The sequence below is a fragment of the Ruminococcoides intestinale genome, assembly GCF_040095935.1.
Taxonomy (GTDB): domain Bacteria; phylum Bacillota; class Clostridia; order Oscillospirales; family Acutalibacteraceae; genus Ruminococcoides; species Ruminococcoides intestinale.
In genome coordinates this window covers 115,344-172,905 of the sequence record NZ_JBBMFQ010000004.1, presented here as the reverse complement: position 1 = coordinate 172,905, position 57,562 = coordinate 115,344, and the positions used below count along the sequence as shown (strand labels likewise).

Sequence of the window (57,562 nt, the reverse complement as noted above, 5' to 3'; positions counted from 1 at the left end):
GGTGAGGCTGTTCAGATTTGTGCATTGGACACTTTTGTTGCAATTGTTGCCGGACTTATCATCTTCCCTGCTTGCTTCTCATTTGGCGTTCAGCCCGACCAAGGACCTGCCCTTATTTTTGTGACGCTTCCGAATGTTTTCGTAAATATGATGGGCGGTCGGATTTGGGGTACGCTTTTCTTTCTGTTTATGACATTTGCAAGCTTTTCAACGGTTATTGCCGTGTTTGAAAACCTTGTTGCTTTTCTTACCGACACATTCGGCATGAGCAGAACAAAGGCGTCAATAATCAACGGAATTATTATGTTCTTTGCGTGTCTGCCGTGTATTTTCGGATTCAACATTTGGAAAGACTTCAACATTCTCGGCAAGGGTGTGCTTGACCTTGAGGACTTTGTTGTCAGCAACCTTCTTCTTCCGATCGGCGCAATGGTTTATCTCCTGTTCTGCACAACAAAATTCGGCTGGGGCTTTGACAATTACTTTGAAGAATGTAACACGGGTAAAGGTCTTAAACTTTCAAAAGTGCTGAAGCCGTACCTTAAATACGCACTTCCAGTGCTGATTGTTATTGTGTTCGTTCAAGGCTTTATCGGGTAGGATTAACAATCCCCTACGGCTCAAATTGTGCAAATTCGTACAATGTTACATTCCGATAAAATAACATATAAAACAAAAAACTGTACAACCATAATCGGCTGTACAGTTTTTTATTTTGCGGTAGAACCGCATTACAGAAAGGCTTATTTAATTAAATCAATCCATTTTTGAATTTCAGACTTTGGTGTACGCAGAACCGATTCATCAAAACGGATATTCATTCCCTGCTTTACATCGGCTGTACCGCAGGCATTTGCAAAATCTTTGAATGTGTGACCAATCCAACCGCCGTTGGTTGCAAACGGATAAACCGTCTTGCCCGAAAGGTCATTTTCCTTGAGAAATGTGTGCATTGCGGGGGCAAAAGTGTACCACCAAACAGGTGTTCCGAGAATTACCTCGTCATACTTGCTAAGGTCAATATTAAGCGGTTTTATTTCGGGACAATATCCGCTGTTCACTTCATCCTGTCCTTGATTTACAACCGAGTTGTAGTCGCCGTCATACGGAACAACAGTTTCGATTCTTGCAATGTCAGCATCCGTGCTTTTCTGAATCATCTCGGCAATGCTTTTTGTGTTGCCACGATAGGAATAATAAACGATAACTTTTTTCATATTCAGAAGCCGCCTTTCGATTAACCGAGTTTATTATATTCTTCATCGGTTACGGGTTCACACCACTCGTTTGAACATTCTTCGCCCGGCATTTCGGTTGCGATGTGTGAGAACCAGCTGTCCTTTTTAGCACCGTGCCAATGCTTAACCTCGGCCGGAATTACGATTACCTTACCCGGTGTAAGGCTTACAGGCTCTTTGCCCTCTTCCTGATACCAACCCTCACCTGCTGTGCAGATGAGGAGCTGACCGCCGCCGCTCTTTGCGTGGTGAATGTGCCAGTTGTTACGGCAACCAGGTTCAAATGTTACATTTAAAAGGTGAAGTCCGTCCTCGGGCTTTGTGAGTGGATTTAGGTATGACTCTCCGATAAAATACTTTGCATAAGCTGTGTTGGGAGTGCCTGTGCCGAATACATTATGCTTTTCAAATTCATCCTTGTCTGCAATTTTCATAATATTATCTCCTTGTGTAATTAAATTTTTTAATCCAATCATTAACAATGCCTTCTGCCTTATCGGCATCACTTCCGAACAAGGGAAGTCCGTTTGTTACGGTTGCACCTTTGGCAGTATTTTTAATATCATTGACTGTGTTTGAAAGTCCGCTTCCCTCGTGAGTGCAGAACGGATGAATTGTTTTGCCCGTAAAATCAAATGCTTCAAGGAAAGTATAAACCGCCATAGGCATTGTTCCGCAGTAGTTTGGATAGCCGAGATAAATTTCATCGTAATCGTCAAGATTCGGCAATGAAACAAGTTCGGGTCTTGCCTTTGATTTAAGGTCTTTAACCGACTGAGCAACACATTCCTTGTAGTTTGCGGAATACGGAACTTTCTGCTCAATTTTAAACATATCGGCTCCTGTGAGGTCTGAAATCATTTTTGCAACCTTTTCGGTGTTGCCGACTTTTACATAGCGGTACTGACCGCCGAAATAATTTTCATCTGCTCGTGAATAAAATGCAATTAACTTTGCCATTGTAAATCTCCTTTGTTTCAGAATTTTTACTATTTTTCATTTTGTTTTTTACTTTACAGGAATATATTACACCCTAAAGTTGACTTTAAGTCAAGAGGCATTTTTGATTTTTTCGTATAATTTTTAATTAACTGCATAGGTTGCTTTCCGTACAACACTCTTAGCTTAAATATTCTGCTGTTACTTGTGGGCATCCGATGAACTCCTCTATTTAAAATTGCAAAAGCAATCGCTATACTTACGCTCGGGCATAGTATGTTTTTGATATTGCAAACTATCTGCACGAACGGAGAGTTGCGGTACATCGCAAAAAAAATACTGTACAACCGAGAAAGGCTGTACAGTATCGGAATTATTCTTTATAAGAAACTATTTCTTTTCAGTAAGAAGCTTATTGAGTTCGTCCATAAAGGTGTTAATATCCTTGAACTGGCGATAAACAGACGCAAAACGTACATATGAAACCTCGTCAATATTCTTGAGCTGATCCATTGCAAGCTCACCGATTTGCTTTGAAGTGATTTCACGGTCAAGGCTTGACTGAAGCTGAGCCTCAATATCATTGACCATATTTTCAATCTGTTCAATTGAAACGGGACGCTTCTCACAGGCACGGAGAATTCCGCCTGTAAGCTTGTTGCGGTCAAAAACCTCACGGGATTTGTCACGCTTAACGACAATTATCGGAACAGTTTCAATCACCTCATGTGTGGTAAAGCGTTTGCCGCATCTCAGGCACTCTCTTCTTCTGCGGATTCTTTCGCCGTCATCGGCAGAACGAGAGTCGATAACCTTGCTTTCTTCATAACTGCAATATGGACACTTCATATGAAAACCTCCGAATAATTATTCCCTAAAATAATTATAACATACCGTTTTCAAATTTCAAGTATAGAAAATTTACAATTTAATTACACTTTTATTGCATCAGAGATTGCGGTAATGCTTAACATTTCTCTTCTTTCTTTTACGCTTACCGTGAATTTTTGAAATAATAAGGTAAATGATAAGAACGAGAATGATAAGAGCGATAATCACGATAAACCAATAGGACTGAAATACTGTGCCGATGATGTTGAACACATAGAGAATTCCGCTGCGTTCAATCTTTTCGCCTGCAACAACATTAACCTCGGCAAGCTTCTGCTTTTCGCTGTTTGCATCTGCTTTGTAATAGATTGTTGCCTTGCCGACTACCGAGCCTTTGTCAAGCGGGGCGTCAACGCTTTCGGGAATATCCTGTTCAATAATTATATTCTCATCTGTGCAGTCTTTCGGAACAATTGCACTGAGGTCGGTTTCGGGATAAAGTAATGTACTGTTTTTGCCCCATGCAAGGTTAACCTTTACTTCGCAAAGCGGTTTTGACGAGGTGGCTACCGTGTTCATTTCAAGACTTGTCAACGCCCAGCGGAAAAGGTCTGCCGCATCGGTCATTGTTGCGTAGTCCTCGGTCACACCTTCCTCATACGGTGCGTGAAGGAGAATTGCCATATATGAATAGCCGTCTGCCGACGCTGTCGTTACAAGACATCTGCCTGCCTCATTAGTCGTACCCGTTTTGATGCCCTTTGCGTACATATAGTAATACTCACCGCCACGGTTGGCATCAATGAGGTAGTTGGTTGTTACAAGGGCTGTATCGTCACCGTCACAAGTGTATGTACAGGTATTTGTGATTTCTTCAAAGCGAGGAAGAGTGAGCGCATAGGTTGTGATTTTGTACATATCACGGGCGGTTGTGTAGTGGTCGGGATCGTGAAGTCCGTCAGGATTTGCAAAATGAGTGTTTTCGCAACCAAGCTCCTTTGCTTTTTCATTCATCAGCTTGACAAAGTTATCAACATTGCCTTCACCGATATAATCGGCAAGAACCATTGCGGCATCATTACCCGAGGGAACCATCATGCTGTAAAGCAAATCGATTGCAGTCATACTCTTGCCGACATGATTTTCAACATTCGCAAGGGAACTGCCTGTGTTTTTGAGAACATCAAGAACCGACTGCTTAATCGGAATTTTTGTATTATCAAGATCGGCAATGTTTTCAACCGCAATTATGTAGGTCATAATCTTTGTTGTTGACGCAGGGTAACGCTTTGAGTCGGCGTCTTTTTCATACACGGTCTGACCTGAATCCATATTTACAAGAAGGATTGAGTCCGACTCGGTTTTTACATCATTAGGATAGGACGCAGCACCTGCCGATGTGAAAGCGGAACAGATAATGATGCAAAGCATACAGAGAAGTGAAAGTGTTTTGGTTATGGTTTTTCTCATTTACTTAATTCTCCCATTTATAGTTTTTCAGTTTAAAGCATTTTGTCCGCCACGCTCAAACAGGCGGTCTACCTCTGCTTTTAACAATCGTATTTCATCGTTTCGGATATCGCCGTAACAGTCCATTATGCAGTCTGCAATTTTTTGAGAAAGTTCAAGGCTTTTTGTGTCGGCAAAATCGGCAATTGACATCTGCGGAAGTCCGTGCTGTCTGTGACCGAAAAAGTCGCCGGGTCCTCTCATTTTCAAATCTTCATCGGCAATGACAAAACCGTTGTTCGTTGAACACATGACCTCAAGCCGTTCTCTTGTTGTCTTACTGCCCTTGTCGCTGATGAGAATACAATAGGACTGCGAACTGCCTCTGCCAACCCTTCCCCTCAGCTGATGAAGCTGTGAAAGTCCGAATCTTTCGGCATTTTCAATCACAATAACCGTAGCATTCGGAACATCAACGCCGACTTCTATTACCGTTGTGGCAACAAGAACGGAATACTCATTATCGACAAACTTACGCATAACCTCGTCTTTTTCATCAGACTTCATCTGTCCGTGAACTATGCCGACTGCTATGTCAGGAAATTCCCGCAACATCAAATCTGCGGCATATTCTTCGGCTGACGCAACATCGTCAAGCTCGCCTTCTTCAACAAGGGGACAAACTATATACGCCTGTCTGCCGTGTTTTACTTCACTGCGGATAAAGTCATACACTCCGCCACGCATTGCAGAAGTTCGCAACACGGTTTTCACGGGTTTTCTTGACGGCGGAAGTTCGTCAATTATTGAAATGTCGAGGTCGCCGAAAATGATAAGTCCGAGTGTTCTCGGAATCGGGGTGGCACTCATAACAAGCAGATGCGGATTGTTGCCCTTGCCGAGAAGCTTTGCTCTTTGTGCAACGCCGAATCTGTGCTGTTCGTCGGTTACGGCAAGTGCAAGATTTTTAAACTCGGTTTTATCGGTAATGAGAGCGTGTGTTCCGATTACCATATCAATCGAACCGTCTGCAAGTGATTTTCTGATTTGTTTTTTTTCGGATTCCCTGAGTGTGCCTGTCAGCAGACCAACCTTGATATCCGTATTTTCAAAAAGCTTTTGAAATGTTTTGTAATGTTGTCGGGCAAGGATTTCAGTCGGCGCCATAAATGCGGTCTGAAATCCGTTTTTGGCAACCGTGTAGCAGACCGAGGCTGCCACAGCCGTTTTGCCCGAACCTACATCGCCCTGAACAAGTCGGTTCAGCGGAGATGATTTGTTGATTATATCGTTTATGCAGTCCGACACCGCCCGTTTTTGGGCATTTGTCATTGTGAACGGCAAAAGCGATTCAAATTCTTTTGAATAATCCTTTGTGATTTCAAGAGAGGTTACTCCTCTGCTGTGGTCACGCAGATTTCTCATTCCGAGGTTCAGCACAACAAGCTCTTCGGTAACAAGCCTTTTTCGGGCTTTTTCAAGCTGTTGGCGGTTCTTCGGAAAGTGAATGTCAAACAACGCCTGTCTGAGTGAGCAAAGGTCAAATCTTTCTCTTATGGCATCGGGCAAAGGATCCTTAATTTTTGACGGCAGCATTGAAAGTGCCTGTCGTACGGCTGATTCAACCGATTTACTCGGAAGTCCTGCCGTTTGTCTGTAAATCGGACGGATTTGTGTTCCCTTGACAGCAGGAGCAAAAGTCGGAGATACAATCTGCATTCCGTAGCTGTCGGATGAGATTTTTCCGTAAAAGAAATATTCTCCGCCCTGTCTGAGCATTGAGCTGATGTATTTATTGTTAAAAAACACAAGCTGAATTGAACCCGTTTCATCATAGACTGCGGTTTTGGAAATAATTCTTCCGCCGCTTATTCGGGTATCGTTTACAGATGTTGCGACAACAGCCTTTATGCAGACGGTTTCACCGTATTCAAGCTCGTCAATATGCTTGATGTTGCTCCAATCCTCGTATGTGCGTGGATAGAAATTAATCAAATCTCCAACGCTTTTAATTCCGAGTCTAGCAAAAAGTGCGGCACGCTTTTCACCTATTCCGTTCAAATTTGTAACGGGAGTTTTATAAAGTGATGTCATACCGCACCTCCGTTATACAAAACGGGAGCATAACCGTAAAAATTATGCTCCCTGAAAAAATCCGATTTAAATGCTTATTCTACGCTGAGAATAAAGTAGTAAACAGGCTGGTCGCCCTTTACAAGAGTAATATCGGTTCTTGAACCGAACTTTTCACGAAGCTCTCCGTATGCCTTTTCTGCCTCTTCCTCACTTACATCCTCACCGTAGATAAGAGTAATGAATGAAGTGTCACGGCTGACCATATCCTTTGCAAGCTTGACAAGAGCCTTAACTGTGCTCTTTTCTGTGATTGTAAGCCTGCCGTTTTCAAGGGCGATAATGTCGCCCTCTTTGATTTTCTTACCACCAAATTCACTGCTTCTTGCGGCAAAGGTTACAAGACCTGTGCCCACAGACGCAAGTGCGTCCGTCATAAGCTGTGCGTTGCTTTCGGCAGAAATCTCGGGATCAAAGTTGAGCATTGCCGTCATACCCTGCGGAATTGTTCTTGTCGGAACAATGATGACATTTCTGTCTTTTACCATCGGGATTGTCTGCTCTGCGGCAAGAATGATGTTTTTATTGTTTGGAAGAACAAGAACATTCTTGGCAGGAGTTGCCATAATTGCCTCATAGATATCGTCTGTACTCGGGTTCATACTCTGACCGCCCGAAACAACATTGTCACAACCGAGGTCTTTAAAGAGGTCTTTAAGACCGTTACCTGCGGCAACTGCAACAAAGCCGAAATCGTTTTCAGGTTCTGCGGGAACAAACTTTTCCTTTTCAGCCTTTTTCTTTGTTGACTTGACATTCTTGTGCTGTTCCTTCATATTCTCAACCTTAACCGTGAGAAGCTGACCGAACTCAAGTCCTTTTGAAAGAGCATTGCCCGGCTGTTCCGTATGAACATGAACCTTGATAATCTCATCATCATTTACAACAACTACGCAATCACCGATTGATTCAAGATAACTGCGAAGCTCGCCGATTTCGGTTTCAATCTCGGCATTTCTGCCAACGATGAACTCTGTGCAATATGTGAATCTGATGTCATCGTCAAATTCAGCGGCGGCACTTTCAAATGTGCTGACGGTTGCAGGAGCTGTGTCATCGTCAGCTTCAATCATAATGCCGTTCTTAATTACAGAGAGCATACCCTCAAAGATTACGCAAAGGCCCTTACCGCCTGCGTCAACAACGCCTGCCTTTTTAAGCACGGGCAAAAGCTGAGGAGTGATTGCAAGCGCCTCGTTAGCCTTGTCAACGATTGTCTGCCATACAGACACAACATCTCTGTCATACTTAGCGGCTTCGATACCTGCCTCATAAGCCATTCTTGCAACCGTGAGAATTGTTCCCTCTGTCGGTTTCATAACAGCCTTGTAAGCGGCGTCAACACCGATTCCGAGTGCTGCGGCAAGATTTTTGCCGTCAACTTCTTCAATGTCTTTAAGTCCCTGGGCAAAGCCACGGAAGATTAGTGAAGTGATAACACCCGAATTGCCTCTTGCTCCACGGAGCATTGCAGACGCTGTGATACCTGCGGCATCACCTGCACAGGTACCGTCAAAATCTTCAAGTGCTGCAACAGCCGCATTGACTGTCATTGACATATTTGTACCTGTGTCGCCATCGGGTACAGGGAAAATATTAAGATCATTTATACTGTTTTTTTGGTTTGAAATATTATTCGCACCGGAAATAACAGCCTGTTTGAGAATTTGTCCGTTTATCATTTAGGCACATCCTTTTAATGTACATTTCTTAATCAACTGCACAAGCCGATTTTACACCGACAAACGCAGTTTTACAATAATTCACATTATAACATTATACATTATCAGCTTGTTTTTTGCAATAGTATAATACACTAATTATCTGCAAAAAAAGCCGACTTAATCGGGATTGTTTCATATTTTTTGACAATTGGAAACAATTTACTTTATGCTGATTTGTGTTATTCAATACGCATTGACTCGGCTGAAACGCACTTTCCGCTTTTGTCATCAACATCAAAAAGCGTACATTCCATTTTGCATTCTCCGCTTGCAAGGTCAAAGCGCTGCGGAAGCTTATTTTTCAGCTTTGCAATTATGATTTCGCTCTTTACACCGAGAACGGAATGGATTGTGCCCGTCATTCCCGTGTCGGTTATGTAGCCGGTTCCCTTCGGAAGAACCTGTGCGTCAGAGGTCTGAACATGGGTGTGTGTTCCGAACATTGCGGAAACTCTGCCGTCAAGGTAATAACCCATTGCCCTTTTTTCACCCGTTGCCTCTGCGTGAAAATCAACAATTATGATTTTGCTTTCAGCCTGTTTAATCATTTTATCTACACATTCAAAGGCGCAATTCAGGTTGTTATCCATATAGGAATTACCCATAATATTTATAATCGACACAATTCTTCGCCCTGTGTCAACATTAATTATACCTTTGCCGGGTGTTGAATTTTCGGGAAAATTAGCGGGTCTGACAATGAAGGGATTTGAGTCAAGGCAGTCATAGACTTCTTTTCTGCGGAAAGAATGGTTGCCGAGTGTAATTGCGTCAACTCCGCTGTCAAAAAGATGCTTTGCAGACACGGGAGTCAGTCCGTTGCCGTCAGCGGAATTTTCACCGTTGCAGATTACAAAATCAACGCCTTTCACCTTTTTGAGCGTGGGAAGATTGTTGCGAAGAAATTCACAACCGATACTGCCTACAACATCACCTATACATAAAATTCTCATAGTTATCCCTCCGTTTGTGTCCGATTGCAAAATTTCAGTCGTTCAAAGCAAAACATACAAATTGATTATAACACAACTTTTCTATTCTGTCACATCAAAATCAACCTGATCTGCAATATTTTCGTTAAAAATATAATCTGTTGTCACCCTGTAGCCGTCTTTATTTTCTTCAACGGAAATTTGTTTTGAAATAACCTTGCTTTTATTCTTTGCAAAAATCTCATAGAGAATACAATCAGCCTTTGCAATCTCCTCAGCCTTGTTTTTACTTACAGAGTTTTCGGTTGTTACAAGTTCACGGTCGGTTCTGATTTTAAGTCCTACCGGCAGAACAACATCATTTATAAAGAGATTTTCTCCGTGAACTGTGCTTACAAAATTGTCGTAGTTTTCAAAGGCAAGGTTACAGGGAAAATCAAGCCATAAAAATCTGAAATTTTTTCTGTCAACATAATTTTCGTCAGCGTAACTGTAGGTTACTTTTTTCGGAATTGAAAGCGTTTGCTGTTCGGTAATATCGGCATAAACCTTTGCGTTTGCTCTCAAGTAACGCATATCGCCCTGTTTGGTTTCGTCAAGACCGCTGACAAGAATCTGACCGTTCACAACTCCGCTGCCCTTTGTAACAACAGGTCTGCCGTTGTATGCCTGAATCCGTGTTATGACTCCGTCCTTAACCGCTTTTACATTGCAGGGCTTTTTTGAGGTGTCAAGCTTCGGCTTTTTGTAGGTTTCCTTAACTTCAACCGTGACAAGACTGCCCGTTATGTTTATGCTCATCCAGCGGATATCGTCACATTTCAGCTGAATATTGCGTTCTATCTGATCTGTATCGAGATTGTTTTTCCACACACCGACAGAAATCCCGTTATCATCAAGTAACGATTCAAGATATGTATTGCTGATTTCCTCTGTACCCGAAATTTTTACCGACCAGATAAAATTTGAAAGAAAAATACAGAGAATAATTCCGCATACCGCACCTGCAAAAAGTCCTGTTCTCTTCTTATAGCGGTTAATAATAAACGGCAGTCCGTGTTTGGCTGTTATTCTTGTTTTAACCCTTGATTTGCGTGCAAGAATTCTGATTTTTTTGTAGTCGGAAAGGTACATTGAGGCTGATATTGCGTTCTTTTTCGGAACGGGATTCCAGAGATTTACACCGTTTTTTGCGGTTATATTCATAAATCTTTCGGGAAATTTTCCGCTTGCGGTAAAGTCCACACTTCCTCTGAGAAAGCGTATTATTTTAAGGAGCATAGTTTCACCTCACGAAAGAAAGTTGATGTCGGTTACAAAGCCTTCAATTTCAACGCAGGAGCTTGAAATGCACTTCAATGTCATTCCTCTCCCACAAAATGAAATTACGGTTTTGCAGGTATTAATTTTTATGCTTTCGCTGTCATAGAGCAAAATTCCCGTTGAACCCTCAACGGTTATTCTGCGGTTTCCGAGCATCTCTATATACGGCATTGTTCCCATATCAAACATCGGAGAAGGCAATCTTTCGTTTTTATCGGCAATTCGTTTCTTCTTTGGCAAAAAAATCTCCCCTGTTTTCGTTTCTCATTTATTTTTATGCAACTGCCGTCATATATATTAATTGGTGATTAATATGTTCCTGAGTAAAAGTGCCGTAAAGGCGGTGAATATTTTTAAAGCAATCGGAATTTTCCTTTTATGCATTACGGCTCTTTTGTTTTCAAAAGAATGTTCAAAGGGAGCTGAAAACGGCATAGGCTTGTGCCTTTCAACGCTTGTACCGTCACTTTTCCCTTTCATGGTGCTTGCCTCATATATTACAGATAGCGGTCTTGCAGAAAAAATCGGCAGACATCTTTCATGGCTGACAAAACCGCTTTTCGGACTTAACGGTTGCTTTGCGTCGGCAATAATTCTCTCGCTTGTCGGAGGTTATCCCGTTGGTGCAAAGACGGTAAATTCGCTTTATAAAAAAGGTGCGGCAAGTGAAAGTGAGTGTAAACGGGCAGGTCTGTTTTTAGTGTGTTCGGGACCGGGGTTTCTTGTGAATTTTATCGGTGCACAGCTTTATTCGAGCATTGAAGTCGGGTTTATTATATTTGCCGCCCAATGCATCTCGGTTTTTATACTTGGATTTTCTTTAAAATTCGTTTACATAAATAAAGCTGATGATAATTCCAATTCAGAAACATTAATAAACACTCCGCAAAAAGGCGACGCACTTGTAAAGTCTGTTCTTGACGGTGCAAGGGGAATGTTTGCAATCTGTGCATTTGTGGTGCTGTTTTCGGCATTTACTGAGATTTTCTGCTCACACATTACGGATGAAAATATTCAAAAACCATTTTTGATACTCACGGAAGTTTGCAATGCTGTTACTGCGGTATCGAAAGATTTGCCGATTGAGGTTGTTGCATTTTCGGCAGGATTCGGCGGACTTTGCGTACATTTTCAGATTTTCTCGGCACTTGGAAATATTAAGGTAAATAAAATATTATTTTTCTTTTGCAGAATTTTGCAAGGATTTATCACCGCATTGCTTACGCATTTAGGAATAAAACTTTTCTCCGTCACAACCGATGTTTTTTCAACATCAACGGTTGAGAATTTCAGTTTTTTCGGAGGAACTGTCCTTTCGGGAGCGGCTTTGCTTTTTACCGCTTTATGCTTTTTATATTCACTCAAAAATTACAAACAAAATTGACGGAGGTTACTTTATGTGCGGAATAGCAGGATGGATTGACCACTCACAGGATATGAGCGAAAGAATTGATTTGCTCAACAGAATGTCTGAAACACTTGACAGGCGAGGTCCTGACGAAAACGGTTTGTACATTAACCGAGGGGCGGCGCTTATGCACAGGCGGCTTGTTGTAATTGACCGTGAAAACGGCAAACAACCGATGTCGGTTCGTCACAAGGACACGACCTATGTCATTGTCTATAACGGCGAACTCTACAACACAGCCGAGCTTCGTGAGGAGCTGAAAGCATCGGGTTTTCATTTCAGAGGTCACAGCGACACGGAGGTTGTGCTGAAATCGTACATTAAATACGGTGTTGACTGCTGCAAAAAGCTGAACGGAATTTTCGCCTTTGCAATCTACAACACAAGCGACAAATCGCTGTTTTTGTGCAGGGACAGAATCGGCGTTAAGCCGCTGTTTTACTACGAATACAACGGTGGCTTGCTGTTTGCGTCAGAAATAAAAGCATTGCTTGCAAGCAAGATTGTAAAGCCTCAAATTGACGAACAGGGGCTCAATGAAATTTTCTTTTTAGGGCCTGCAAGAACGCCTTCGTTCGGAGTTTTCAAGGGAGTATTTGAACTTAATCCGGGCGAATGTGCAATGTATAGGCACTCAAAGTTTCGCCGAAAAAAATACTACACCGTTGAGGCAAAAGAGCATACAGACAATGAAGTAACTACCATTGAAAAGACGAGATATCTGCTGACTGATGCAATTCAGCGACAGCTTGTGAGTGATGTTCCGCTGTGCTTTTTCCTTTCGGGAGGGCTTGACAGCAGTATAATTGTCAAGACCGCATCAATGTACAACAAGGAGCATAAACTCGGCAAAATCAACACCTACTCGGTTGAATACCGTGACAACGAAAAATATTTTCAGAAGAGCAATTTTCAGCCTACTCCCGACTACGAATTTATTTCGATGATGTCAAAAAATGCCGACACAAAGCACAGGGAAATTGTCCTTGACAACACGCTTGTGTGCGACGCACTTTATGAAAGTGTTCAGGCAAGGGATTTGCCGGGGTATGTCGATGTTGACTCGTCACTTTTGCTCTTCTGCAAAGAAATCAAGCAAAACTACACCGTTGCACTTTCGGGAGAATGTGCCGATGAACTTTTCGGCGGATATCCGTGGTATCACAACCATGAAATACTTTTTGAGGATTGTTTTCCGTGGTCAAAAAGTCAGGATATTCGCAGGAGCATTCTCAAGGACGGTGTGCTGAAAAACGGCGAAGAGTATGTCAGACAAAGGTATCTTGACACAATCAGCCTTGCCCCAAAGCTTAAAAGTGACACCGACCTTGACAGGCGAATGCGAGAGATGTTCTACCTGAATTTTTACTGGTTTATGCAATGTCTGCTTGAGCGAAAAGACAGATGCTCAATGTTCAGCGGACTTGAGGTGAGAGTGCCGTTCTGCGATTACAGACTTGTTGAATATGCGTACAATATGCCGTGGGAATTAAAGGCATGGGGCAACCGCGAAAAGGGAATTGTGCGAAAGGCTTTTGAGGATATTCTGCCCGAAGAAATTTGCTGGCGAAAGAAAAGCCCGTACCCGAAAACGCACAATCCGATTTACTTCAATGAGTGTGTAAAACGGGTTAGAAAAATTCTTAAAAAGCGTTCAATTCTAAACGAACTGCTTGACCGAAAAGGGATTGAAGATATCATTGAAAATCCCGATAAAATCACAAATCCGTGGTACGGTCAACTGATGAAAGCACCGCAGATTCTTGCGTATATAATCGAACTTGACTACTGGTTTGATAAATATAATGTTGAAATAGTGTAACTGTTATGTTAAAATCGGAGTGTAAAAAGCTCCGGGAGATGTAGAAAATTAGCCGTAAACAATATATTAAACTGACCGATTTCTTCAAGAATAACAAATCCGCAAAAAATGTGTTGAAATTCGTATATAAAATTTTTCCGCTGACAGTATTTGCAAGCTATCCGATTTTGCTTGTATATACATTTTTGTGGCAAAAAGATTTGTTTTTAAAGTCGCTGACTGTGCCTGCGGGGGTGTTTTTGGGAATAACACTTCTGCGAATTATCATAAAAGAAGAACGCCCGTATGTGCGGTACGGAGTTGCGCCTGTTTTTGCAAAGAACAGCAAGCCCGACAGTATGCCGAGCCGCCACACCGCAAGCGCATTCATCATTGCAATGGCAATTTTGCGGTTCAATGTGTGGGCAGGGATTGCATACCTCTTCATTGCGGTTATGATTTCCGTGTCAAGAGTGTGCGCAGGAGTGCATTATGTGCGTGATGTCATAGTCGGCGCAGCAATAGCAATCCTCTGCGGAATAGTATTTTTGTTTTTGGTGTTTTAATATATAATTGTGCAGACGGTAACAATGTTACGCTCAATCATAATTTTCAATTTAAAAAGCCACAGTAGATTTTAACTTTCTACTGTGGCTTTTTGTTGGTTGTTAAGTTGTGTAATATCTGTTTATGTAACAGCGATATTATTTTTTGTTGTCTGTTTTTTCTGTAAGGTCGATGATATCGCCTGTGCAATGGGGACATTTTGTAGCTTTGATATCAATATCACAGAAACAGAACGGACATTTTTTTGTTGTGGGAGCTTCTTCGGGTTCAGTTTTTTTGCCGAGTGACATAACCTTGTTGACAAGCTTTACGATAAGGAAGATTACGAAAGCCATAATCAGGAAGTTGATTACCGCTGTGATAAACTTACCATACATAATTGTTGCGCCGTTGATTGTAACCTGAAACTGGTCAAAGTTGACACCGCCGAAAATACCGAGAATCGGCGAAATGATATCGCTTGTGAGAGAAGTTACGATTGCCTGAAAAGCCGCACCGATGATAACGCCGACTGCGAGATCAAGCACATTTCCACGCATTATGAATTCCTTAAACTCCGAAAAAAACTTTTTCATTTTGCCCTAATCCCCTTTATTTAATTTTCAAAATCAGCCAAGAATTGCCTTATGGTAAACCTTTTTACCCTTTTTGATTACAACATAGCCTTTTTCAAAATCAGACTTTGCAACCTTTGCGTAAACATCTGTTACCTTTTCATCGTCAACAGAAACACCGCCCTGCTGAATAAGTCTTCTGCCCTCACCGTTTGAAGGAATGAGTCCGCACTTCTTCATGAGGTCAAGAATTCCGATTTCGCCGTCTGCAAAATCAGCCTCTGTAAGAGTTGTTGAAGGCATATTGTCAGTATTTGTCTTGTTGCTGAAGATTGCTCTTGCGGCCTCCTGAGCCTTGTCAGCCTCCTCTTTGCCGTGAACAAGCTCTGTAAGCTCATGAGCAAGAATTTCTTTTGCTTTGTTGATTTCACTGCCCTCAAGCTTTGCAAGCTCATCAATTTCTTCAAGCGAAAGGAATGTGAGCATTTTAAGGCACTTGATTACATCGCCGTCATCAACATTTCTCCAATACTGATAGAAATCGTAGGGGCTTGTCTTTTCGGCTGAAAGCCATACTGCACCCGACTGGGTTTTACCCATTTTCTTACCCTCTGAGTTGAGGAGAAGGTTGATTGTCATTGCGTATGCGTTTTTGCCGAGCTTTCTTCTGATAAGCTCTGTACCGCCGAGCATATTGCTCCACTGGTCATCACCGCCGAACTGCATATTACAGCCGTACTTCTGATAGAGAGCATAGAAGTCGTATGACTGCATAATCATATAGTTAAATTCAAGGAAGCTGAGTCCCTTTTCCATTCTCTGCTTGTAGCACTCTGCACGAAGCATATTATTAACGCTGAAACAAGCGCCTACATCACGGAGAAGCTCAACATAGTTAAGGTCAAGAAGCCAGTCTGCGTTATTTACAAGAAGAGCCTTGCCCTCAGAAAAGTCGATAAAACGGCTCATCTGCTTTTTGAAGCAATCAACATTGTGCTGAATTGTTTCCTTTGTCATCATCTGACGCATATCTGTTCTGCCTGACGGATCACCGATCATACCTGTGCCGCCGCCTACGAGTGCAATTGGCTTGTTGCCTGCCATCTGAAGTCTTTTCATAAGGCAAAGAGCCATAAAGTGACCTACATGGAGACTGTCGGCTGTCGGATCAAAGCCGATATAGAATGTGGCTTTACCGCTGTTTACAAGCTCTCTGATTTCTTCTTCGTCCGTAACCTGAGCGATAAGTCCTCTGGCTACGAGTTCTTCATATACTCCCATATTTAAAAATTCCTTTCGATTTTTGTCAGTTAAACAATAATATTATAACATTATTTAATTTATAGTCAACCTTTCAGGCATGAGTTTTGGTGCAAATCTCGCCGTTTTCGACTGTTATCATAACGGTTTTATCGCTGTCTGTCCGATAAACATTTTTGCACACGCTGTTAAGCAAGGCTGTTATATAGTAATCGGGAAGTGCCGTATCATCAGCCGAAACGCTTATTACAGCGGTTTCGGGGCTTGCCTTTGCAAGAAAATCTTCACTTGAAGAATACTTACTGCCGTGGTGTGCAACCTTGAGAACATCGCATTTTAATTCTTTATCGGAATTAACCATTGATTCTTCCCTTTTTGACGAAATGTCGCCTGTAAAGAGAAATCGCTTTTCGTCATATTCAAGCATTGTTACAAGCGAATTATCGTTTGTGTTGCCGAAGTCCTTTTCGGGTTGATAAAATTTAAAGGTCATATTTCCAATTTCAATGGGTTTGTCTGAAACGGGAATTATGGTTTTTATATTATTTTCTTTTATAGAATTAACAAACTTTTCGTATTCGGGGGTTTTGTGGTTGTCGGAATATTTTCCGAAATAAACAACATCCGTACCGAATTCATCTATGATATCGGGCAACGAACCGATGTGGTCGCTATCGGGGTGTGACACTATTACGGCATCAAGATGAGTTACCGAACTGCGTTTGAGATAGGCAGTAATTTTATCGGTCACAAGATTTGTTCCTCCGTCAATCAGCACGCCTTTATCTCCGCATTTAATCAGCGTACAATCAGCCGAACCGACATTGATAAACGAAACAGAAAAATCGGACTCCATATCTGCTGAAATTCCGAAAAATGTATAGACATCGTTCCAATCGGGAATTCCGAGAGGTTTTCCGAATGAAACAAGCAGTACACAGGCAATGAAAAGTACGCATACCGATATTTTCAGTATGAAAAAGATTTTATTTCTTTTTGTTTTTTCGTCTGTACTTTGCGAACTTATCTTTGCCGTTTTTGCCTCTTCCCTTCTGATTCTGCGAATTGCGGTTGTTGTTCTGTTTTGAATAACCGCCCTGTGTTTGTCCAGCCATCGGAGTTACAAGACATTTTTTATCGTTACCGATTAAATCACGTCTGCCGGCTTTGATGAGTGCTTTGATTACAAGCGGTTTGTTTTCGGGAATGAAATACTGCAGCAACGCCCTTTGCATTGCCTTTTCATTTTCAGACTTCGGAACATAAACCTCTTTGAGAGTGTACGGATCAAGCTCCGTATAGAACATACTCGTTGAAATTGTACCCGGAGTCGGATAGAAGTCCTGAACCTGTTTTGGGTGAATGTTTTCATGCTTGCAGAAAAGTGCAAGTTCTACGGCATCCGAAAGTGTTGAACCTGGGTGTGAGCTCATCAGATACGGCACGACATACTGGTCTTTATTTTCCTTGCCCGTAAAATCGTAGAACATCTTACAAAAACGCTTGTAGCTTTCAATATGCGGCTTGCCCATTTTGTCAAGAACCGCCGCCGAACAATGCTCAGGGGCAACTCTCAGCTGACCGCTGATGTGATACTTTACGAGTTCACGGAAAAATTCGTCATTTTCATCTTCAATAAGATAATCAAAACGGATTCCGCTGCGGATAAACACCTTTTTAATGCCTTTTATATTTCTCAGCTTTCGCAGAATATCAAGATATTCCGTGTGTGACACCTGCATATTCGGGCAAGGTGTCGGTGCAAGACATCTTCTGTTTTTACAAAGTCCAAGCTTTTTCTGCTTTTCACATGACGGAAGTCTGAAGTTTGCGGTAGGTCCTCCGACATCGCTTATGTAACCCTTGAATCGTGGATTATCAAGAAAACTTTCAGCCTCCTCAATAATACTCTTTTCACTTCTGACGGTTACCGCTCTGCCCTGATGAAAAGCAAGTGAGCAGAAATTACAAGCACCGAAACAACCACGGTTGTGTGTGATTGAAAACAGTACCTCGTTGATACCGGGTACGCCGCCGAGACTTTCATAACACTTTGGATACCAACGCTCATACGGCAGAGAATAGACATAATCAAGCTGTTTTGTGTCAAGGGGCTGCATCGGAGGATTCTGCACAAGAATATACTTTCCGTGCCTTTGAATGAGGGTTTTGCCCCTTACTGCATCAGCCTCCTCAAGCTCCCTGCGTGATGCTATTGCATAGTCACGCTTGTCCTCTTTTACACGCTCATAGCTTGGAAGTTCGACAACCGACTTTGGCACATAATCGTCTGTACGAATTTTATAGCAAACACCTCTGATGTCGTAAAGCGATTCAACAGGATAGCCCTCGGAAAGTCTTTTTGCAATTTCAATTGTCTGTAGCTCGCCCATTCCGTACACAAGCAAATCTGCCTTGCTGTCGAAAATAATTGAGGGCATTACCTCGTTTTTCCAATAATCATAATGAGCAAATCTTCTGAGTGATGCCTCAAGACCTCCGATTATAATGGGAGAATCGGGATATAGCTTTCTGATTATGTTGCAGTAAACGGTGACGGCTCTGTCGGGACGCCTGCCGTTTTTACCGCCTGCCGTATAGGCATCATCATGTCTTTTACGCTTTGCAACCGTGTAGTGGGCAACCATACTGTCAATGTTGCCTGCTGACACCATAAAACCGAGCCTTGGTTTTCCGAACTGTGTAAAATCATCATCGTTTTTCCAATTAGGTTGTGCAAGGAATGCTGTTTTGTAACCGCAATCCTCAAGAACTCTCGTGATTATTGCCGCACCGAATGACGGATGGTCAACATAGCTGTCACCGCAAACATATACAAAATCGACTTCATTCCAACCTCGATCACGCATTTCTTTTGCGTTCATCGGTAAAAAAGCCATATTGAACCCTCCTTTATTTATTAATCGGCTCTGTTTTCAAGTGCATTTCTGCGTTCGAGCCATTCGTTGTAGGTCATGAGAACATCTCTCGGTTTTGAACCCTGATGAGGGCCTACAACTCCCATTTGTTCCATATCGTCAATCATTCTGCCTGCTCTTGCATAACCGACCTTAAGTCTTCTCTGCAAAAGTGAGGTTGATGCCTGTCCTGCTTCAATTACGCACTTGATTGCCTCTTCCATTTTGCTGTCAATATCAAGACCTTCGTCAGATGATGAATCTGAATCACCCGATTTTTTGCCCTGAGCAATTTCTTCTGCAGCAATTCTTTTAATTTTTTCTTCGATTTCAGAATTATACTGAGCCGAATATGCTTTCTTTATGTAGTGGGTTACACCCTCGATTTCTTCATCGGAAGCGTAGCAGCCCTGAACACGAATAGGCTTTGGAGCACCTACAGGCGAAAACAGCATATCGCCTCGGCCGATAAGCTTTTCACCGCCGCCTGTATCAAGAATTGTACGGGAGTCTGTGTTTGAACTTACCTTGAGTGAAATACGGCTCGGTACATTCGCCTTGATAAGACCTGTGATTACATTAACGGTAGGTCTTTGGGTTGCAAGGATAAGGTGCATACCTGCGGCACGAGCCATCTGAGCAAGTCGGCAGATTGAGTCCTCAACCTCGCTCGGAGCCGCCATCATCAAATCGGCAAGCTCGTCAATTGCAATTACAACACGGCTCATTTTTTCTTTGGCAACGGGAAGTCCGTTCACTTCAAGAACAGGCTGAACCTCTTCTCCCTCTTCATTAACAACAGGTGGATTTTTCTCCATATAATTCATATTTTTTTCGATAAGAGAATTATATGAATCAATATCCTTACAATCGTATTCGGAGAAAATTTTATATCTCTGGAGCATTTCGTTTACTGCCCATGCAAGCGCACCCGCCGCCTTTTTGGCATCGGATACTACGGGAATGAGCAAATGCGGAATACCCTTGTATTTTGAAAATTCAACCATTTTCGGATCGATAAGCAACAGCTTTACTTCATCCGGAGTTGCCTTGTAGAGAATACTCATAAGAATTGAGTTTACGCATACGGATTTACCCGAACCGGTTGTACCTGCAATGAGCAAGTGCGGCATTTTGGCAAGGTCGGTAACAACAATTTCACCGGATATATCTCTGCCGAGAACGGTTGTGAGCTTACTCTTGCTGTTTCTGAACTTGTCCGAATCAATCAATTCACGCATTGTTACCATGCTTACAACCTTGTTCGGAACTTCAATTCCGACTGCCGCCTTACCCGGAATAGGTGCTTCAATACGAACACCGTTTGCGGCAAGGCTGAGTGCGATATCATCGGAGAGATTTGTAATTTTGCTGATTTTAACACCGGGGGCAGGCTGTAACTCATAGCGTGTTACGGACGGACCTCGGCAGATGTTTACAATGCTTGCCTTTACACCAAAGCTTGTGAGGGTATCAATAAGCTTTTTGGCATTATTCTGCATTTCTTCCATTGCATCGCTGTCATCGGAATTTAGCTTTGGTTTGAGCAACTGAATCGGTGGGAACTGATACTTTTTTTCTTCCTTTTGAGAATTATCGGAACGAACTGCTCTGTCAAGCTGTTCCGCAATTTCATCGCCGGCCTCCTCGCTGTTGTCTTTTTTGCTTTTGAGAAGTGCTTTTTTGACGATGTTCTCAGTTTCGGCATCAGGCTTAACCTCTGTCTGTTCAGCCTTAGAAGCTGACTTTTCGTTTGAGATATCCTCTGCAATTGCAGAAACCGTATTGTCGGCACTTTTGCCCATAGGCTTGCTTGCACGATTGATTATGTTGATGAGATCCTGTGACAGATCCTTGTCAGCTGCATTTTCTTCCTTTGAATCGGCAATATCCGTGTCAATTCCGTTTACTGCCGACTTTGCTTTCTTGACCTTTGTCTTTTTGTCATCAAGCGGAATGTCAATAAAACTTCCCGAGGACTTTCTGTTTTCACCTTCAAGCGCAATGTCGATATCGCCTCTTTCGGCAAGCTTTCTCTCACGGTTTTCTTCTCTGCGTTCTCTGCGGACTCTTGCCCTCTCCTCACCTGCTTCACGGATATGTACGGCTGTCCTTGACGCCGCCGCTGTCATATCTTTAATAGAAATATTCGCAACAATAAGGATAAGTGCGGCTGTTACAACAAAGCTTGTAAAAAGTGCGGCTGTACTGCCGAACAGGACAACAAGCGGATAGCCGAGCAGTCCGCCGATTATTCCGCAATCGAAAGTCATATACCTTGAGGTGTCACAGGCATCCTTGAACAGATTGCCAAGACACGCAAAAAAGTTCATATCAGAATATTTTGCACCGCTGCCTGCGTAAATCAACGCCCCGATAAACAGAATTATGACGACACAAAGGAAAAGCTTCAGCTTATAGCGTGCAACCTGTTTCTCCTTTTCGGTCATAACACACAAATAAAAAAGCGTTACGGGAACAAGAAAAATTCCGAATCCGAGAACTCCGAAAAAGAAACTGCGTATCATTGTCCAGACATTTGAACCTTTTATGAAAATTATGCAGACAAAAACAGCCGCAACGGCGGCATAGAGAATTGCCCTTACACGCGGCGAAAGTCCGCTGCTCCTTTTCGGAACAGCGGATGCTTTGGTTCTGCTTGCAGTTTTTGCACCTTTTGATGAGGTTTTTGAAGAAGTCTTTTTTCTTCCCGACGCAGTATTTTTAGTTTTGTCAGCTGTTTTTTTGTTAGCTGCCAATAAAATCACTCCATTTAAAATTTATGCAATTGGCGCACCTGTGAAAAGGTTTACGCCCGTATTCATTTCGATGATTGAAATTACAATAAATGCAACACCGACAACCGCTGTGTAGATTACGAAAATTTCCATTTTGTCGGATTTCAGGAACCACTTAAAAATTACGATTGCAAGATAGCCTACAACTGCGGAAACTGCCATTCCGATAATCAGCGGAAGAAATTCAATATTGCTTAAACCTTCGGGTGACTTGATTGCATCCACACCCTCAAGAAGTGCCGCCGCAAGGATTGACGGGATACCGAGTACGAATGTGTAGTCAAGTGCCTTCTGCTTTGAGATTCCTCTCATCTCACCGACCGAAAGTGTTGAGCCTGAACGGGAAAGTCCCGGAAGGAGTGCGGCACAAACCTGTGTTACACCGACAAGGATTGCGTCAACAACATTAAAATTATCTCTTGTTGCCTTGGCATTGCTCTTTGCTGCAAGATGTTTGTGAGTTGAGGCAACACTCTTGCGGTTACGGATAATACCGATTGTTAAAAGTACGCTTGTGAGAATGAGCGAACAGGCAGTTACTATGAGAACAGGACTTGCGGAAAGCTGGTCTGCAAGGTCCTTGAGTTTCATATCTGTTCCGGGGATTGGCAGAAAAAGCAAGAACAGCGGTATAAGACCGATGATGAGCATTACAACGAGATTACGGTTGTAATTCATTTTGCTCCATTTGAACTTGCCCGTGAAAATATCCTTGAGCATAAGGAAAAATTCTTTGATAAGATCCCACACAAGTTTGTGGTAGAATGCAACAACGGCAACAAGTGTACCGACATGGAGCATTACATTAAAGAAAAGATTGCTTTCGCCTGTGCCTGCACCGAGAATGTGCTGTGTGATTGCGAGGTGGCCGCTGCTTGATACGGGCAAAAATTCGGTAAGTCCCTGAACAACACCCTGAATAATAGCATCTAAAATTGACATGGTTATGTATTCCCTCCAAAAAATAAGTTTTACAAATCTTCTTTGTTATTTGTACGCTGAAAAGCCGTATGGATTGGCATAATTAAGATTTCATACAAATCATAAGCGTCACAATATATATGTATTCGGGCAAAACGCCCGAAATTATTTTTCCTGCTTTTTTGAGCGTGATTTTGCAGACTTTGGCTTGCTCCCTTTGTTTTCTTTAATCAAATCATAAAGAGCGTCAATTGCGTCGGAAACTGTTCCGACCTTGTCAATCAAGCCTTCTTCAACAGCCTCTTCTCCCTCAAGAATAGTTCCGATATCCATTACAAGCTCACCCGTGTTAAGCACAAGCTGATTATAACGGTCTTTTGTAATATTGGAATTTTCGGCAACAAAGGTTGTGATTCTGTCCTGCATACGCTGAAAATATTCAAAGGTCTGCGGAACTCCGAGTGTGAGGCCTGTTGTTCTGACGGGATGAACCGTCATTGACGCACTCTTTGCGATAAAGCTTTTCTTTGCCGCAACAGCAAGCGGAATTCCTATTGAATGACCTCCGCCGAGTACGATGGAAACGGTCGGCTTTTTCATTCCCGAAATCACCTCGGCAATTGCAAGACCTGCCTCAACATCTCCGCCGACTGTGTTAATCAGCACAAGCAGTCCGTCAATTCTTTCGTCCTCCTCAACCGAAACAAGCAGAGGGATGACATGCTCGTATTTTGTGGTTTTGTTTTGTTGTGAAAGAATGTAATGGCCTTCAATCTGACCGATAATCGTCAGGCAATGCAGCACACAATCCTTATGAGTTGTGAGAACAGAACCTGTTTCGCCGATTCGGTCTGTTTGTTCTTCACTTATGGGGCTGTCGTTTGCAAGCTTTTGCGGATCGTCATCCGGTGCAGGATTTTTAACATAGTTCCCTTTTTTTGATGAGACTTTTGAAGATTTTGATTTTTGTGGCATTGTATGCACCTCCGAGAATAGTTTCACCGAAATTGCACGCAAAATGTATGCATACAAAAAATAAGACGCACAAGCCACATTGTTCAATTGTAAAAAGCCTTTAGTGTCCATTATACCATTACAGCAAAATTATTTCAATAATTTTATTTCTTTATTTCTAATAAGTAATAATTATTTAAAAGAATTATAGTAGTATTAAAGAAATATTATTCCGACAGAACCTGTCGGAAGTTGTTATGGAGTGATATTCAGTTGACATCTGACATAATTATGGGTGTTGTCATTTTAGTTCTTATTTTGCTTTCGGCGTTCTTTTCGGCGATTGAAACTGCATTTTCGTTTGTAAACAAGGTGCGTGTTCAGCGTTACAAGGATGACGGCAACAAAAAAGCGGCAACAGCGCTCTACATAATCGAGCATTTCGACAATGCCCTTACAACAATTCTCATCTGCAACAATGTTGTAAACCTGAGCTGTTCTTCAATTGCGACTGTGCTGTGTATGAATCTTTTCGGTGACGCAGGCTCAGCAATTGCAACGGGTGCAACAACTTTTCTTGTTCTGACATTCGGTGAGATTGTGCCGAAATGTCTTGCAAAGGAACATTGCGATGCCTTTTCACTCAAAACAGCCGGATTGCTCAGAGGACTTATGACACTTCTTACACCGCTTGTGTGGATTTTCACACGATTCAAAATGATTGCCTTAAAGATTGCAGGCAGCAGCGGTGACGCTCCGTCAGTTACAGAAAATGAGCTTAAATACATTGTTGAGAGCATTGAGGAAGAAGGCGTTCTTGAAGAGAGCGAAAGCGAAATGGTTCGCTCCGCACTTGACTTTGACGAAACTACTGCCGAGGAAATTCTCACTCCGAGGGTTGACATCACATTTATCAGCGTTGATGACTCGCCTGAAAAAATCAAGGATATCATCATTGAAAACCGCTATTCAAGAATTCCCGTGTACGAAGGCACGGTTGACCATGTTGTCGGCATTCTCCATACAAGAGATTATCTTGAACGACTTGCAGACGGTAAAGCGCCCGATGTTAAGGAGCTTATGCAGCCACCTTACTTTGTGTTCAAAACGCAACAGCTTTCAAAAATTCTTAATGCATTCAAACGCACAAAAATTCATCTTGCTGTAGTTACGGATGAATACGGCGGAACACTCGGTATTGTTACAATGGAGGATTTGCTCGAAGAAATTGTTGGTGAAATATGGGACGAGGACGAAGAAATTGAGCATAACTACTACAAAATCGGCAAGGGCGAGTTCCTTGTAAACGGCGATATGGAGCTTGAAGATATGCTCGGTCTGTTTGATATGGACGAGGACAGTCTTGAATGTGACAGCGTGACGGTCGGCGGATATATTCTTGAACACGCAGGAACAATCCCCCACAAGCGTGACAACATTGAGGCCGACGGCTTTAAGTTTACCGTTATGGAGGTTAAGGATCAGCGTATTTTACGGGTTGTTGTCAAGAAAAACGACTCTTCCGAAGAAAACGAATCCGATGAAAAAAGCGAGAACAAAAAGTCTGAATAAATAAAACATAACAGGAGCAGTATTTTTACTTACCGCTCCTGTTTTTTTACTGTATTTTTTTGCAGAGAGAATTGCATAATGCGCTGACGGGGATACAAAGGAATGCCCACAAGGTGCTGTAAAACGGGCAAATCTGCCCTTTAAAATTAAGTCGGCAGTTTGAATAATCCCAGACATTAAGCCTGAATTTCAAATTGACAACACAGCCGCAGCAGTATTCAAGTGCGGTAATTATCGCACTTCCCGATATGCATTTTTGCAGCATATTCATTTTTGAAAAGCGCTTGTAAAATCTGAAAAGCGACACAAATGCAGTTCCGCCCGTGACCGCCATTGACCAATGAGTTTTTCTCCGCCACAAAATTTCAAGCAGAGCGTAGCCTGCTCCGCCTATTGAAAAGAGAATGCAATCGTTACGCAACCGTAAACTTTTTTTCATAAGAAATCACCTGTTTTAGTTTTTGCCGAAACAGGTGATTTATTTAACCTATGAATTTTTTATTTTGTCAGAGCATCTCTTTTAGTTCTTCAAAAGAATAAAGACAGTTGATTGCGGTCAAAAATGCGTTTGTTGAAAGATATGACGGCAGACCGAGTTTTTTAAGAATCTTCTTGCGGTTTATTTCTGAATTTTCAGTTCCCGTAAGTCCGAGGACAAATAGATCGGCTTTAGTAATTTTCCTTTCGGGAATATTATTTTCTTCACCGATTATCTCGGCACCGCTTTTGCGGATTGCATTTATTATAACCTCATCGCTGACGCCTTCAACGCCCAAAAGCCCCTCTTTACCGCCTTTTGCCTTGCGTTTTTCCTTGCCTTTGATTTGCGGAATATAGCAATTTTTAATTTTTGAATTATCGACCGAGCCTTTAAGGAAATTCCTTATTACAAAGCCTGCACCGTCGCTGTCGGTCATTATAAGTATTCCCCTTGTTTCGGCAATTTTGCGGATAAGCGACTGCTTTTCTTTGTCGGAAAAAACACGGAAACCGTTGGTTTCGATTATCGGAGCATCTACAATTGATGAAAGCTTTATCTTGTCATATCTGCCCTCAACTATGACAGCCTCACGGATTTTGAGCATTAGATTCTGCCCTCCTTTGCAATCAAAAGCAAACGGGAAATAAGCTGTTCAATTAAAAACCTTTGATTAACGGAAACTGATTTCAGCTTTTCGTCTGTTTCAACAAGCACATCAAGGCTTTTCCGAAGTGCCTCGGTTGAAGTCCTTGAAACGGAGGTTCTCGCCCTGTTTAACACAAACGCACGATTTTTGTAGGCAAAATCTTTTGCCACGGTTTCTTTACTGACTGAGCATTCATCTGCAACACGCATACGATACGCATCGACATAGGCGGATGAAAGTGCATAGAGAATGTTAATCGGTTCTTCCCGCTGACAAAAAAGTGTGTCAAGCTTTCTGAACGCTCTGTCACCTCTGCCGTTAATAACATCGTCAGCCATATCATATGTTCTTGCTTCAAGGTTTACGGTTGACAAAAGGTCGATATCACGGTCGGTAATTTCCTCACCCTTTGCATATGCGGCAATTTTGTTGACCTCGTTTTTCAGAAGATTGAGGTCATCACCGACATTTGAAATAATTTTTGACGCATTGAGGTGTGAAATCAACTTGCCGTTTTCGTTTGCCCACTTTGCAACATACTTTTCGATAATTTGTGAATTGATTTTTTCAAAACAGCAGACGCTGCCGATTTTTTCAACACGCTTTATAAGAGCTGTAAAAGAAGTTTTATTCTTTGACGGAACATAAGTCGGCATTGAAATTATGAGAACCGTACCGTCCCATGCTCTGCTTGTAAGCTCTTTAAGAGTATCAAGCCGATCCTTCACCATATTATCAAAGTAAATGTCGGTCACAACAACACAGTTGCGTTCCGCCATAAACGGCATTATTTGCAGGGATGCGGCAAGTTCCTGAAAATCGATGTCACCGCTGAATGTATGATAATTGAAATCGGACGGGTTTTTGCCTGCAACAGCCTCACAAAGCTTTTTTGTGTAACTTTTGACAAACATCTGCTCCGAACCGTAGATGAGGTACACAGGCGAAAAGCTTTTGTTTTTAATTTGTTTTTTCAGGTCTGCTTCGGTGATGCGCGGCATTTTATCCTCCGTTCAGATTGACCGTTATGTTTCTTTCAGATGTTGAAATAACGGTTGGACTGATTTCTTTAATAGAATCATAATTTTTCTTAAACTGCTTTTCCGATCCCGAAAATATCACGGTATTGCATGATATCAAATCGAAATTTTCGGGGACTGTATCAATCAGCAAACAATCGGGATTGCGATACTTTTCGGGCAGATTTGAAAGGTCTGCATCTGTCGGCACAAACAATACAGTCATATTTTTCCCTTTTATGAACTGAAACATTGTGTTGTCAACGCAGATTACCTCATCCGTCACCGTATCGGAAAGATTCAGCGTAAAATGATTGTTTCCGCCGAAAGTCTGTCGGCTGTTACCGTCAAAAGCGTTCAAAAGATTTTGCTTTTTAATGTCATTATCATATACCAAAATATTATTTAAGTCAAATTTTGTGACCGCATAGCGTTCAAGAGAAGAGTATTTATTATTCTGATTTGGAATTATCATATATTCAATATCGGAATAGCTTTCGCTGATATCGGCTGTCACATCATCTGCGCTTGCTCTGCTCCCTCCGCATGAAATCACGGAACAGCTGTCGGGGCAGTTGACTGTTGCAAAAACACCGTTGCCGACATTATAGATTTTCATTTCACCGTTATCGGCTGTTAAAAGCACATTGAGCGACACTCCTATTACGAGGACTGAAATTGATATCGGAACAGAAATTTTGACATAGAATTTTCGATTTATTACAAACAATCCGCCGATTGCGAGAAGTACGCTGACACCTATCCACACAAACCAATAGAGCGAATGGGTTTTAATTGTGCTGAATGGGAGTTGTGAAAAAGTTGAAACCAACCACAAAATTGCCTTTGAACATAATCCCGAAACGAGTCCAAACGGGTATGCAAAAAATGATATAAACGGGCAAATAAAAAGTACCGAACACAACAGAGAACACACCAAAAGTGCCGAAACAAACGGTTCACATAACAAAGAAACAAGTATGACTGTCGGGGAAATTCTGTTGAATGCAACAGCGGTTATCGGCAAAATCCACAGAAATGCAGATACTGAAACCGACAGCATATTTACGCAGATTTTAAACAGCCTTTTGATATAATAGACAACCGTTCCGACAAAACCGTCCTTACGCTTGTTTTTGTAGTGAAAGAATCTCAGCACAGAGCGTTCAATCGGTCTTGACCACAGAATTATGCCCGTCGTTGCCGAAAATGAAAGCAACATTCCGATATCGGCTACCGCATATGGGTTGAAAGCTGTCAGAACAATTGCGGCAAAACCAAGGTTATTCAGCGAGTCGGCTATTCTGAGATTTGACGATGCAAGCGACACAATTATCATCATAATTCCGGCACGGACAACCGAATGCGCAAAGCCCGTTACAGCCATAAAAGCAATAACCGTAAATGTGGTAAAGCCTGTTATTATGAATCTGTTTTTTGTTAATTTTCTCACCAAGAACAATACAAACGAAGTGATTATAACAAGATGCATTCCCGAAACCACTATTAAAAACGAAGTGCCTGTCAATGAAAAATCATCTTTAACGCTTGAATCAAGAGCTGTTTTCTCGCCCAAAAGAACGGCACGGCAGAGCGTTGAATAATCCTCCGGCAACAGCATATCAAGGGAATTTTTCATCGCCCGTCTTATTGAAACTGCAAATGAATAAAATGTTGTTGCCTTCTCCCCTGTCGGTTCAATTTTGAAGCCGTCATAGGAATATGCTTTCAGAAAAATTCCGTGACTGATCTGAGAGTTTACATTATTCTTGTATGTATGAGCCGTGAAGTTGACCTTTTCAAAGGGCTCTGCATCAACATTTGAGTACGAAATAATTTGAATTTTCGCATCTGACGGCTGACCGTTGATTTTGTCGGTTTTGATTACGAAACTGCATGATGAATCGGTGGTGATGATTTCATCACAAATATATCCGCTTGCTGTAATTTCTTTATCAGAATAATTATTTATGACCGTGTTGTTAATATATTCGGAATAGCCGATCATATTGCCCGCAGAATATATTACAGCAAAAGCAAATACGCACAGCGACTTGCCGAATGATTTATTTTTCTTTGAAGCAATTAAAAATATACCGACAGCAACGGAAAGCAATCCCAATGAGCCGATAATCGCAAAGACAATTTCATTAAAATCCGAATAAAAAACGGCTGAAAAGACAAACAGGAAAGTAAATCCTATAAGTCCAAACAGCCGTTTCATAAAAATCAATCCTTATTCAGTAATCATTTTTTTAATATAATTATACACTCGGTTACCATTCAATCCTTTTTTGCAATAAAAAGAATATTTATAATTGTTATCATTATATTCTCCTACTACAGTTTTACCTTTTTCATTTAAAAAATTCGCACCCTTAATTTCAAAAGTCGCCGTTGTGGGAGAAAGTCCGTTTGTATTGACTCCGCTGAGATTTTCACTGTTTTTTACAGCATAGCTGACAGCCTTGCGCAAGGTCACAGTATTGTCAGAGACAGATTTATCTAACGAACAAACCACTTCGATCGCCGTGTATGGAATAGCTCTTACACTTACAATATTTTCCAAACTTTCGCCAAACTTAATTCCGGAAATTTCTTCCGCTTTATCAATACTTGCTCCGCAATCTTCCCACTTTTTCAAAGTAACATCTACGGAAGGATTCACGGTTTCAGAGGTACTTGGTGCAGGTAAATCAGAGCAGGAACATAGAATACATACCGCTGCCAACACAAAAGCAAGGCATAAACATACTTTTTTCATAATGGCATCTCCTTTTATTATTTATTTGGTTATTTTTATCTACAAAAAAACAATTAGTCCATTTTTATTACTTCAAGTATATTATTTTTGGTATTTTTATAATATCATATAGAATTTCATTTGTCAATATAAATATTATTTTTTAAAAATATCTTTATTTTTGTTAATTTTGCTGCTATTTCTTCTCATTAAATTACCTATTCACCACTGTTTCTATTCAATCATTTATAAGTTGAACAATTTCTACACTTTAATTTTTACACTTTATATCTATGGTATAAAAAAGGAAAACAGCCGTCAAAATATGCGGACGGTATAATCTGCACACTTCAACAGCTGTTTAAATTTGATTTTATAATTACTCAGTATTACTTAAAGAAAAGCGGAAGTTCGCTGAGGAATATAATGTCATCTCTGTCCTTAGCGTCACCTTCGGCAAGGACTGACGCCCTGCCAACGATATTTGCGCCTGTTTTTTCAACGAGCGTTTCAAGAGCGTGAAGACTTTCGCCTGTTGAAATTACATCATCAACAAGAAGAACTCTCTTGCCGTTGAGAAGATTTACATCATCTTCGCCGAGGTAGAGTTTCTGTTCGTTTTTTGTTGTGATTGAATTAACGGTCACTCCGATAGGATTGCCCATATAAACCTTAACGCTTTTTCTTGCGACAACATAGTTTCTGCAGCCCTGACGAGCCATTTCATAGCAAAGCGGAATACCCTTTGCTTCGGCAGTCACAACAACATCGTGTTCGGGAACACGCTTGAGGAGTTCTCTTGCGGCAACCTCTGTCATCTCAATGTCACCAAACATAATAAATGCGGCAATATCAAGCTTATCGTTTACAGGGAATTTTCTGAGTTCTCTGTCAAGTCCTTCAATATTAATCTTATATGTATCCATTATTGCAGTCCCTTCTTATGCCATTGTGCCGTTGAGCTTTTTGCCGCCGAGGATGTGGAAATGCATATGCTTTACGCTCTGACAGCCGTCCTCACCGCAGTTATTTACAATACGGTAACCGTTTGTAAGTCCGAGTGATTTTGTAATTTCGGGAATTTTAGTGAAAATGTGAGCAATATTGCCGACATTTTCTTCATTAACTGCGTCTGCACAGCAGATGTGTTCCTTTGGAATTACAAGCACATGAACGGGAGCCTGTGGTTCAAGATCATAGAAAGCGAGAATTTTTTCGTCTTCATAAACTTTTTTTGACGGAATTGAGCCGTCAACGATTTTGCAGAAAATACAATCTGACATTTTAATTCAACCTCTCAATATAATTTATTTTCCGTATCAGAAACATTTAAAATATAACAAATATCATACCAAAGTTATTGTACAACCAAATCACTTTTCGGTCAATACTGCCGTCATTTTTTGGCTGTAATTTTCTTTTCTTCACCTTTAAGAAGTCTTTTGATGTTTTCTTTGTGCTTTACAAGAACAAAAACACCGATTAAAAGAGCCGCCGCAGTTGAGAAGATTACATATGTAAGAGAATAATCCTTGTAAATTATGAAGTCAAAGATAAATGTCATTGCAAAGGTGTAAGGCGCATAGAGAATCGCACAGAGAACACTTGCAAGTGATATGATTTTTGAGCAGAGGAAGATAATTAAAAAAGTTACAATAATTGCGATGAATACACGCCAATCCTCTGTCAGCATAAGAGCGGCAGCGGTTACAACACCCTTACCGCCCTTAAAGTGAAAATACACGGGGTATGAATGTCCGAGAATACAGAAAATACCTGCAACATATTTTCCGCAGTTGATAAGCTCGTTTATAAAAATAGGGCTTTCACCCTGAAATGCAACCGATGCAAATGAGAAGATGAACCCTCCGATAAGCACGGCGATAATACACTTCAGTGCGTCACACACAATGGTGATGATTGCCGGAACTTTACCGACGCTGCGCAGTACATTTGTAAAGCCTGCATTGCCGCTGCCCATTTGACGGATATCCTTTTTGCCCTTTGTCACAATGCCTGTAACAAGAACAGCCGTGTTGATACTGCCGAGAAGATACGCAATCAATGCCGAAAGCAGAATCATCCACCAGCAGTTTGCTAAAATTGCCGAAATATGCTCCATTACTTTTCTCCTCTCTCTCTTACCACAATTTTGATCGGCGTACCCTCAAGAGCAAAAGCCTCACGGATTCTGTTTTCAAGATAACGCTGATATGAGAAGTGGAAAAGCTGTGCATTGTTGCAGAAGAAAACGAATGTCGGCGGTTTTACGGAAGCCTGAGTCATATAGAAAATTTTAAGTCGCTTACCCTTGTCCGACGGCGGTTGAACTCTTGTTGTAGCCTGTGCAAGAAGTTCGTTGAGCATACCTGTTCTGATTCTGCGGTTTGCGCTGTCATTACAGCTTATGATATATTCAAACAGCCTGTCGATACGCATACCTGTTTTTGCGGAAATAAATATCTTCGGCGCATATGACATAAACGCAAAATCTGCGTCAAGCTTTTTGCGGAACTCCTGCATTGTCTTATCGTTTTTTTCGACAGCGTCCCACTTGTTTACGGCAATTATACACGCTCTGCCTGCCTCATGCGCAAGACCTGCAACCTTGGTATCCTGTTCTGTAACGCCCTCTGTCGCATCAATCATAATAACGCACACATCACTGCGTTCAATAGCCATTTTTGCACGGATAATACTGTATTTTTCGATATTATCATAGATTTTGCTCTGACGGCGAAGTCCTGCGGTATCGGTAAAGTTGAACTTTCCGTACTTATTTTCAACAAGCGTATCGATTGTGTCACGGGTTGTGCCTGCTATATCAGACACAATACAGCGTTCCTCGTTTGTAATTTTGTTTACAAGAGATGACTTGCCTGCGTTCGGCTTGCCGATTACCGCAACATTGATGATTGTGTCGTCATCTTCCGCATTTTCATCATAATCAAAGCTTGAAAAAGCCTTGTCCAAAAGGTCGCCCGTACCGTAACCGTGAACGGCTGAAACCTCGATAGGATCGCCTAAACCGAGATTATAAAACTCATAGAATTCAGGTGACGGTTCGCCGAGTGTGTCGCACTTGTTTACACAAAGCACAACTGGCTTGCCCGACTTCTGGAGCATCTGCGCAACATCCATATCTGTTGCAACCATGCCCGACTTGCAGTCTGTTACAAGGATAATAACATTAGCCGTGTCGATTGCAAGCTGAGCCTGACGGCGCATCTGCACAAGAATAATATCATCTGATTTCGGTTCAATACCGCCTGTGTCAACAATAAAGGCAGTTTTTCCGCACCATTCCACCTCACCGTATATTCTGTCACGGGTAACACCGGGAGTATCGTCAACAATTGACAATCTCTGACCGATGAGTTTATTGAAAAGCGTTGACTTTCCCACATTTGGTCTGCCGACAACGGCAATTACGGGTTTGTTCATCTTATCAGTCCTTTCCTGCAATTACAGCCTCTACAAGGTCGTTTCCGTTGTTATTGACGGGAACAAGAGTTACACCGAGTTCCCGTTCAACATCATCTGTTGAAACATCATCAAGAAACAAATCATTTTCAAAACGGAGCATTGATGACGTGATAATAAGCCTGTCGCCAAGGTCATCGCCACGGAGCTGATCAATAAGATCACCGCCTGTGACAAGTCCTGACACATTTACTCCTCCGCCGAAAAAGTTGTTCTTAATCGCCCTTGTATTTATAGTTATATTCGGGAATTTTTCGTTAATCATCGACATAATCCGCTTCATGTACGGAAACACTCCCTCGCCGCAGGCAATTGTTACCTTATGGCAAAGGCTTTCGTCTGCATCAAGCTCTTCAAGCTTCCAGCCGACATCATCGGTCAGATACGCAATCATACCGATTCCGTCCTCAAGAGCGGAAAAGTCCTCATAAAATTCAGGTGACGGGATTTCTCTTTCGGCAAGGAGGTAAAATTCATCACCCGGAAAGAAAATTCGTCTGCCGTGCTTTTTGACGCACTCATCACCCATTTTTTCAATTATATCAATTGTCTGCCCTGCCGTTTCCTTATTATAAGGAACAAGCGGATAAAGGTTTTCACGGTAGCGTGTAAGTCCGACAGGAACAATCGCAGTCATATTAACACCGAGATTTTCAAGATCGGTCAATGTTCTGACAAGCTCGTCACCGTCATTAATTCCGGGACAGGAAACAATCTGACAGTTAAGCGTTATTCCTGCGTCTGCAAAGCGTTTGAGATATTTCAATGTATCGCCTGCAAAACGGTTATTCATCATCTTACAACGAAGCTCGGGGTTTGTTGTGTGAACCGACACATTAATCGGGCTTATGTGCATTTTTATAATTCGGTCAATTTCATGCTCTGTAATATTTGTCAGCGTGATATAGTTGCCGAACAAAAACGAAAGTCGGCTGTCGTCATCCTTAAAATAGAGCGACTCACGCATCCCCTTCGGAAGCTGGTCAATAAAGCAGAAAATGCACTTATTACGGCACGAATGCTGTTTGTCCATAAGATAGGTTTCAAACTCAAGACCGATTTCCTCATATTCTCCCTTGGTCATTTCTATGGTACGAACATTTTTGTCCTCATCCGCAACCTCAAGAGTAAGCTTGCGGTTTACCTGATAGAATCGGTAATCAAGAACATCGACAATCTCGTTTGAATTGATTGAAAGGAGGGTTTCCCCTTTTTTTATCCCTGCTTTGTCGGCATGACTGCCGGTTGTGACATCAAAAATTTTAACAGCCACACCTTCACCTCGCAAAACATTTTTACATACACTTTTATTCTACACAAAATACCGTTTTTAATCAACAGGTTTGCAAATTGTTTTTGTATATACGGTAAAATTTGCAAAACAAAAGGGCGAACAGATAACTGCCGCCCGTAATGTTTGTAATAAAAATTACTGTTCGTCTTTCTTTACAACAACCTGTCTGCCGTTGTACATACCACAGTTTGTGCAAGCCTTATGAGCTGCTGTTAATTCACCGCAGTTAGGACAAGCAGTAAGTTCAGGAGCATTAATCTTCCATACTGTTGAACGTCTTGAGCTCTTTCTTGCGTGTGATGTTTTGTTCTTGGGTACTGCCATTACAAAAACCTCCTTACAAAATTTATCTTAGTCAATCAACTGTTTAAGTATCTCAAGTCTTGGATCCGTTTGACGCTTATCACAGGAACATTCACCGTTGTTGAGGTTTTGTCCGCAAATCTGACACAGACCTTTGCAATCGTCCCTGCAAAGATTCTTTGACGGGAGCGAAAGAAAAATGTCAGAAATTACAACATCATCAAGCTCGAGTGTAAAATCAGGTGTTTCAATATAGTCATCATTTTCCTCATCGGCAAGAGTCTGAATAAGCCTGTGTTCAAAGCTCATATTCATCTCTCTTGTATAAGGCTCACCGCAACGGTCACAGTCACGGCTGTAATCAAAGTGTGCATTGATTACAAGAGTAATCAAACTTGCTCTGTTTGTTGCTTTGGCAGTCACGACAACGGGAGTTTTGAATGGATAAACTCCGTCAACATCAAGACCTGACAAGTCAAGGTTATATTCAACTTGTTTTTCTTCACCGTCATTCTGAAAGACGGATTTAAGCTCAAAAAGCATATCTGCACCTCTTGACAGCATAGACACATATTAAAACGCTGTTTATTATTATACAAAAGGTTTGTCCCTTTGTCAACTAAAAAATACAAGAAAATAGGCTGTTTTTTTCGGGAATTTATGACAATATTCGCTAATTTTCCCATATGGAATTTTGAGCCTGCAAAGTCACTCAGAAAGTTACTTTACACTTGATTTCTTCTTTTCATTATACCTCTTAAACATATATAATGCAATAATAAATTGCAGTTGACATAAAACGGAATTTGTGATAGCATACTGTGTGGCAGTTCGTAACCATCCTGCCGGAAGGACGCCGATAGGCTGCTCCTTCTATCAAAACTAAGGAGAAAGGCACAGGGCTTTTTACGCCCTTTTTGCACCCTCTTTTGTGTGGGTGCTTTTTTTGTGCCGGAAAGAGAGTATGGAGAGATACAGTATTATTAATGAAAAGAACAGTCGGGAGATTGTTCTTCTGCGTGGAAGCGGTTGCGTTTACAGAAAATGCATCTTCTGCGACTACTACACCGACAGGTGCAGTGACGAGGACGAAAACTTTCGTCTTAACAAAGCCGTGCTTGAAAAAGTTACGGGAATTTTCGGTGACCTTGAGGTCATTAACTCAGGCTCGGTTTTTGAGCTTGACAAAAAAACACTTGATTTTATCAAACAGGTGTGCAAAGAAAAAAAGATAAATACCATTCATTTTGAGGCACATTATCTTTATCGGAACAAAATCAGTCAGCTCAGAAAAGATTTTGCGGATTTTGATTTGAAAATGAAGCTCGGTCTTGAAACCTTTGACTGCGATTTCAGAGAAAATGTTCTGAAAAAAGGAATCAAAGAGAGCAATCCCGCTGTTATTGCTGAGAATTTCGACGAAGCTAATTTTCTTTTCGGAATTAAAGGTCAGACAGCCGAAACCATGCAAAAGGATATTGAGTTGGGATTAAAATATTTTGAACGAATTTGCGTTAACATTATGTGTGACAACACAACGGAAGTTGAACCCGACAAAGCTGTCATAAAAGAGTTTATGCAGAAGATCTATCCTGTATATAAGGATAACCCAAGAACGGATATTTTAATTAACAACACGGATTTCGGAGTAGGTGACTGATATGATAAATGAACTTTTGCTTATATTCTCGGTGGTATTCATATACGGTATGGCAGTTTTAGGCTATGCTCTTTTCGGCAAAGCCGGGCTTTACTGCGTTTCAGCCGTAGCAACAATTCTTGCGAACATTGAGGCTTTAATCCTTGTAAACGCTTTTTCAATGGAACAAACTCTCGGTAATGTGCTTTTTGCGGTAACATTTTTGATTACGGACATTCTCTCGGAATGTGAGGGCAAAAAAGCCGCCAACAAGGCGGTTCTTACGGGAATACTCTCATCGGTATTTTTTCTTGTGCTTTCACAAAGCTGGATGCTTTACAATCCGAGTCCGAATGACACGATTATGCCGTCAATCAAGGCAGTTTTCTCAAACACTCCCCGAATGATTTTTGCATCACTTATTGTATATGCGATAAGTCAGCTGTTTGATGTGTGGCTCTATCACAAGTGGTGGAAGTTCACGGAAAAGAAATTCGGTGACAAGAGAAGGTTTTTATGGCTGAGAAACAACGGTTCAACGCTTATCAGTCAAATTCTTAACACAGCCCTTTTCACCGCTTTTGCGTTTTGGGGAACTTATGATTTCGGAACACTCGTTTCAATCTTCCTTTCAAGCTATGTAATCTACATTTTCACAAGTCTGCTCGACACCCCTGCGGTGTATCTTGCAAGACTTATCCACGATAAAAAGGAACAGAAAAAAATTTCGGAATAAAAACAGCTTAATTGAATATTTTCAATAAAAAGACAAGTCGTCGCAATATTTTTTGCGGTGACTTGTTGTGCGTTTTCAGGATTTTGTGAATAAACCATAATATTATGCTTTTTATAATATACAACATTCCGCATTTTTATAGTCATTTTTTAACAATATGTGCGAAAATGGCTGATTTTATCCTGAATCACATAATTTTTTAAGATTTTTATTGACTTTTTCTGTACCAAATAGTATAATGAGGACAAGTTAAATGCTTAATATTATTTATAAACTTAATTTTGGAGGTAAATATCATGCTTACTAAAAGCGAAGAAGAAATTATGTACTTATTGTGGGACCTCGATGAACCACTCACAAGCTCAGAAATTGTTAAGAAGGCTGTAAACAAAACATGGAAAAAGAGTTACATTAACCTTCTTATCAATTCTCTTCTCAAGAAGGACATGATTAAAGTTGTTGGCGTTAAGCAGATGACTAAGAACTATGCCCGTACTTTTGTTCCTACAATGACAAAGGACGCTTATGCAATCAAACAGATTTCGGACAGACCGAATTTTGCCGACAGCGATATTCCGACTCTCTTCTCAGAGCTTATTGAGAGAACCGAAAGCTCAGATGTTTTCGATAAGCTTGAGGCTCTCCTTAAAAAGCGCCGTGAAGAACTCGGCAAATAATTTATGCAAATAAGTTTTTATTCATTCTTGTTTTCTATTGCAATAAGCAGCATTTTTATAGTGCTGCTTTACTTTTTCAGAAAAAAGGTTGCTTTTTGTAATTACTGCGGTCTTTATACGATTTTGGGATTGTATGTTGTAACATTTGTAAGAATGGTATTTCCGTTTGAATTCAAATTTACATATACAGTTTCCGATAAAAATGTGTATGCCGCAATAATGGATGTTCTGACTCCCAACAAAGATGTGCTGTTTGTTCCGGAATTCACATGGCTCAACCTGCTTGTAGCAGTATGGATTGCCGGAAGTGTGATATACATTTCACGGGTGATGATTAAGTATTACAAAGCAGTCAAAGCTCTGAAAGCAAATGTTATTGACGGAACACCCGAAATGCAGGCAAAGCTTGACCTCATTTCGCAAAAGTGCGGAATCAGAAGAAAAGTTAAGCTAAAAATTACCGATTGCGTTATCTCCCCTGTTACATACGGATTTTTCAATCTTGTTATTCTTATTCCGAATCGTGAATTTGACGACAGGGATTTTGGATATATCGCAACGCACGAATGCTGTCATATAAAAAACAAGGATATTTGGATTAAATTGCTGACGGAAATTTATTGCGGAATCTTTTGGTGGAATCCGTTTGCCCACCTTTTGAAAAAAGATTTAACCTACTGTCTTGAACTCAGGTGTGACAAGCGTGTTACAAGCAAGCTTAGCGAGAACAGATGTACTGTGTATTACGAAGTACTTGTAACGCAAATGAAAGCCTATAAAGAACAAAAAGAAAGTGAAAAGAGCGACAGGGAAACTGCACTGAAAAGTGCGCTTGTCGGAATGAGTTTTGTAACCAACGATAAGGGCGAAAAAATTATAAGCAGAATGGAAATGATTCTGTACCCGAAGAAAAAACAGACAATTATAAACAATGTTGTTACAGCTTTAATGGCATTGCTTGTTGTCGCTATATTCTTTGCTTCATACTGCTTTTTGATTGTCCCCGGTTGGGACGCCACATACGAGGATTGTGTAGCCGATCTCATTGAATCGGGCGAATACAACGATAATGTCGAAGTATATGAGGAAACAAATATGTATGTTTATGTTGAAAAAGACAAAACCACTCACCTTATTTTTGAGCCTTACGATAAAAAGAAAGGCGTAGTCTATACAAAAGATGATTCTATTATTATCCCATACTCCGATATAGAAAACGGCTACTATAATTATTGTCTTATATTAAGGGAGAAATAACAGATGAAAAAGAAAGCCGCAAAAATTTTTACAGCATTTATTATGACAGCAATTATCGCACAGGGAACCGTTATGGTTGCAGGTGCAGCAGAAACAGATTCAACCCCCGACAGCGTTGCAGTTGTTGAAGTTGCAACTCCTGACAGTTCAGCTTTGGAGAGCGGTGCCGATTCAACTTCTGTTCAGCCGATAGCTGATGTAATTTACAAGAAATGGCGTCGTGGAAGTCACGGACAACTCCAGTACAGAAGATGGAACGAAACAAAGCAAGAATGGGTTGACGACGAATGGATTGATTACAAAGGTTAATCTGCAATAACAACAAAGGCGAAACAGACACAAATCTGTTTCGCCTTAATTTTTTTGTTTATTCAAAAAGATTCTGTTCTGACAGGGGAACCGATTCAACATCCTTAAGCTGACGCTGAATTTGACGGGTACGAACTCCGACAAGCTTGTCAAGTTCCTTGTTTGCCTGATCCAGTCTTTGCTGTGTCATTACAAGCACATCATTGAACTTGTCGAACTCGGTCTTTACACCGCCGAGTATTTTCCAAACCTCTGCACTTCTCTTCTGAACGGCAAGGGTTTTGAATCCCATTTGCAACGAATTGAGCAGAGCCGCCATTGTACTCGGACCTGCAATATTCACCTTATACTCACGCTGAAGGACTTCAACAAGTCCCATATTGACAACCTCGCTGTAAAGCCCCTCAAACGGAAGAAACATAATTGCAAATTCCGTTGTGTTCGGCGGATCAATGTACTTATCGTGAATATCCTTTGCCTCGCCCTTTATACGCTGAACAAGTGCTTTTTGTGCCGATTCAATGCGTTGCTTGTCACAGCTTTCAACCGCATCACGGAGAGCAGAATATGTATCGCCCGGGAATTTGGAATCAACAGGCAGATATACTGTACCGGCACCGTCAGAGGGCAGCTTGATTGCAAACTCAACAACATTTTTTGAGCCCTTTTTGGTGGCAATGTTTTCCTCATACTGTTCCTTTGAAAGGATTTCGGAGAGAATTGCACCAAGCTGAATTTCGCCGAGTATGCCCCTTGTTTTGACATTTGAAAGAACCTTTTTCAAATCGCCCACGCCTACCGCAAGCGTTTGCATTTCGCCGAGCCCCTTATAAACCTGTTCAAGTCTTTCGTTGACAAGCGAAAAAGACTTATTCATTTTTTCTTCAAGTGTTTTTTGAAGCTTTTCATCAACTGTCTGTCGCATTTCATCAAGCTGACGGAGATTTTCCCGCCTTATACTTTCAAGCTTTTCATCAACCGAGCGTCTGATATTTTCAAGGCTCTGAACATTGTCGGCTGAAAAGCTGTGAAGTCTTTGTTCAAGCTGAATCGCCCTGTCATTTTGCGACTGTGCAAAGCTTTGCTGATTGAGCAATATCCTTTGAAGTTCGTCCTCCGTTCTGTTGTTATTATTCTTTTTGAGAACTGTTATTAATGTGACAACGCTGACAATGAGCGTTATTGCACAAAATAAAAGCACAATAATCTCGGATGTCGTAAACTGCATATTAAACCTCCCGAACAATAATTCGATTTCACAATTAAATAATATCATTCGGGAGTTTTTCTGTCAACTCAGGTATCGAATATTGTTTCAACCCGTTTCCGACAATTTTCAGGTGAATATACAAAACGGTCGATACGGTTGCTGTCGCAATAGTATTCGGGGCATTTCGGATTATATTTGTAATCAAAGGTGTCAATAATTATCAGTTTGATTTTCATTTTTTCGGGAATGATACTTTTTATGTAAACGCTTGCCTGCTGACCTGCACGGACTCCCTCTTTTGTTTCTGCAAGTCCTGCAAGATTTGGTGTAAGCTCCACAAAAGCACCGTAGTTTTCCACGCTTCGGATAATTCCCGACACGGTTTCACCGGCACAAAACCTTTCGGCATTTTCTTCCCATGTGCCGAGAAGCTCCTTGTGACTGAGGCTTATACGACCGTTTTCAACAGATTTGATAACGGCTTTGATATCCATTCCTACAGTAAATCTCTCGGCAGGGTGTTCAATCCTTGAAACCGAAATTGTGTCAATGGGCATAAGTGCAACAATTCCGCAGCCTATGTCTGCGAATGCACCGAAGTTTTCAAGATGAGTTATGCGGGCAGGCACAATATCTCCGCATCGCAACCTTGAAATGTATGCGTCAAGGCATTTGCGTTGTGCTTTTTCACGGGAAAGCATTACAATCGGTTTGCCGTTTTCGTCCTCGGTTATGTCGGTGACAACAAAACAGACAGGACGGTTCACCCTTGAAATCACGGCTATGTCACGAACAGAGCCGTCCTTAATTCCGATTGCACCCTCCTCCCTCGGAATTATGCCTTTTATGCCTGCAAGGTCAACAATAAGGTTGTGACTGCTGTCGCATACACAAGCCTTTGCCTCAAGGATCTTTTCGCTGTTTTTTGCATCCTCAAGCATCTTTAATGAGTGAAGTATATTTATGTTTTCCTGTTCGGATATAAGTTTTCCTTCGGGTAAATATTCTGACATTTTAAAGCCTCCGTCATATTTAGGTTTACAGAAAATCATATGAAAAAGTTTTCTGTCTTATTACACGGACACAATTTTTTGCAGAAAAATTTTATTGCATTTGCTACGCTTTCCTTCATAAAAAGCGGCAAACTTGCATTTTTATTTCATTTATGATATAATAAACAAGAAAAGTACGATGAAATCTGAGCTTTTGTTGAGTGCTTATTATACGAATTTATATCCCCCTCAAATTTTGCCACGCAAAATTTTCGATGGGTGATTGTACCATAATGCACTTTGTGATTATGGTACACAAATGTGTGTGTTTTAGAATAAAATCCAGATTAGAAGAGCCGAGGTTGTTTTTTGGAAACTTTGGAAACATTACATAACAATGAGGCTTGACAGGAAGGAAACAAATCTATGAATACTTACAATCTTAAAAAAATGTGTGCCGTATCGGTTGCATCAATTATGTGTGTTTCTGCATTGGCATTTTCGGGTTGCGGTGACAAAAAAGCTGAAGTCTCGCAGACTCCCGACGAAACAACTCCTGCAACTACTGCCGTAAGCACGGCTGATGAACCTACCGCACAGAACTATCTTGAAAGCATCGGCATTGATACCGCTACTCTCGGAATCAATCCGAACATTATTCACGATTCAAATCCTGTCGGTTTTCAGCTTGATATGCCGAAGAACGGTGATACAATCGCAGTTGTTCACACCTCATACGGTGACATAACAATGCGACTTTTCCCCGAACAGGCACCAAAGACCGTTACAAACTTTGTAAACCTTGCAAAAGCAGGAAAGTATAACAATTCACTTTTCAGCAAAGTAACAAAAGACTTTATGATTAACGGCGGTTACTGCGGTACAAGCTCGTACGGCGAGGCATTTGAAGATGAATTTTGCGACAGGCTTTTCAATATCAGAGGCGCTGTTGCAATGTCAAACACAGGTGCGGACACAAACGAAAGTGCATTCTTCATCAATCAGAAAACTGCCGAAACATATAAGAATGAAGGCGGCTGGGAACATCTTGCAAGTCAATGGGATTCTATCAAAACTCAGCTTGCAAACTACAAGGATTCAAACCTTCTGACTGCATTCATTGAGAAAAACGGCACAAACTGTTACGATACCGACAGCGTTCCCGACAGCGTTAAAAAGCTGTATGAGGAAAACGGCGGAAACGCCTATCTTGATGGTGCATACAATGCGGTTGACAGAGGCTACACGGTATTTGCACAGGTAATTGACGGAATGGATGTTGTTGATAAAATCGCCTCGGCTAAGGTTGACAAGGACGACATTCCCGTTAAGAACATTGTTATCAAAAGCATTAAGATTACACAATATAAAGAGGAATCAACAACTCAGGCAGATTCGACATCTGCCAAAAGCGTCACACAGCCGACCACAGTCGGATAAGGAGCGGTTATGAACAGAATGCCCGTTGCAGCGATTATGTATGACTTTGACCGTACCCTATGCACGAAGGATATGCAGGATTACAGCTTTATCCCCCGTCTTAATATGACTGAAGACGAGTTCTGGAAATTTTCAAACGAACTCGGTCAAAGCGAACATATGGACTCAATTCTTGCGTATATGTACGCAATGGTAAAAATGTCCCGTGAAAGGAACATGCCTCTTTTGCGAAATGACCTTGTTGAAATGGGAAAAAATGTTGAGTTTTTTGACGGCGTAAAGGATTGGTTCAAAAGGATTTCCGACTTTGGCGAAAAGCTTGGAATGCAGGTTGAACATTATGTAATTTCTTCGGGTATGAAAGAAATTATTGAAGGTACGGAAATCAGCAAAAACTTTAAAAGCATTTTTGCATGTGAATTTCTTTACGATGAAAACGGCAATGCCGTATGGCCTAAAACCGATGTAAATTACACCAACAAAACGCAGTTTGTTTACAGAATCAACAAAGGTGTTCTTGATGTTGCAAATGATGTTGACCTCAACCGTTCAATGCCGGAGGACAGCAAACGGGTTCCGTTCTGCAATATGATTTACATAGGCGACGGTCTTTCAGATGTTCCGTGTATGAAAATGATGAAAGCCTACGGCGGATATTCAATTGCGGTTTACCGAAAAAAGGACAGCAAGGTTGAGGACTTGCTGATGAAAGACAGAGTTGATTTTATCTATCCTGCTGACTATTCGGAAAACACAGGTCTTGACCTCACCGTTAAAAATATCATCAGAAAAATGGCTGTCTGCGGTCTTTTGTACGATGAAAACCATGAGCAGAAAAAAGAAATTCTCGGAAGATAATTTCGGTTAAATAAAAGTTGAATAAAAAAAGTCAAGTATCAAAACGATGCTTGACATTTTTCTTTGTTTGGTTTAATATAATTATAGAAAAGGAGATACCTGCGATAAGCGGATTCTCACTCTTTATGGTCAGAAAACAACCGCCGGAGCTTCGAAATTCGGGCGGTTATTTTCTTTTTTATTTATGTATGTAAATAAAAAAATTACTTTTTGTTGCCAAAAATTTGGTAACAAAGAGCGATAACGCTGACGATTAAAGTGCCGAGTAAACATACATCGGAAATTGTCATGGTTATCACCTCCTCTTGTGAGGAGAAACCGCCTACCGTTTAATGCAGGTATCACGGTTTTATTCTAACAGTTTAATTCTTTTTTGTCAAATTAATTTTCAGACGGCAGTTCTTTACGGACTGCCGTTTTTTTGCATATATTCTGCATAACCTAAAAACATATCTTCACATCTGTAGTTGGTCTGTATTTTACGAAAAAGACTTGCAATAAAAAAGCGAATCAAATATAATTTAAAGAGAGCGTTGCTCAGACTCAATTATTGTATAAAAAATATAGCAACAAATTTTAACACAAAGGGACAAATAATGAATAAATTTCAACTTATAACCAATGAGGTAAAAAAGGTAATAAACGGTAAAGACAGGGCGGTTGTCACCACTCTGCTTGCGTTGCTCACAGGAGGAAACATTCTTATTGAGGATATTCCGGGTGTGGGAAAAACAACAATGGCGGTTGCGTTTTCAAAGGCGCTCGGTCTTGAATACGGCAGAGTACAGTTCACTCCCGACACTTTGCCGTCAGATATCACGGGCTTTGCGGTCTATAACAAGGATACAGAAAAATTCACTTTCAACAAGGGCGCTGTATTCTGTAATCTTTTTCTTGCAGACGAGTTAAACAGAACTTCAAGCAGAACTCAGGCGGCTTTGCTTGAAGCAATGGAAGAACGGCAGGTTACTGTTGAAGGCAACACTTTCAAGCTTGAAAAGCCTTTTTCTGTTATTGCAACGCAAAACCCGACAGGAGCGTCGGGAACACAGCTTTTGCCTGATTCACAGATTGACCGATTCACGGTAAGGCTTTCAATGGGATATCCCGACAGCGATGCGGAATGTAAAATGCTGCTTAACAGAAGCGGCAAAAATCCCCTTAACTCAGTAAACTGCATTGTGTCCAAGATTGAATTTCTTGAAATGCAGTCGGAGGTTCAGAATGTTTTTGTCAGCGACGATATGGCAAGATATATTGTGTCACTCATTTCGGCAACAAGAAGGCATCCGTTGCTTTCAAGAGGTGCAAGCCCGAGAGCAACGCTTTCACTGACCGATATGGCAAAGGCTGTTGCATTTGCCGAGGGCAGAGATTACATTGTGCCGAGAGATGTGCAGAATATTTTTATCTGCACCGTAAATCACAGGGTAATTCTCAACGCAAAAGCCTCTGCATCAAAAAAGAACAGCGAAGAAATTCTGCACGAAATTCTCAGAAAAACTCCAAAGCCGAGGACTTGAAAATGATAAGGAACATAATAATTTATCTTTGTCTGCTGACGGGAACATTTTTGTTCAGCATTTTTTATTACGCCTGGTTCTCATGGTTTTTGTTCCTGACGGTTGTTTCAATTCCGATAATCTCGCTTTTGCTGAGTCTGCCTTTTATGATACGGAGTGTACGCTCCAATATTGAAATTTTTGCAAAAGAAAATGTTTTTGTCAAGGATGAGTTTTACATTGCAATATCAGGCAAGAAGAAGAAACCGCTCTTCTGCCCTATGCTCACGCTGAATATAAAATCAACCAACCTTACAGCAAATCTTTGTGAAAACATAAAAATCAGATTTTCGGGTACATTTACAAAGCCGTTAATCAGACAATGCAACAGTCTTACACAGCATTGCGGACAGCTTGACATTGTATGCAAAAACGGTAAAGTTTACGATATGCTCGGCATATTTTTTCTTCCGATCAGGATTAAAAAGCGCAGCTTTGTTCGTGTTCTTCCAAAACAACAAAAACCGAAAATTATCCCCGACAGCAGTAATTTCACGGTTACGGGGTACAAGCCTAAGCCTGTAGGCAACAGCGAAATTTATGAGCTTCGTGAATACCGTCACGGTGACAGTCTGCGCAATGTTCACTGGAAGCTTTCGTCAAAAAGTGATGATTTGATTGTCAAAGAACCGAATGTTCCGATAATCAAGAACTGTCTTATAATGCCTTTTTTCGGAGATAATGCAGACGAAAATGATGTTGTTTTTGCAAAGCTGATGTATGTCTGCCGATATATGATTAAAAGCATAGGCATTTGCTTTGCCTGCGACAGGAACGGCAATCCTTTTGAGATAAGATGCGAAAACGATATATTAAACTATTTTTCCGCACTCTATCTAAACACGGAAAGCAGCTTTGTTGCCGACACAAATGATTTTCAGCATTACAATATTTTTGCCGATCGTGAGGAGGTTGACTTGTTGTGAAAAACAAAACAAGCTTTACGATTGACATTCTTCTCTGCGTAACATTGATTTCAAACCTGTTTTACTGTCTTGTCACCTCTTTTGATATAAAAACAGAATGGTACATCATAGTAGTTCCTACGGCAATTTTCTGCACAATTTACGGATTGCTTGCCTCCCTTGTCAAAAAGTCGGGTGTACTGTTTATCAGCGTGGCAATCACTATGATTGTTTTTGTATTCACTCTGCTGTTTTCACTTGAAAGCATACTTGAGCAATTGAGTTATGTTATTACTCAGGCTTTAAAACTGCTTTCGCAATATCTTCCCGTACAGAACAAAATTATTTTGGGAGATACCCTCGGCACAAGCGCAACAGGACTTTTTGTGTTTATTTCGGCAATACTGAGTGCAGTTTTTACAATCAGCCTGATACGATACAAGCGTATTTTGATTCCGTCGTTGCTGTCAATGGTACTGCTTGTCCCCTGCTTCATTCTTGTAAACACTCTTCCGTCGCTCGTTTGTCTTTTTATTGCAATTGCAAGTCTTATTGCCTTGTACATTTCAAAGAACACACGCAAATTCAGACCGTCACAGGGCGGTGTGATTGCGGCAATTTCATTCGGAACAATGCTTGTTGTGATGGCAATTTTGCTTGCGTTCAATCCGATTGAAAAATATGAGCGATTTGACTGGCAGGAAAACCTTTTGCAGAGCATTGAAAACGGCTTTAATATTGATGACGGACGAAAAACTTCCACAGAAAAAAGCCTTAATGAAATCAAAGGTTCACTTGAAGAAAAAGAAAATCTCAACGATATTTCTCCGCTGACGCAGACGCATACACCTGTTATGACGGTCACTTCGGCAGTTGGCGGTAATATTTATCTCAAAGGCACAGCATATGCCGACTACAGGGACAATATATGGAGTATCATTTCCGACAATGATGCCGCAAGATATCCGCAGGATTTCGTACCGTTTACGGCAACAATCGGAAACAATGCTTTAACCGATACAAGGGTTCATATGCTGAATGAAAGTAAGATTGCCTATGTTCCCTACTTCTTGGAAAGTCTACCCGACAATCTCAATTCGGTTGCCGATGTGTGCGTAAAAAACGATACGGATAAAAACGAATTTAATTATTCGCACTATCCGTTTTATGCCGAAAACACATTCAGATACAATAATTCAGCCGAAGCGGAAGATTACAAAGCATTTGTGTATGACACCTATCTTGAAATTCCGAGAAAAACACAAATTGAATTGCGTAGAATTGCAGACCAAGAGGGCTTTCTCGACTCGGAGCTTACCGTTTCCGAAAAGATTGAAATGGTAAAGAACTTTATTTCAAGCAGTAAAACCTATTCGTTAAAAACTCCGAAAATGCCGTCGGGCAAAGATTTTGCAACTTGGTTTCTCAACGAGAGCGACACGGGATATTGTGTTCATTTTGCCACGGCAGGCACGCTTATGCTGAGGACACTCGGGATTCCGGCACGATATGTTACAGGCTACTATGCAACCGCATACGCAAATCAAACCGTGACCGTAACAACCGACAACGCTCACGCATGGATTGAGTATTACAGCGATACGGCGGGTTGGATTCCGCTTGAATGTACACCGTCATCGTTTCAGCCGGCAAGGTATGTCGGCTCTCAAAGAGCAAGTGGCGGCAGTACGGACACAAATCAGCCAACAACCGTTGAACCGACAACAGCACCGACTGCTCCGATAAACGGCACGGTTTCTCACAGCACAAAGCCGAAAAATGACATTAAATCTTCATTTGAATTTAACGGATTTACAATCGCTATGATGTCATTGGGAATTGTTGCCCTTGCTTTAATCGCAATTTTCTCAAGAAGAATTATCATTATCAAAAAGAGAAAACAAAGATTTGAAACAGGAAGAAACAATAAAAGAGCAATCTGCATTTATAAAGAACTTAAAAATCTAACGAAAATTTCACATATTCTGATTACAGATGAAGTGAAATCCGTGTATGAAAAGGCGAGGTTCAGCAATCACACGATAAGCGATGATGAACTGAAGATTATTGAAAACGCTTACTATAATTCTGTTGAAGAAATTTACAATAATCTCCCTCGCATCAAAAAGCCGTATTACAAGTTTATAAAGGCAATAAAATAAGAAATGCTCTCGTACAATGCGGGAGCGTTTTTACACAACAAAAGGCTCTTGAAAACAACTCAAGAGCCTTAGATTTTGCTTTATACTATTTAAAAAGATTCTTTTTGTCATAATAATCCTTATCGACAAACTCATCCTTTTCGTCAAGATTGCTGTCACTGCTCTTGAAAAGTCCCGAGCCAAAACGATAATCGTGATTTGCCATTCTGCGAATTCCGTAAGCAAGAATTGCAACACACACCAAAAACCAGAAAACTAACCAAAACATAAACAACACCTCTCAAAAGCAATACAATGTTAATATTTTTGTTTAGCTGATTATATCATTGCAGCATTATATTGTCAATATATTTTTATTAATATTCATTAATAAATGTAAGAACTTTTCTTACTGTTTCAACACTCAATTTATCAGTGTTGCCGTATTTGAGAAAAGAATTGACATTACCTGCATTAAGGTTCAATTCCTTATAAATGCGGTAGTTTGTAATACACTTTTGCTGTTTAACTTCACAGATTTTTTTATACATCAAATTTTTGATTTTTGTTTCATTATTGTGTTTGTTTAATCTGTAAAGGTAGTTATCATAGATTGTTTTGTACTCGCTTAATTCTTTTTCGGAAACATATTTTTCAACATTATTGTCTGTAATTCCCGAAAGTTTTTCGCAACCGTCATTAAGATAGTCGTACTTTTTAAGAAGTTTATTCTTTAAATTTTTATCGGTAAACATCATAAGATAAAGGCATAAAGCATCTTTAAGGCGAAAATTATTTTCGGCAAGTTTTGAAAACGAGTACAACGATGTTCCGCCCACTCCCGACAATTCCTGTAGTTGTGAGAGAAGATATCCTTTAAATGTCAACGCTCTCATTTAAACCTCTCCTTGTAATCTTTATAATGCTCTAAAAGAATGTTTTTATCAAAATCAGTCAACATTCCATAACAAACATCATCAACAAGTCTATCGAGCAAATCCCAATCTAAGGAATTGTAAACTAACTCATTTTCGATATCCTCTATATCTTTTCCTCGCATTGCACACAATTTTGACACTACCAAATCTTCAAGTGACAGAGTGTAAAAATTAACTTTCTTTGTTGGTATATTAACCTTTACAATTCGTTCAAGATAGTTTTCAGGAAAATTTATCCTATAAGCATTTACATTCATATTTATATTGTACAGTTCTAAAAGCTGTTTTATTTCATCACTTGCATCAATTGAATCAATATCGTGTGTTGATCTGTAAATTTTCTTCATTAATACAAGAGCACTTCCGCCTGCAATAACACAGGTGTAGACATCATCAGAGGTATCAATCAACGCCATATCTCTATCAACCTGTAAAAGTCTTTCAATAATTTCTTTTTCGTATAAATTCATTGCTACACCTCTTTATATATTTTGTTTTCAATAATAGTATTATTCAATTTCTATTATATTTAAAAAAATTTTTTTGTCAACAAAAAATTGTAATTTACCAACATAATTTTGCAAGTTAGGGTTCGGTACTGTTAATTTTCTTTTTAATATGGTAAAATGGTTGATGAACGGAGGGAATGCGATGTTTAATGTTACAATCCGTCAGGTTGGGATTGAGGAACGGGAAGAAATTATAATTTGCTGTCATGAAATCAGCGACGAGGTTATGTCGCTTGCAAACAGCATTAAGGGACAGAAAAGTTTTCTTCTTGCATCAAAAGACGGTGAGATGTTCAAACTTGACACAAAGGAAATTTTCTACATAGAATCGGTTGACAACAAAACCTTTATATACTGCAAAAACAATGTTTATGAAACCAAACAAAAGCTGTATGAGCTTGAAGAAATTTTAAAAGGAACAAAATTTTTCAGATGTTCAAAGTCGATGATACTGAATATCGGTAAAATCCGTTCCGTGTCACCGTCTGTCAACAGCCGTTTTGAGGCAAAGCTTGTAAACGGTGAAACGGCAATTATTTCAAGGCAGTATGTGCCGACCTTGAAGAAAAAGCTTGGAATGTGAGGTATTGTTATGAATGATTCTTTAAAAGAAATTATAAAGGAAGTCATAAAGGACTTTTTCATAATCACGGTTGCAATGCTTTTTGTTGTAAGCCTTGCAAATTCAATTGCGCTAATCGAATACTATCCCCCCTATTTTCCGTGGGTTGTAATGGGAACAGGTGCGGTAACTTCAATTCCGACTCTGCTTTTTTACTTTAAAGAAGAACCCACCAAACTGCAGGCTCGCATACGAATTGTCATTCATTTCTGCCTTATTCAGGCAATTGTTATGACCGAGGGATTTTTGCTTGGTTGGTACAAGAATTTTCCTATGGCGCTTTTGGTTTTTGCAATGATTACCGCCGTATATCTGCTGACATTTCTTTTCAGCTACATTACACGGACAAGCACGGCAAAATCAATTAATGAATCGCTCAAAAAATTTAACGCTGACGAGGATTATCAGGACGAATAACTGCATTTTGACATACAAAATCGCAACTTACTCCCCTCTTTTTGCAACACAGCTAAAATTGCTTTTCTTTTGAATTGCAAGGTGCTACTATGTTGACAGAAGGAGGGGATTTTTAATGAGTAACATAATCGAAGTTAAAAATCTTGTAAAGAATTATAAAGATGTTCACGCAGTAAATGATATATCATTCACGGTTGAAGAAGGTTCGTTTTTCGCATTTCTCGGAATTAACGGTGCAGGTAAATCAACCACAATCAACATTCTTTGTACGGTGCTTGAAAAAACATCGGGCAATGTTAAAATCGGCGGATATGACCTTGACAAAGAAAAGAACAAAATCAAGGAGCTTATCGGAATTGTTTTTCAGGGTTCTGTACTTGACAAACAGCTTACCGTTAAAGAAAATCTTGAATCGAGAGCGTCATATTACGGACTCAACAAAAAAGAAATCGCCAAAAGAATTGAAAGCCTTACACAAACCTTTGACCTTTCGGAAATTCTCAAAAGAAAATACGGCACATTGAGCGGCGGTCAGCGCAGACGGGTTGACATTGCAAGGGCGCTTATTAACCGACCGAAGCTCCTGTTCCTTGACGAACCGACAACGGGACTTGACCCGAAAACAAGGCTGCAGGTGTGGGGAATCATCCACAATCTTCGTAAAGAAACAGGACTTACGGTATTCCTCACAACCCACTATATGGAAGAAACTGTTGACTGCGACAATGTGGTGATTATTGATTCGGGAAAAATTGTTGCCAACGATTCTCCGCATAATCTCAAAAAAGATTATTCGTCAAACAGCCTTGTTTGGTACACGGAAGAAAATTCTGAAAACGATAATTTTCTCAAGGCCGATAATCTCGAATTTGAAAGAGTCGGAGATGCGTATAAAATCAAAATCAAAAACAGCAGACAGGCTCTTGAAATCACAAACAAACATACTGAAATTGTCGATTTTGAGATTATCAAAGGCAATATGGACGATGTGTTTCTGACTGTAACGGGTAAAAGGCTGGGTGACTGATATGAAATTTCAAAGAACACTTTGCTCATACAAGGGTATGACAAAACGAAATATAAAGGTATATTTAAAGGACAAAACCGCAATTATCTTCTCAATGATGACGCAGATTATCATACTCGGATTATATCTTTTGTTTCTCAAACAGAATTATGTAGATTCAATGACTTCAATGCTTGACGGCTTCAACATCAAAACAGAGGACAATTTGATTAACGCACTTGTAAATTCATGGCTTGTATCCGGCGTTATCGGAACATCTGTTGTTACGGTTGCAATGAACTCGCTTTCGGTAATGATTTCCGACAAGCAGAACAAGATTGACTACGACTACAACGCTTCTTCCGTAAAGGGCAGTACGGTTGTTCTCTCCTACTTTTCGGGTGCGGTTATAAACACAATTGTAATCAGCGCAATTTTGCTGACGGCAGGCATCGCATTTTCGTGCATATCGGGTTCAAGCTTTCCCGAATTTACAGAGCTTTTAAAATTATACGGACTTGTGATTTTAGGCTCTGTTTCGGCTGTACTTATTCTTATGTTTGTTGCGTCATTCTTCAAAAAGAATTCAACCTATGCCGCATTCAACACACTTATTTCGGTTGCAATCGGTTTTGTAATCGGCGCATACATTCCCGTCAGCCAATTTTCGGACGGAGTTCAGACATTTGTAAATCTTATCCCCGGCTCACACATTGCGGCTATGATAAGAAATGTGCTTGTCAGTCCGTGCATTAACGATATTTCGACCTCACTCGCAGGAGCAGACCACGGAATGTTTGCCGCAGAGGCAGAAAAAGCGTTTGCAACCAACCTCAACCTTTTCGGAAACGAAGTGGATTTCACATTTATGATGATGTACTCAATCGGTGCAATCTTACTTTTCCTTGTCCTCAACCTTATATCATACAAATTCAGTTCAAAACGCAAGGACTGATTTATGGCAGATAAAAAGCCGACACTCCGAAAAGTGTCGGCTTTTTTATATATAATTACTTCCAAACTTCTTCTGCAATTTCTTTTACAAGAGCAAGCTTTGCCCACTGCTCTTCCTCGGTAAGCTTATTACCGATTTCGCATGATGCAAAACCGCACTGCGGACTGAGATACAATCTGTCAAGCGGAATATACTTTGCCGCCTCATGAATACGATTGATTACAGTCTGCTTATCCTCAAGAACAGGTGACTTTGTTGTGATAAGACCGAGAACAACCTTTTTGTCACCGCTCACATATTTTAACGGTTCAAAACCGCCTGAACGCTCATCGTCAAACTCAAGATAATAAGCGTTGACATTTTCTTCACCGAAAAGTTTCTCTGCAACAGGATCATATGCACCGCTGCTGAAGTATGCAGAATGATAGTTACCTCTGCAAACATGAGTATTGATTACGAGGTCATCGGGCTTACCCTCAATTGCAAGGTTGTTTACCTTGAGAAGTTTCTCACTGATACTCTTTAAATCTGCATCCTCGCCATAGCGGATTACGCTACCCTCCGCAACAAGAACGCCCCATGTGCAGTCGTCAAACTGGATATTTCTGCAACCTGCATCGTAAAGGTCTTTGATTACCTTTTTGTATCCGTTTGCAATATCGTTGATAAGTTCTTCATCTGTCGAATAGAACTTCCTTGTCGTTTCAATATTTGCAGGAATGATGAACTGCTGGAAAAACTGTGCGGGAGCAGGAATTGTCTGCTTTGCTACTGTGTTTTCATCCTCAAGAGCCTTTACAAATTTGTAATGTTCAACAAACGGATGACTGTCAACCGAGATTTCGCCGGAAAGCCATGTATCGTCAATCAAAGCCTGTTCGCCGTGGAATGTAACACCGTTTTCGGTTTTTTTGTGTTCAACTCCGTTAAATCCCCACATGAAGTCAAGATGCCATGTTGCTCTGCGGAATTCACCGTCGGTAATCGCTTTTATACCGGCTTTTTTCTGTTTTGCAACAAGGTCAAGAATAGCCTTGTCCTCAACTGCGGTAAGCTCTTCTTTTGTGATTTTACCGTTTTCAAAATCAAGTCTTGCTTTTTTTAGATAATCGGGTCTTAAAAAGCTGCCTACTGTTTCAAATCTAAATGGTGTGTGCTGTTTACTCATCTTAAATACCTCCGTGGAAATTTGATGAGTTAATTATATTATGAATTCACAGACTTGTAAAATACTTGTTATCAGCTGTTTGCTATTAGTTTTTCTTATATCAAATATGTTTCTTTAAAGCCTCAATATATGCCTCGGCAAGGTTACTGTGCAGAATCTTTTTATTTTCGATATAACCGATTTTCATATTGCCCTCTTCATCAAGGGGGATTGCGGTTATATTATCACCGTTAAGCTCATTGTCGATTACACCGCTGCAAACTGTGTAGCCGTTGAGTCCAATTAAAAGGTTGAACAGGGTTGCTCTGTCTGTCACTCTGATATTTTTTGTACGCCCGACCGTGCTGAAAATTTCTTCCGAATAATAGAAAGAATTATGCTCCCCCTGTTCAAACGAGAGATACGGATAATCGGCAAGCTCCTCCATTGTAACGGATTTTTTGTCTGCAAGCGGATGGTCGGTTGATACAAACACATGAGGCTTTGCCGTAAAAAGCTCGGTGAATGTCAGCGACTTTGATTTTATAATTTTCATCAGCGCATCTTTGTTAAAGCTGTTGAGATAAAGAATTCCGATTTCGCTTTTCATCTTTGCAACATCGTCAATAATTTCGTAGGTTTCGGTTTCACGAAGTGAAAAATCGTACTCCTCGCCTGCAAACCGTCGGATAAGATCAACAAATGCATTGACTGCAAACGAGTAGTGCTGGGTTGAAACGCAGAACTGCTGCTTTATCTTTGTTCCCGACTTATACACTCCCTCAAGCAAGCTTGCCTGTTCAAGAACCTGTCGTGCATAACCGAGAAATCTTTCGCCCTCATTTGAAGTTACAACGCCCTTGTTTGTGCGTGTAAAAATCTTTATGCCCATTTCCGTTTCCAACTCACGGATTGATGTTGTAAGTCCCGGTTGGGAAATAAAAAGTTCTTTTGACGCTTCACTCATTGAGCCTGTGCGGGCAACGGTGACAACATATTTCAACTGTTGCAAAGTCAACCTTGTTCAATCCTTTCAAAAACAAATTCCCTCATTCAACATAGAAAACACGGTTTTCTCTTCTCGGTGAAGTTTTGGGATATTCACCGTTCACATAACCGATAACGCAGTGACCGATACCCTCATAGTCACCCTCAATACCGAGTGATTTGAGAATTTCTTTGCCCTCTTTGCTTTCAAATTCTTCCTTTGCACGGTGAATCCAACAACTTCCGAGTCCCTCATCATGGGCGGCAAGCATAAGATTTTCCATTACAAGAGTACCGTCATACAAATATGTAGGAGCTGCTTTATCGGCAAGCACAATCAGAACAACGGGAGCGTTATAGAACGGATCAACATCTTTTCCCATAATTTCGGCATTCATTCTTGAAAGCCTGTCACGCATTTCTTTGTTTGTAACGGCAACGATAATAACCGGCTGTCTGTTCATTCCTGACGGCGCATACAGACCTGCGGAAATAATTTCGTCAATAACTTCCTTTGGCGGCATTTCAGACTTAAAGCTGCGAACGCTTCTTCTTGATTTCAATTTTTCGATAAATTCACTCATTATGTAAACCTCTCAGTCCTCATAAAATTTTGCAAAATCTTCAACAGATTTTCTCTTCGGTCTTACGATTTCGGAATCAGTGTAACCAACTGCGATAACGCTGACAACAGCCTCTGTTTCGGGAATGTCAAATTCTTTTCTGAGCTTTTCACCGTCACGGATACCCATAACAAGGGTTGAAATGCCGAGTTCGGTTGCCTTTAGCAAAAGTGCCATATTGTTAAGGCCGAGATCGTAATATCCCCAGCCGTTGCCGATTTCAGTCACGGCAGTACCGTCTTTGTCAAAACCCGAACGGTTGAGAACAACTGTTGTCACGATATATGCAGACGCATTTTCTGAATTTTTTCTGTTAAATTCGGGGAGTGCCTCTCTTACGGCATTCTTACTTTTCTCGCCTGTTGCAACATAAAAGCGTGGCGTCTGTGAGTTCTTCCACGAAGGAGCAAGATTTGCCGCCGAAAGCATTTCATCAAGCAGGCTTTTGTCAACTTTTTTATCTATATAATGTCTTGTGCTTTTTCTGTTATTTAAAGCCTCAGATAATTCCATAATCAAACCTCCAATATTTTTATACCTATATTGTACCAATGGAGTGGGAATTAATCAAGGGTTAAAGCAGAATATAGAACAAAATCGGTATCGTAAAAACTGCCGTAAGCTGTGACACAAGTGCCATGCTTGCACCGTCATCGGGACTTTTTCCGTAGGCTGACGGAATGATTACCGTGTTAAGTCCAAGCGGCATTGCATTTGCGCAAAGTGTTGCAACAACTGCCTCCTGAGGTGCGTTAAAAAGCTTTAACACAAGCACCGAAACCGTTGGCAGAAACACAAGGCGGATTCCTGCAACAACATAGGTCTGCCATTTGCCGAAAAGATTTGCAAAGCTGTAGCCGCCTATTACAAAGCCTGTCAGCATCATTGCAATGGGCGACATACAGGCAGCGGTTGAATTGATTATTGTTGTGACAAGTCTGAATTTCGGAATCGGCAATAAACCGAGAATTGCTCCGATAAAAATTGAAACGAAAATCGGATTAACAAAATTTTTCATTGAAAATTTGCCGTGTCCGTTCGGCACAAGCCACGCAATTCCTATTGAATAAGTAAACAGATTAAGCGGTAAAGTGAACATAAGATAGTCGAAAAGCTCCATGCTTTCTGCGCCGTATATTCCCGACACCATTGCAGTTCCGACAAATCCGAAATTTGAAACGGAAATTGAATAGCGGTACACCTTTTTCAGATATTCCGTTTTTCCGAGAAACCTTGACGCAACAAATCCCGTTGCAGTGCAAAACAGCAGAACCCCCGTACTGTAGGCAATGAACACCCATTTTTCGCTTATGTTTTTTACTGTACAATTGGTGCGGAATG

Annotated in this window: 58 protein-coding genes (1 of these 58 running past the window's edge); 19 read left to right on the top strand and 39 right to left on the bottom strand. The window is 40.8% G+C overall.

All coding sequences use genetic code 11. The features are described from left to right. Nucleotides 1–600: SLC5/6 family protein (locus WMO31_RS08490; RefSeq protein ID WP_498371336.1), on the top strand; the 600-nt coding region annotated here is incomplete at its 5' end. 143 nt (nt 601–743) lie between these two features. Here the strand turns inward: WMO31_RS08490 and WMO31_RS08485 are convergent. The 10 genes from WMO31_RS08485 to WMO31_RS08440 form a co-directional block, all read right to left on the bottom strand. Next, on the bottom strand, nt 744–1,217 hold the full coding sequence (locus WMO31_RS08485) for a flavodoxin (RefSeq protein WP_303807237.1): 474 nt from the start codon (nt 1,215–1,217) through the stop codon (nt 744–746). Between the two features lie 20 nt (nt 1,218–1,237). Further along, nucleotides 1,238–1,672, bottom strand: coding sequence for a cupin domain-containing protein (locus tag WMO31_RS08480; RefSeq protein WP_303807236.1), 435 nt, complete (start codon nt 1,670–1,672; stop codon nt 1,238–1,240). Between the two features lie 4 nt (nt 1,673–1,676). Continuing rightward, nucleotides 1,677–2,198: a flavodoxin gene (locus WMO31_RS08475; protein WP_303807235.1), complete on the bottom strand. Its 522-nt coding sequence runs from the start codon at nt 2,196–2,198 to the stop codon at nt 1,677–1,679. A 369-nt stretch (nt 2,199–2,567) separates the two neighbouring features. Then, nucleotides 2,568–3,026, bottom strand: a complete 459-nt coding sequence (gene nrdR / locus WMO31_RS08470) for a transcriptional regulator NrdR (RefSeq protein WP_015524137.1) — start codon at nt 3,024–3,026, stop codon at nt 2,568–2,570. A gap of 99 nt (nt 3,027–3,125) precedes the next feature. Beyond that, nucleotides 3,126–4,478 (bottom strand): D-alanyl-D-alanine carboxypeptidase family protein, encoded by a 1,353-nt coding sequence (locus WMO31_RS08465; RefSeq protein WP_101070944.1) that lies wholly within the window; start codon nt 4,476–4,478, stop codon nt 3,126–3,128. A 27-nt stretch (nt 4,479–4,505) separates the two neighbouring features. Next, on the bottom strand, nt 4,506–6,551 hold the full coding sequence (recG, locus tag WMO31_RS08460) for an ATP-dependent DNA helicase RecG (protein WP_367999514.1): 2,046 nt from the start codon (nt 6,549–6,551) through the stop codon (nt 4,506–4,508). 74 nt (nt 6,552–6,625) lie between these two features. Beyond that, a complete protein-coding gene (locus tag WMO31_RS08455) occupies nt 6,626–8,272 on the bottom strand; it encodes a DAK2 domain-containing protein (RefSeq protein ID WP_015524140.1) in 1,647 nt (548 codons plus the stop codon). A 221-nt stretch (nt 8,273–8,493) separates the two neighbouring features. Then, nucleotides 8,494–9,267 (bottom strand): TIGR00282 family metallophosphoesterase, encoded by a 774-nt coding sequence (locus tag WMO31_RS08450; protein WP_015524141.1) that lies wholly within the window; start codon nt 9,265–9,267, stop codon nt 8,494–8,496. 81 nt (nt 9,268–9,348) lie between these two features. Further along, nucleotides 9,349–10,527: a sporulation protein YqfD gene (locus WMO31_RS08445; protein WP_367999513.1), complete on the bottom strand. Its 1,179-nt coding sequence runs from the start codon at nt 10,525–10,527 to the stop codon at nt 9,349–9,351. Between the two features lie 9 nt (nt 10,528–10,536). Beyond that, the gene (locus WMO31_RS08440; RefSeq protein ID WP_021884105.1) at nt 10,537–10,809 is read right to left on the bottom strand and encodes a YabP/YqfC family sporulation protein; all 273 of its coding nucleotides are present in this window, start codon (nt 10,807–10,809) and stop codon (nt 10,537–10,539) included. A gap of 73 nt (nt 10,810–10,882) precedes the next feature. On the opposite strand from WMO31_RS08440, the gene WMO31_RS08435 reads away from it, so the two are divergent. The 3 genes from WMO31_RS08435 (at nt 10,883) to WMO31_RS08425 (ending at nt 14,344) form a co-directional block, all read left to right on the top strand. Further along, the gene (locus WMO31_RS08435) at nt 10,883–11,953 is read left to right on the top strand and encodes a nucleoside recognition domain-containing protein (protein WP_367999512.1); all 1,071 of its coding nucleotides are present in this window, start codon (nt 10,883–10,885) and stop codon (nt 11,951–11,953) included. 13 nt (nt 11,954–11,966) lie between these two features. After that, a complete protein-coding gene (asnB, locus tag WMO31_RS08430) occupies nt 11,967–13,799 on the top strand; it encodes an asparagine synthase (glutamine-hydrolyzing) (RefSeq protein ID WP_367999511.1) in 1,833 nt (610 codons plus the stop codon). Between the two features lie 239 nt (nt 13,800–14,038). Beyond that, a complete protein-coding gene (locus tag WMO31_RS08425; RefSeq protein WP_242987244.1) occupies nt 14,039–14,344 on the top strand; it encodes a phosphatase PAP2 family protein in 306 nt (101 codons plus the stop codon). A gap of 138 nt (nt 14,345–14,482) precedes the next feature. On the opposite strand, the gene mscL is transcribed toward WMO31_RS08425, so the two are convergent. The 7 genes from mscL to WMO31_RS08390 form a co-directional block, all read right to left on the bottom strand. After that, entirely contained in the window at nt 14,483–14,920 is a 438-nt protein-coding gene (gene mscL / locus WMO31_RS08420; RefSeq protein ID WP_367999510.1) for a large conductance mechanosensitive channel protein MscL, read from the bottom strand. A 33-nt stretch (nt 14,921–14,953) separates the two neighbouring features. Next, nucleotides 14,954–16,180: a tyrosine--tRNA ligase gene (gene tyrS / locus WMO31_RS08415; protein WP_021884100.1), complete on the bottom strand. Its 1,227-nt coding sequence runs from the start codon at nt 16,178–16,180 to the stop codon at nt 14,954–14,956. A 73-nt stretch (nt 16,181–16,253) separates the two neighbouring features. Next, nucleotides 16,254–17,015: a ComEC/Rec2 family competence protein gene (locus tag WMO31_RS08410; protein WP_367999509.1), complete on the bottom strand. Its 762-nt coding sequence runs from the start codon at nt 17,013–17,015 to the stop codon at nt 16,254–16,256. Between the two features lie 130 nt (nt 17,016–17,145). Beyond that, a complete protein-coding gene (locus WMO31_RS08405) occupies nt 17,146–19,059 on the bottom strand; it encodes a YgiQ family radical SAM protein (RefSeq protein WP_117882222.1) in 1,914 nt (637 codons plus the stop codon). 20 nt (nt 19,060–19,079) lie between these two features. Further along, nucleotides 19,080–21,836, bottom strand: coding sequence for a DNA translocase FtsK (locus tag WMO31_RS08400; protein WP_303675932.1), 2,757 nt, complete (start codon nt 21,834–21,836; stop codon nt 19,080–19,082). 21 nt (nt 21,837–21,857) lie between these two features. Continuing rightward, complete coding sequence (locus WMO31_RS08395) at nt 21,858–22,817, bottom strand: undecaprenyl-diphosphate phosphatase (protein WP_303675931.1); 960 nt, start codon at nt 22,815–22,817, stop codon at nt 21,858–21,860. Nucleotides 22,818–22,961: 144 nt separating this feature from the next. Then, complete coding sequence (locus WMO31_RS08390; protein WP_303675930.1) at nt 22,962–23,771, bottom strand: ClpP family protease; 810 nt, start codon at nt 23,769–23,771, stop codon at nt 22,962–22,964. Between the two features lie 252 nt (nt 23,772–24,023). Between WMO31_RS08390 and WMO31_RS08385 the strand changes: the two genes are divergently transcribed. After that, the gene (locus WMO31_RS08385) at nt 24,024–25,322 is read left to right on the top strand and encodes a hemolysin family protein (RefSeq protein ID WP_195231625.1); all 1,299 of its coding nucleotides are present in this window, start codon (nt 24,024–24,026) and stop codon (nt 25,320–25,322) included. Between the two features lie 46 nt (nt 25,323–25,368). On the opposite strand, the gene WMO31_RS08380 is transcribed toward WMO31_RS08385, so the two are convergent. The 12 genes from WMO31_RS08380 to WMO31_RS08325 form a co-directional block, all read right to left on the bottom strand. After that, nucleotides 25,369–25,761 (bottom strand): putative ABC transporter permease, encoded by a 393-nt coding sequence (locus WMO31_RS08380; RefSeq protein ID WP_195231626.1) that lies wholly within the window; start codon nt 25,759–25,761, stop codon nt 25,369–25,371. 67 nt (nt 25,762–25,828) lie between these two features. Continuing rightward, on the bottom strand, nt 25,829–26,407 hold the full coding sequence (locus tag WMO31_RS08375) for a ribonuclease M5 (protein ID WP_118144449.1): 579 nt from the start codon (nt 26,405–26,407) through the stop codon (nt 25,829–25,831). Next, nucleotides 26,407–27,450 (bottom strand): DNA polymerase III subunit delta, encoded by a 1,044-nt coding sequence (gene holA, locus WMO31_RS08370; RefSeq protein WP_015524155.1) that lies wholly within the window; start codon nt 27,448–27,450, stop codon nt 26,407–26,409. Before holA ends, WMO31_RS08375 begins: the two co-directional genes overlap by 1 nt. A gap of 1 nt (nt 27,451) precedes the next feature. After that, on the bottom strand, nt 27,452–29,692 hold the full coding sequence (locus WMO31_RS08365) for a ComEC/Rec2 family competence protein (RefSeq protein WP_195231627.1): 2,241 nt from the start codon (nt 29,690–29,692) through the stop codon (nt 27,452–27,454). 12 nt (nt 29,693–29,704) lie between these two features. Further along, nucleotides 29,705–30,232: a hypothetical protein gene (locus tag WMO31_RS08360; RefSeq protein ID WP_195231628.1), complete on the bottom strand. Its 528-nt coding sequence runs from the start codon at nt 30,230–30,232 to the stop codon at nt 29,705–29,707. A gap of 368 nt (nt 30,233–30,600) precedes the next feature. Continuing rightward, nucleotides 30,601–31,137, bottom strand: coding sequence for a phosphoribosyltransferase family protein (locus tag WMO31_RS08355; protein ID WP_015524158.1), 537 nt, complete (start codon nt 31,135–31,137; stop codon nt 30,601–30,603). Nucleotides 31,138–31,152: 15 nt separating this feature from the next. Then, nucleotides 31,153–31,494: a histidine triad nucleotide-binding protein gene (locus WMO31_RS08350; RefSeq protein WP_015524159.1), complete on the bottom strand. Its 342-nt coding sequence runs from the start codon at nt 31,492–31,494 to the stop codon at nt 31,153–31,155. A gap of 113 nt (nt 31,495–31,607) precedes the next feature. Continuing rightward, a complete protein-coding gene (plsY, locus tag WMO31_RS08345) occupies nt 31,608–32,333 on the bottom strand; it encodes a glycerol-3-phosphate 1-O-acyltransferase PlsY (protein ID WP_015524160.1) in 726 nt (241 codons plus the stop codon). After that, entirely contained in the window at nt 32,333–33,655 is a 1,323-nt protein-coding gene (gene der / locus WMO31_RS08340; protein ID WP_303807763.1) for a ribosome biogenesis GTPase Der, read from the bottom strand. The genes plsY and der overlap by 1 nt, the downstream gene beginning before the upstream one ends. A 4-nt stretch (nt 33,656–33,659) precedes the next feature. Beyond that, the gene (locus WMO31_RS08335; protein WP_101105876.1) at nt 33,660–34,967 is read right to left on the bottom strand and encodes a DUF512 domain-containing protein; all 1,308 of its coding nucleotides are present in this window, start codon (nt 34,965–34,967) and stop codon (nt 33,660–33,662) included. Nucleotides 34,968–35,123: 156 nt separating this feature from the next. Further along, complete coding sequence (rpmF, locus tag WMO31_RS08330) at nt 35,124–35,312, bottom strand: 50S ribosomal protein L32 (protein WP_015524162.1); 189 nt, start codon at nt 35,310–35,312, stop codon at nt 35,124–35,126. 27 nt (nt 35,313–35,339) lie between these two features. After that, entirely contained in the window at nt 35,340–35,834 is a 495-nt protein-coding gene (locus tag WMO31_RS08325) for a YceD family protein (protein ID WP_015524163.1), read from the bottom strand. Between the two features lie 421 nt (nt 35,835–36,255). Between WMO31_RS08325 and WMO31_RS08320 the strand changes: the two genes are divergently transcribed. From WMO31_RS08320 to WMO31_RS08300, 5 genes are all read left to right on the top strand, one after another. Then, complete coding sequence (locus WMO31_RS08320; RefSeq protein ID WP_155130817.1) at nt 36,256–36,951, top strand: radical SAM protein; 696 nt, start codon at nt 36,256–36,258, stop codon at nt 36,949–36,951. A gap of 1 nt (nt 36,952) precedes the next feature. Next, nucleotides 36,953–37,666: a queuosine precursor transporter gene (locus WMO31_RS08315; protein WP_367999508.1), complete on the top strand. Its 714-nt coding sequence runs from the start codon at nt 36,953–36,955 to the stop codon at nt 37,664–37,666. A 296-nt stretch (nt 37,667–37,962) separates the two neighbouring features. Further along, nucleotides 37,963–38,343, top strand: a complete 381-nt coding sequence (locus WMO31_RS08310) for a BlaI/MecI/CopY family transcriptional regulator (RefSeq protein WP_337612259.1) — start codon at nt 37,963–37,965, stop codon at nt 38,341–38,343. 3 nt (nt 38,344–38,346) lie between these two features. Then, nucleotides 38,347–39,600, top strand: coding sequence for a M56 family metallopeptidase (locus tag WMO31_RS08305; protein ID WP_367999507.1), 1,254 nt, complete (start codon nt 38,347–38,349; stop codon nt 39,598–39,600). Between the two features lie 3 nt (nt 39,601–39,603). Then, nucleotides 39,604–39,909: a hypothetical protein gene (locus WMO31_RS08300; protein WP_155130809.1), complete on the top strand. Its 306-nt coding sequence runs from the start codon at nt 39,604–39,606 to the stop codon at nt 39,907–39,909. Between the two features lie 58 nt (nt 39,910–39,967). Here the strand turns inward: WMO31_RS08300 and WMO31_RS08295 are convergent, their stop codons facing one another. Continuing rightward, nucleotides 39,968–41,137 carry a DNA recombination protein RmuC gene (locus WMO31_RS08295; protein ID WP_303807215.1) on the bottom strand — a complete coding sequence of 390 codons (1,170 nt, stop codon included), beginning with the start codon at nt 41,135–41,137 and terminating at the stop codon, nt 39,968–39,970. A gap of 68 nt (nt 41,138–41,205) precedes the next feature. Further along, on the bottom strand, nt 41,206–42,132 hold the full coding sequence (locus tag WMO31_RS08290; protein WP_117886463.1) for a S1 RNA-binding domain-containing protein: 927 nt from the start codon (nt 42,130–42,132) through the stop codon (nt 41,206–41,208). Nucleotides 42,133–42,537: 405 nt separating this feature from the next. Between WMO31_RS08290 and WMO31_RS08285 the strand changes: the two genes are divergently transcribed. From WMO31_RS08285 to WMO31_RS08265, 5 genes are all read left to right on the top strand, one after another. Then, nucleotides 42,538–43,551 carry a peptidylprolyl isomerase gene (locus WMO31_RS08285; protein ID WP_117524460.1) on the top strand — a complete coding sequence of 338 codons (1,014 nt, stop codon included), beginning with the start codon at nt 42,538–42,540 and terminating at the stop codon, nt 43,549–43,551. Nucleotides 43,552–43,560: 9 nt separating this feature from the next. Continuing rightward, complete coding sequence (locus tag WMO31_RS08280; RefSeq protein WP_046433624.1) at nt 43,561–44,409, top strand: HAD family hydrolase; 849 nt, start codon at nt 43,561–43,563, stop codon at nt 44,407–44,409. 596 nt (nt 44,410–45,005) lie between these two features. Continuing rightward, a complete protein-coding gene (locus tag WMO31_RS08275) occupies nt 45,006–45,932 on the top strand; it encodes an AAA family ATPase (RefSeq protein ID WP_367999506.1) in 927 nt (308 codons plus the stop codon). 2 nt (nt 45,933–45,934) lie between these two features. Next, nucleotides 45,935–46,897, top strand: a complete 963-nt coding sequence (locus tag WMO31_RS08270; RefSeq protein ID WP_367999505.1) for a DUF58 domain-containing protein — start codon at nt 45,935–45,937, stop codon at nt 46,895–46,897. After that, entirely contained in the window at nt 46,894–49,038 is a 2,145-nt protein-coding gene (locus WMO31_RS08265; protein WP_367999504.1) for a transglutaminase-like domain-containing protein, read from the top strand. Before WMO31_RS08270 ends, WMO31_RS08265 begins: the two co-directional genes overlap by 4 nt. 85 nt (nt 49,039–49,123) lie before the next feature. Here the strand turns inward: WMO31_RS08265 and WMO31_RS08260 are convergent, their stop codons facing one another. The 3 genes from WMO31_RS08260 to WMO31_RS08250 form a co-directional block, all read right to left on the bottom strand. Further along, entirely contained in the window at nt 49,124–49,306 is a 183-nt protein-coding gene (locus tag WMO31_RS08260) for a hypothetical protein (protein WP_015524174.1), read from the bottom strand. Between the two features lie 88 nt (nt 49,307–49,394). Continuing rightward, entirely contained in the window at nt 49,395–49,913 is a 519-nt protein-coding gene (locus WMO31_RS08255; RefSeq protein WP_021884075.1) for a hypothetical protein, read from the bottom strand. Further along, complete coding sequence (locus tag WMO31_RS08250) at nt 49,910–50,425, bottom strand: nucleotidyltransferase (protein WP_101029180.1); 516 nt, start codon at nt 50,423–50,425, stop codon at nt 49,910–49,912. The genes WMO31_RS08255 and WMO31_RS08250 overlap by 4 nt, the downstream gene beginning before the upstream one ends. 181 nt (nt 50,426–50,606) lie before the next feature. On the opposite strand from WMO31_RS08250, the gene WMO31_RS08245 reads away from it, so the two are divergent. The 4 genes from WMO31_RS08245 to WMO31_RS08230 all read left to right on the top strand — a co-directional run bounded on the left by WMO31_RS08245 (nt 50,607) and on the right by WMO31_RS08230 (nt 53,464). Beyond that, nucleotides 50,607–51,047 carry a LytTR family DNA-binding domain-containing protein gene (locus tag WMO31_RS08245; protein WP_015524175.1) on the top strand — a complete coding sequence of 147 codons (441 nt, stop codon included), beginning with the start codon at nt 50,607–50,609 and terminating at the stop codon, nt 51,045–51,047. Between the two features lie 9 nt (nt 51,048–51,056). Next, entirely contained in the window at nt 51,057–51,503 is a 447-nt protein-coding gene (locus WMO31_RS08240; RefSeq protein ID WP_117971158.1) for a DUF3021 family protein, read from the top strand. A gap of 115 nt (nt 51,504–51,618) precedes the next feature. After that, nucleotides 51,619–52,530: an ABC transporter ATP-binding protein gene (locus WMO31_RS08235; protein WP_367999503.1), complete on the top strand. Its 912-nt coding sequence runs from the start codon at nt 51,619–51,621 to the stop codon at nt 52,528–52,530. 1 nt (nt 52,531) lies between these two features. After that, nucleotides 52,532–53,464 (top strand): ABC transporter permease, encoded by a 933-nt coding sequence (locus WMO31_RS08230; protein ID WP_117524442.1) that lies wholly within the window; start codon nt 52,532–52,534, stop codon nt 53,462–53,464. Nucleotides 53,465–53,519: 55 nt separating this feature from the next. On the opposite strand, the gene WMO31_RS08225 is transcribed toward WMO31_RS08230, so the two are convergent. The 5 genes from WMO31_RS08225 to WMO31_RS08205 all read right to left on the bottom strand — a co-directional run. Further along, a complete protein-coding gene (locus WMO31_RS08225; RefSeq protein WP_367999502.1) occupies nt 53,520–54,632 on the bottom strand; it encodes a 5-methyltetrahydropteroyltriglutamate--homocysteine S-methyltransferase in 1,113 nt (370 codons plus the stop codon). A gap of 100 nt (nt 54,633–54,732) precedes the next feature. Next, the gene (locus tag WMO31_RS08220; RefSeq protein WP_021884069.1) at nt 54,733–55,629 is read right to left on the bottom strand and encodes a LysR family transcriptional regulator; all 897 of its coding nucleotides are present in this window, start codon (nt 55,627–55,629) and stop codon (nt 54,733–54,735) included. 31 nt (nt 55,630–55,660) lie between these two features. Then, nucleotides 55,661–56,182 carry a nitroreductase gene (locus WMO31_RS08215; protein WP_117519687.1) on the bottom strand — a complete coding sequence of 174 codons (522 nt, stop codon included), beginning with the start codon at nt 56,180–56,182 and terminating at the stop codon, nt 55,661–55,663. Nucleotides 56,183–56,194: 12 nt separating this feature from the next. Then, nucleotides 56,195–56,734, bottom strand: a complete 540-nt coding sequence (locus WMO31_RS08210) for a nitroreductase family protein (RefSeq protein ID WP_118102074.1) — start codon at nt 56,732–56,734, stop codon at nt 56,195–56,197. Nucleotides 56,735–56,795: 61 nt separating this feature from the next. Continuing rightward, on the bottom strand, nt 56,796–57,562 hold the 3' portion of the coding sequence (locus tag WMO31_RS08205; protein ID WP_367999501.1) for an AEC family transporter. 160 nt of this gene lie beyond the right edge of the window; only the last 767 of its 927 coding nucleotides appear in the window; its start codon lies off the right edge, out of view; its stop codon occupies nt 56,796–56,798.

Bases quoted from the DNA above. Each gene is read 5' to 3' on its own strand.
- WMO31_RS08485 (WP_303807237.1), bottom strand. From the start codon at position 1,217: ATGAAAAAAGTTATCGTTTATTATTCCTATCGTGGCAACACAAAAAGC.
- WMO31_RS08480 (WP_303807236.1), bottom strand. From the start codon at position 1,672: ATGAAAATTGCAGACAAGGATGAATTTGAAAAGCATAATGTATTCGGC.
- WMO31_RS08475 (WP_303807235.1), bottom strand. From the start codon at position 2,198: ATGGCAAAGTTAATTGCATTTTATTCACGAGCAGATGAAAATTATTTC.
- nrdR (WP_015524137.1), bottom strand. From the start codon at position 3,026: ATGAAGTGTCCATATTGCAGTTATGAAGAAAGCAAGGTTATCGACTCT.
- WMO31_RS08465 (WP_101070944.1), bottom strand. From the start codon at position 4,478: ATGAGAAAAACCATAACCAAAACACTTTCACTTCTCTGTATGCTTTGC.
- recG (WP_367999514.1), bottom strand. From the start codon at position 6,551: ATGACATCACTTTATAAAACTCCCGTTACAAATTTGAACGGAATAGGT.
- WMO31_RS08455 (WP_015524140.1), bottom strand. From the start codon at position 8,272: ATGATAAACGGACAAATTCTCAAACAGGCTGTTATTTCCGGTGCGAAT.
- WMO31_RS08450 (WP_015524141.1), bottom strand. From the start codon at position 9,267: ATGAGAATTTTATGTATAGGTGATGTTGTAGGCAGTATCGGTTGTGAA.
- WMO31_RS08445 (WP_367999513.1), bottom strand. From the start codon at position 10,527: ATGCTCCTTAAAATAATACGCTTTCTCAGAGGAAGTGTGGACTTTACC.
- WMO31_RS08435 (WP_367999512.1), top strand. From the start codon at position 10,883: ATGTTCCTGAGTAAAAGTGCCGTAAAGGCGGTGAATATTTTTAAAGCA.
- asnB (WP_367999511.1), top strand. From the start codon at position 11,967: ATGTGCGGAATAGCAGGATGGATTGACCACTCACAGGATATGAGCGAA.
- mscL (WP_367999510.1), bottom strand. From the start codon at position 14,920: ATGAAAAAGTTTTTTTCGGAGTTTAAGGAATTCATAATGCGTGGAAAT.
- tyrS (WP_021884100.1), bottom strand. From the start codon at position 16,180: ATGGGAGTATATGAAGAACTCGTAGCCAGAGGACTTATCGCTCAGGTT.
- WMO31_RS08410 (WP_367999509.1), bottom strand. From the start codon at position 17,015: ATGGAGTCCGATTTTTCTGTTTCGTTTATCAATGTCGGTTCGGCTGAT.
- WMO31_RS08405 (WP_117882222.1), bottom strand. From the start codon at position 19,059: ATGGCTTTTTTACCGATGAACGCAAAAGAAATGCGTGATCGAGGTTGG.
- WMO31_RS08395 (WP_303675931.1), bottom strand. From the start codon at position 22,817: ATGTCAATTTTAGATGCTATTATTCAGGGTGTTGTTCAGGGACTTACC.
- WMO31_RS08390 (WP_303675930.1), bottom strand. From the start codon at position 23,771: ATGCCACAAAAATCAAAATCTTCAAAAGTCTCATCAAAAAAAGGGAAC.
- WMO31_RS08380 (WP_195231626.1), bottom strand. From the start codon at position 25,761: ATGAAAAAAAGTTTACGGTTGCGTAACGATTGCATTCTCTTTTCAATA.
- WMO31_RS08375 (WP_118144449.1), bottom strand. From the start codon at position 26,407: ATGCTCAAAATCCGTGAGGCTGTCATAGTTGAGGGCAGATATGACAAG.
- holA (WP_015524155.1), bottom strand. From the start codon at position 27,450: ATGCCGCGCATCACCGAAGCAGACCTGAAAAAACAAATTAAAAACAAA.
- WMO31_RS08365 (WP_195231627.1), bottom strand. From the start codon at position 29,692: ATGAAACGGCTGTTTGGACTTATAGGATTTACTTTCCTGTTTGTCTTT.
- WMO31_RS08360 (WP_195231628.1), bottom strand. From the start codon at position 30,232: ATGAAAAAAGTATGTTTATGCCTTGCTTTTGTGTTGGCAGCGGTATGT.
- WMO31_RS08355 (WP_015524158.1), bottom strand. From the start codon at position 31,137: ATGGATACATATAAGATTAATATTGAAGGACTTGACAGAGAACTCAGA.
- WMO31_RS08350 (WP_015524159.1), bottom strand. From the start codon at position 31,494: ATGTCAGATTGTATTTTCTGCAAAATCGTTGACGGCTCAATTCCGTCA.
- plsY (WP_015524160.1), bottom strand. From the start codon at position 32,333: ATGGAGCATATTTCGGCAATTTTAGCAAACTGCTGGTGGATGATTCTG.
- der (WP_303807763.1), bottom strand. From the start codon at position 33,655: ATGAACAAACCCGTAATTGCCGTTGTCGGCAGACCAAATGTGGGAAAG.
- rpmF (WP_015524162.1), bottom strand. From the start codon at position 35,312: ATGGCAGTACCCAAGAACAAAACATCACACGCAAGAAAGAGCTCAAGA.
- WMO31_RS08325 (WP_015524163.1), bottom strand. From the start codon at position 35,834: ATGCTTTTTGAGCTTAAATCCGTCTTTCAGAATGACGGTGAAGAAAAA.
- WMO31_RS08320 (WP_155130817.1), top strand. From the start codon at position 36,256: ATGGAGAGATACAGTATTATTAATGAAAAGAACAGTCGGGAGATTGTT.
- WMO31_RS08315 (WP_367999508.1), top strand. From the start codon at position 36,953: ATGATAAATGAACTTTTGCTTATATTCTCGGTGGTATTCATATACGGT.
- WMO31_RS08310 (WP_337612259.1), top strand. From the start codon at position 37,963: ATGCTTACTAAAAGCGAAGAAGAAATTATGTACTTATTGTGGGACCTC.
- WMO31_RS08305 (WP_367999507.1), top strand. From the start codon at position 38,347: ATGCAAATAAGTTTTTATTCATTCTTGTTTTCTATTGCAATAAGCAGC.
- WMO31_RS08300 (WP_155130809.1), top strand. From the start codon at position 39,604: ATGAAAAAGAAAGCCGCAAAAATTTTTACAGCATTTATTATGACAGCA.
- WMO31_RS08295 (WP_303807215.1), bottom strand. From the start codon at position 41,137: ATGCAGTTTACGACATCCGAGATTATTGTGCTTTTATTTTGTGCAATA.
- WMO31_RS08290 (WP_117886463.1), bottom strand. From the start codon at position 42,132: ATGTCAGAATATTTACCCGAAGGAAAACTTATATCCGAACAGGAAAAC.
- WMO31_RS08285 (WP_117524460.1), top strand. From the start codon at position 42,538: ATGAATACTTACAATCTTAAAAAAATGTGTGCCGTATCGGTTGCATCA.
- WMO31_RS08280 (WP_046433624.1), top strand. From the start codon at position 43,561: ATGAACAGAATGCCCGTTGCAGCGATTATGTATGACTTTGACCGTACC.
- WMO31_RS08275 (WP_367999506.1), top strand. From the start codon at position 45,006: ATGAATAAATTTCAACTTATAACCAATGAGGTAAAAAAGGTAATAAAC.
- WMO31_RS08270 (WP_367999505.1), top strand. From the start codon at position 45,935: ATGATAAGGAACATAATAATTTATCTTTGTCTGCTGACGGGAACATTT.
- WMO31_RS08260 (WP_015524174.1), bottom strand. From the start codon at position 49,306: ATGTTTTGGTTAGTTTTCTGGTTTTTGGTGTGTGTTGCAATTCTTGCT.
- WMO31_RS08255 (WP_021884075.1), bottom strand. From the start codon at position 49,913: ATGAGAGCGTTGACATTTAAAGGATATCTTCTCTCACAACTACAGGAA.
- WMO31_RS08250 (WP_101029180.1), bottom strand. From the start codon at position 50,425: ATGAATTTATACGAAAAAGAAATTATTGAAAGACTTTTACAGGTTGAT.
- WMO31_RS08245 (WP_015524175.1), top strand. From the start codon at position 50,607: ATGTTTAATGTTACAATCCGTCAGGTTGGGATTGAGGAACGGGAAGAA.
- WMO31_RS08240 (WP_117971158.1), top strand. From the start codon at position 51,057: ATGAATGATTCTTTAAAAGAAATTATAAAGGAAGTCATAAAGGACTTT.
- WMO31_RS08235 (WP_367999503.1), top strand. From the start codon at position 51,619: ATGAGTAACATAATCGAAGTTAAAAATCTTGTAAAGAATTATAAAGAT.
- WMO31_RS08230 (WP_117524442.1), top strand. From the start codon at position 52,532: ATGAAATTTCAAAGAACACTTTGCTCATACAAGGGTATGACAAAACGA.
- WMO31_RS08225 (WP_367999502.1), bottom strand. From the start codon at position 54,632: ATGAGTAAACAGCACACACCATTTAGATTTGAAACAGTAGGCAGCTTT.
- WMO31_RS08215 (WP_117519687.1), bottom strand. From the start codon at position 56,182: ATGAGTGAATTTATCGAAAAATTGAAATCAAGAAGAAGCGTTCGCAGC.
- WMO31_RS08210 (WP_118102074.1), bottom strand. From the start codon at position 56,734: ATGGAATTATCTGAGGCTTTAAATAACAGAAAAAGCACAAGACATTAT.